The organism is Streptomyces sp. Tue6028 (assembly GCF_002300165.1).
In the GTDB taxonomy this organism is placed as follows: domain Bacteria; phylum Actinomycetota; class Actinomycetes; order Streptomycetales; family Streptomycetaceae; genus Streptomyces; species Streptomyces siamensis.
This window is the reverse complement of the sequence record NZ_MLCE01000028.1, coordinates 57,527-111,651: the sequence shown is the minus strand read 5'-3', so window position 1 is coordinate 111,651 and position 54,125 is coordinate 57,527. Positions and strand designations below refer to the sequence as shown.

Annotated in this window: 49 protein-coding genes and 1 pseudogene (1 of these 50 cut by a window edge); 22 read left to right on the top strand and 28 right to left on the bottom strand. The window is 71.0% G+C overall.

The window, feature by feature from the left end:
* Positions 1-185: 185 nt before the first annotated feature.
* Positions 186-827, bottom strand: a complete 642-nt coding sequence (locus BKI49_RS27570; protein WP_095936962.1) for an NADPH-dependent F420 reductase — start codon at positions 825-827, stop codon at positions 186-188.
* Positions 828-957: 130 nt separating this feature from the next.
* Here BKI49_RS27570 and BKI49_RS27565 point away from each other — a divergent pair, with 130 nt between their 5' ends.
* Positions 958-1,317, top strand: coding sequence for a winged helix-turn-helix transcriptional regulator (locus tag BKI49_RS27565; protein WP_095936961.1), 360 nt, complete (start codon positions 958-960; stop codon positions 1,315-1,317).
* 219 nt (positions 1,318-1,536) lie between these two features.
* Complete coding sequence (locus tag BKI49_RS27560) at positions 1,537-2,757, top strand: serine hydrolase domain-containing protein (protein WP_095936960.1); 1,221 nt, start codon at positions 1,537-1,539, stop codon at positions 2,755-2,757.
* Here BKI49_RS27560 and BKI49_RS27555 read toward each other — a convergent pair.
* On the bottom strand, positions 2,693-3,244 hold the full coding sequence (locus BKI49_RS27555; protein WP_095936959.1) for a hypothetical protein: 552 nt from the start codon (positions 3,242-3,244) through the stop codon (positions 2,693-2,695). The genes BKI49_RS27560 and BKI49_RS27555 overlap by 65 nt on opposite strands.
* Positions 3,245-3,372: 128 nt before the next feature.
* Complete coding sequence (locus BKI49_RS27550; protein ID WP_095936958.1) at positions 3,373-4,737, bottom strand: FAD-dependent oxidoreductase; 1,365 nt, start codon at positions 4,735-4,737, stop codon at positions 3,373-3,375.
* A gap of 374 nt (positions 4,738-5,111) precedes the next feature.
* On the opposite strand from BKI49_RS27550, the gene BKI49_RS27545 reads away from it, so the two are divergent.
* From BKI49_RS27545 to BKI49_RS27535, 3 genes are all read left to right on the top strand, one after another.
* Complete coding sequence (locus BKI49_RS27545) at positions 5,112-5,504, top strand: DUF6153 family protein (RefSeq protein ID WP_095936957.1); 393 nt, start codon at positions 5,112-5,114, stop codon at positions 5,502-5,504.
* 85 nt (positions 5,505-5,589) lie between these two features.
* A complete protein-coding gene (locus BKI49_RS27540; RefSeq protein WP_095936956.1) occupies positions 5,590-6,225 on the top strand; it encodes a DUF305 domain-containing protein in 636 nt (211 codons plus the stop codon).
* A 345-nt stretch (positions 6,226-6,570) separates the two neighbouring features.
* A complete protein-coding gene (locus tag BKI49_RS27535; RefSeq protein ID WP_095936955.1) occupies positions 6,571-7,854 on the top strand; it encodes an FAD-dependent oxidoreductase in 1,284 nt (427 codons plus the stop codon).
* A 24-nt stretch (positions 7,855-7,878) separates the two neighbouring features.
* On the opposite strand, the gene BKI49_RS27530 is transcribed toward BKI49_RS27535, so the two are convergent.
* From BKI49_RS27530 to BKI49_RS27515, 4 genes are all read right to left on the bottom strand, one after another.
* Entirely contained in the window at positions 7,879-8,379 is a 501-nt protein-coding gene (locus BKI49_RS27530; RefSeq protein ID WP_095936954.1) for a hypothetical protein, read from the bottom strand.
* Complete coding sequence (locus BKI49_RS27525) at positions 8,363-8,854, bottom strand: RNA polymerase sigma factor (RefSeq protein WP_028802489.1); 492 nt, start codon at positions 8,852-8,854, stop codon at positions 8,363-8,365. The genes BKI49_RS27530 and BKI49_RS27525 overlap by 17 nt, the downstream gene beginning before the upstream one ends.
* 98 nt (positions 8,855-8,952) lie before the next feature.
* The gene (locus BKI49_RS27520; RefSeq protein ID WP_095936953.1) at positions 8,953-9,564 is read right to left on the bottom strand and encodes a class F sortase; all 612 of its coding nucleotides are present in this window, start codon (positions 9,562-9,564) and stop codon (positions 8,953-8,955) included.
* On the bottom strand, positions 9,561-9,950 hold the full coding sequence (locus BKI49_RS27515) for a Tat pathway signal sequence domain protein (RefSeq protein ID WP_095936952.1): 390 nt from the start codon (positions 9,948-9,950) through the stop codon (positions 9,561-9,563). Before BKI49_RS27515 ends, BKI49_RS27520 begins: the two co-directional genes overlap by 4 nt.
* 406 nt (positions 9,951-10,356) lie before the next feature.
* Here BKI49_RS27515 and BKI49_RS27510 point away from each other — a divergent pair, with 406 nt between their 5' ends.
* The 5 genes from BKI49_RS27510 (at position 10,357) to BKI49_RS27490 (ending at position 15,864) form a co-directional block, all read left to right on the top strand.
* Entirely contained in the window at positions 10,357-11,553 is a 1,197-nt protein-coding gene (locus BKI49_RS27510; protein WP_095936951.1) for an exo-beta-N-acetylmuramidase NamZ family protein, read from the top strand.
* Between the two features lie 150 nt (positions 11,554-11,703).
* Positions 11,704-12,696 carry a GNAT family N-acetyltransferase gene (locus tag BKI49_RS27505; protein WP_179332598.1) on the top strand — a complete coding sequence of 331 codons (993 nt, stop codon included), beginning with the start codon at positions 11,704-11,706 and terminating at the stop codon, positions 12,694-12,696.
* A complete protein-coding gene (locus BKI49_RS27500) occupies positions 12,693-14,033 on the top strand; it encodes an ABC transporter substrate-binding protein (RefSeq protein WP_179332597.1) in 1,341 nt (446 codons plus the stop codon). Before BKI49_RS27505 ends, BKI49_RS27500 begins: the two co-directional genes overlap by 4 nt.
* Positions 14,027-14,998 (top strand): carbohydrate ABC transporter permease, encoded by a 972-nt coding sequence (locus BKI49_RS27495; RefSeq protein WP_095936950.1) that lies wholly within the window; start codon positions 14,027-14,029, stop codon positions 14,996-14,998. Before BKI49_RS27500 ends, BKI49_RS27495 begins: the two co-directional genes overlap by 7 nt.
* Positions 14,995-15,864: a carbohydrate ABC transporter permease gene (locus tag BKI49_RS27490; protein WP_095936949.1), complete on the top strand. Its 870-nt coding sequence runs from the start codon at positions 14,995-14,997 to the stop codon at positions 15,862-15,864. Before BKI49_RS27495 ends, BKI49_RS27490 begins: the two co-directional genes overlap by 4 nt.
* 523 nt (positions 15,865-16,387) lie before the next feature.
* Here the strand turns inward: BKI49_RS27490 and BKI49_RS27485 are convergent.
* Positions 16,388-19,168 (bottom strand): Pls/PosA family non-ribosomal peptide synthetase, encoded by a 2,781-nt coding sequence (locus BKI49_RS27485; RefSeq protein ID WP_107469436.1) that lies wholly within the window; start codon positions 19,166-19,168, stop codon positions 16,388-16,390.
* A 1,115-nt stretch (positions 19,169-20,283) separates the two neighbouring features.
* Entirely contained in the window at positions 20,284-21,477 is a 1,194-nt protein-coding gene (locus tag BKI49_RS27475) for a DUF418 domain-containing protein (protein ID WP_095936946.1), read from the bottom strand.
* A 550-nt stretch (positions 21,478-22,027) separates the two neighbouring features.
* On the opposite strand from BKI49_RS27475, the gene BKI49_RS35425 reads away from it, so the two are divergent.
* A complete protein-coding gene (locus BKI49_RS35425; RefSeq protein WP_179332596.1) occupies positions 22,028-22,570 on the top strand; it encodes a hypothetical protein in 543 nt (180 codons plus the stop codon).
* Between the two features lie 83 nt (positions 22,571-22,653).
* Here BKI49_RS35425 and BKI49_RS27460 read toward each other — a convergent pair whose 3' ends face one another.
* The gene (locus tag BKI49_RS27460; protein ID WP_095936944.1) at positions 22,654-23,052 is read right to left on the bottom strand and encodes a hypothetical protein; all 399 of its coding nucleotides are present in this window, start codon (positions 23,050-23,052) and stop codon (positions 22,654-22,656) included.
* A complete protein-coding gene (locus tag BKI49_RS27455) occupies positions 23,049-25,028 on the bottom strand; it encodes a heavy metal translocating P-type ATPase (RefSeq protein ID WP_095936943.1) in 1,980 nt (659 codons plus the stop codon). The genes BKI49_RS27460 and BKI49_RS27455 overlap by 4 nt, the downstream gene beginning before the upstream one ends.
* A gap of 134 nt (positions 25,029-25,162) precedes the next feature.
* Here BKI49_RS27455 and BKI49_RS27450 point away from each other — a divergent pair, with 134 nt between their 5' ends.
* On the top strand, positions 25,163-25,546 hold the full coding sequence (locus BKI49_RS27450; RefSeq protein WP_095936942.1) for an ArsR/SmtB family transcription factor: 384 nt from the start codon (positions 25,163-25,165) through the stop codon (positions 25,544-25,546).
* 149 nt (positions 25,547-25,695) lie between these two features.
* On the opposite strand, the gene BKI49_RS27445 is transcribed toward BKI49_RS27450, so the two are convergent.
* The 4 genes from BKI49_RS27445 to BKI49_RS27430 form a co-directional block, all read right to left on the bottom strand.
* Complete coding sequence (locus BKI49_RS27445) at positions 25,696-26,889, bottom strand: lysine N(6)-hydroxylase/L-ornithine N(5)-oxygenase family protein (protein ID WP_257004975.1); 1,194 nt, start codon at positions 26,887-26,889, stop codon at positions 25,696-25,698.
* A gap of 100 nt (positions 26,890-26,989) precedes the next feature.
* The gene (locus tag BKI49_RS27440; RefSeq protein WP_143658533.1) at positions 26,990-27,613 is read right to left on the bottom strand and encodes a hypothetical protein; all 624 of its coding nucleotides are present in this window, start codon (positions 27,611-27,613) and stop codon (positions 26,990-26,992) included.
* 335 nt (positions 27,614-27,948) lie between these two features.
* Complete coding sequence (locus BKI49_RS27435; protein WP_095936939.1) at positions 27,949-29,139, bottom strand: polyamine ABC transporter substrate-binding protein; 1,191 nt, start codon at positions 29,137-29,139, stop codon at positions 27,949-27,951.
* 229 nt (positions 29,140-29,368) lie between these two features.
* On the bottom strand, positions 29,369-30,808 hold the full coding sequence (locus BKI49_RS27430) for a gamma-aminobutyraldehyde dehydrogenase (protein WP_095936938.1): 1,440 nt from the start codon (positions 30,806-30,808) through the stop codon (positions 29,369-29,371).
* 214 nt (positions 30,809-31,022) lie between these two features.
* Between BKI49_RS27430 and BKI49_RS27425 the strand changes: the two genes are divergently transcribed.
* The 7 genes from BKI49_RS27425 (at position 31,023) to BKI49_RS27390 (ending at position 38,142) form a co-directional block, all read left to right on the top strand.
* A complete protein-coding gene (locus BKI49_RS27425) occupies positions 31,023-31,538 on the top strand; it encodes an Lrp/AsnC family transcriptional regulator (RefSeq protein WP_095936937.1) in 516 nt (171 codons plus the stop codon).
* Positions 31,523-32,905 (top strand): aspartate aminotransferase family protein, encoded by a 1,383-nt coding sequence (locus BKI49_RS27420; protein ID WP_028802479.1) that lies wholly within the window; start codon positions 31,523-31,525, stop codon positions 32,903-32,905. The genes BKI49_RS27425 and BKI49_RS27420 overlap by 16 nt, the downstream gene beginning before the upstream one ends.
* A 267-nt stretch (positions 32,906-33,172) precedes the next feature.
* Positions 33,173-33,910 carry an ABC transporter ATP-binding protein gene (locus BKI49_RS27415; RefSeq protein WP_095936936.1) on the top strand — a complete coding sequence of 246 codons (738 nt, stop codon included), beginning with the start codon at positions 33,173-33,175 and terminating at the stop codon, positions 33,908-33,910.
* Positions 33,892-35,592, top strand: a complete 1,701-nt coding sequence (locus BKI49_RS36030; protein ID WP_257004974.1) for a hypothetical protein — start codon at positions 33,892-33,894, stop codon at positions 35,590-35,592. Before BKI49_RS27415 ends, BKI49_RS36030 begins: the two co-directional genes overlap by 19 nt.
* Before the next feature lie 95 nt (positions 35,593-35,687).
* Complete coding sequence (locus tag BKI49_RS27400; protein ID WP_095936935.1) at positions 35,688-36,095, top strand: VOC family protein; 408 nt, start codon at positions 35,688-35,690, stop codon at positions 36,093-36,095.
* Positions 36,096-36,183: 88 nt separating this feature from the next.
* Complete coding sequence (locus BKI49_RS27395; RefSeq protein WP_095936934.1) at positions 36,184-37,299, top strand: LOG family protein; 1,116 nt, start codon at positions 36,184-36,186, stop codon at positions 37,297-37,299.
* A 159-nt stretch (positions 37,300-37,458) separates the two neighbouring features.
* A complete protein-coding gene (locus BKI49_RS27390; RefSeq protein WP_179332595.1) occupies positions 37,459-38,142 on the top strand; it encodes an LAETG motif-containing sortase-dependent surface protein in 684 nt (227 codons plus the stop codon).
* 148 nt (positions 38,143-38,290) lie between these two features.
* On the opposite strand, the gene BKI49_RS27385 is transcribed toward BKI49_RS27390, so the two are convergent.
* From BKI49_RS27385 to BKI49_RS27355, 7 genes and pseudogenes are all read right to left on the bottom strand, one after another.
* Positions 38,291-39,322, bottom strand: a complete 1,032-nt coding sequence (locus tag BKI49_RS27385; RefSeq protein WP_095936932.1) for an ABC transporter ATP-binding protein — start codon at positions 39,320-39,322, stop codon at positions 38,291-38,293.
* Between the two features lie 2 nt (positions 39,323-39,324).
* A complete protein-coding gene (locus BKI49_RS27380; RefSeq protein ID WP_095936966.1) occupies positions 39,325-40,935 on the bottom strand; it encodes an ABC transporter permease in 1,611 nt (536 codons plus the stop codon).
* 140 nt (positions 40,936-41,075) lie between these two features.
* Positions 41,076-42,173: a thiamine ABC transporter substrate-binding protein gene (locus BKI49_RS27375; protein WP_095936931.1), complete on the bottom strand. Its 1,098-nt coding sequence runs from the start codon at positions 42,171-42,173 to the stop codon at positions 41,076-41,078.
* A 432-nt stretch (positions 42,174-42,605) separates the two neighbouring features.
* A complete protein-coding gene (rlmN, locus tag BKI49_RS27370; RefSeq protein WP_095936930.1) occupies positions 42,606-43,712 on the bottom strand; it encodes a dual-specificity RNA methyltransferase RlmN in 1,107 nt (368 codons plus the stop codon).
* Positions 43,713-43,847: 135 nt separating this feature from the next.
* The gene (locus BKI49_RS27365; protein ID WP_257004973.1) at positions 43,848-44,192 is read right to left on the bottom strand and encodes a hypothetical protein; all 345 of its coding nucleotides are present in this window, start codon (positions 44,190-44,192) and stop codon (positions 43,848-43,850) included.
* Between the two features lie 397 nt (positions 44,193-44,589).
* Positions 44,590-44,739 (bottom strand): annotated as a pseudogene (locus BKI49_RS36025) (NUDIX hydrolase); the annotation flags it as partial.
* A 31-nt stretch (positions 44,740-44,770) separates the two neighbouring features.
* Positions 44,771-46,522, bottom strand: coding sequence for a flavin monoamine oxidase family protein (locus tag BKI49_RS27355; RefSeq protein ID WP_179332594.1), 1,752 nt, complete (start codon positions 46,520-46,522; stop codon positions 44,771-44,773).
* A gap of 154 nt (positions 46,523-46,676) precedes the next feature.
* Here BKI49_RS27355 and BKI49_RS27350 point away from each other — a divergent pair, with 154 nt between their 5' ends.
* Together BKI49_RS27350 and BKI49_RS27345 are read left to right on the top strand one after the other, a co-directional pair.
* A complete protein-coding gene (locus tag BKI49_RS27350; protein ID WP_095936928.1) occupies positions 46,677-47,015 on the top strand; it encodes a DUF6233 domain-containing protein in 339 nt (112 codons plus the stop codon).
* A gap of 100 nt (positions 47,016-47,115) precedes the next feature.
* Positions 47,116-47,856 (top strand): hypothetical protein, encoded by a 741-nt coding sequence (locus BKI49_RS27345; protein ID WP_095936927.1) that lies wholly within the window; start codon positions 47,116-47,118, stop codon positions 47,854-47,856.
* A 210-nt stretch (positions 47,857-48,066) separates the two neighbouring features.
* Here BKI49_RS27345 and BKI49_RS27340 read toward each other — a convergent pair whose 3' ends face one another.
* The 6 genes from BKI49_RS27340 to rpsB form a co-directional block, all read right to left on the bottom strand.
* Positions 48,067-48,339, bottom strand: coding sequence for a hypothetical protein (locus BKI49_RS27340; protein ID WP_095936926.1), 273 nt, complete (start codon positions 48,337-48,339; stop codon positions 48,067-48,069).
* Between the two features lie 310 nt (positions 48,340-48,649).
* The gene (locus BKI49_RS27335; RefSeq protein ID WP_095936925.1) at positions 48,650-49,789 is read right to left on the bottom strand and encodes a phosphatidate cytidylyltransferase; all 1,140 of its coding nucleotides are present in this window, start codon (positions 49,787-49,789) and stop codon (positions 48,650-48,652) included.
* Positions 49,789-50,346: a ribosome recycling factor gene (gene frr, locus BKI49_RS27330; protein ID WP_028802465.1), complete on the bottom strand. Its 558-nt coding sequence runs from the start codon at positions 50,344-50,346 to the stop codon at positions 49,789-49,791. The genes BKI49_RS27335 and frr overlap by 1 nt, the downstream gene beginning before the upstream one ends.
* Before the next feature lie 172 nt (positions 50,347-50,518).
* Positions 50,519-51,289: a UMP kinase gene (pyrH, locus tag BKI49_RS27325; protein ID WP_095936924.1), complete on the bottom strand. Its 771-nt coding sequence runs from the start codon at positions 51,287-51,289 to the stop codon at positions 50,519-50,521.
* Between the two features lie 191 nt (positions 51,290-51,480).
* Positions 51,481-52,317: a translation elongation factor Ts gene (gene tsf / locus BKI49_RS27320; protein ID WP_095936923.1), complete on the bottom strand. Its 837-nt coding sequence runs from the start codon at positions 52,315-52,317 to the stop codon at positions 51,481-51,483.
* Positions 52,318-52,413: 96 nt separating this feature from the next.
* Positions 52,414-53,328 carry a 30S ribosomal protein S2 gene (gene rpsB, locus BKI49_RS27315; protein ID WP_028802462.1) on the bottom strand — a complete coding sequence of 305 codons (915 nt, stop codon included), beginning with the start codon at positions 53,326-53,328 and terminating at the stop codon, positions 52,414-52,416.
* Between the two features lie 270 nt (positions 53,329-53,598).
* Here rpsB and BKI49_RS27310 point away from each other — a divergent pair, with 270 nt between their 5' ends.
* Positions 53,599-54,125 carry the 5' portion of a murein hydrolase activator EnvC family protein gene (locus BKI49_RS27310; protein ID WP_095936922.1) on the top strand. It continues 178 nt past the right edge of the window, so the window shows 527 of its 705 coding nt (coding positions 1-527); the start codon lies at positions 53,599-53,601; its stop codon lies beyond the right edge, outside the window.

Sequence of the window (54,125 nt, the reverse complement as noted above, 5' to 3'; positions counted from 1 at the left end):
ACTCAGCACGCGGCCGAACACCACGGACCGCGACCGACCATCACGCGCGCCACGCGGTGCGTGACCGGAGCCGTCTCTCGGACCGCGGCCGGAGCCGTCTCTCGGACCGCGGCCGGAGCCGGATCTCGGGCCGCGACCGAGGCAGTCGCGCGGTCCGTCGGCCGTCGCGCCGGCGGACCCCGGCGTCAGCGCTCGCCCGCGAACTCCCTCGGCGGGGCGATGGCCTGGGCGTCCGCCCCCTCCCCCACCCACAGTCCGATCAGCAGCGCCGCCGTCGCCTCCAGCAGACCGGCCCTGGCCGTCCCGCCCGCGTCCAGCGGCTCGCACCCCAGGTCCCGCACGAGCCGGCGGACGACGTCGAGCGCCTGCGCGTCGTCGCCGCACAGTGGGACCGCGAGCGGACGTCCGGAGAACACCGGCGGTGTCAGCCGCCAGACGTCCTCGTGGCAGAGGTTGAACGCCTTGACCACGTGGGCCCCGGGCGCGGCGGCGGCGACGCGTTCCGCGGCCGACGGTCCGCCCGCGGTCCGCAGGACGAATCCCGGCCCCACCGGATTGACGCAGTCGATCAGCACCCTGCCGCGCAGCGGTTCTTCGAGGCCCGCGACGACCTCGGTGACGGCCGCGTACGGCAGTGCGAGCAGCACCGCGTCGGTGCCGAACTCGGCCGCCTCGCGCAGATCTCCGGCGCGCCCGCCGATCCGCCGGGCCAGCCGGGCCGCCCGGCCCGGATCCCGCGCGCCCACGCACACGTCGTGCCCGGCGTGCGCCCACTGCGTGGCGAGCGCGTCCGCCATGTTCCCCGCGCCGAGCGTCCCGATCCTCATCCGCCTCGTGTCCCTTCCGTCGTCGCACCACCGCATCCGTGCGCGGCCGTCGCCGTGCCGGCCTCCGCGCGGTCGCCGGATCCGTGGCTCGAGGACGACAGTAGGAAGCCGCTCGGGCACCATTCGGTAAGTGACCACCGACGCGTTCCTCGCCGACTGCCGGGCCCGGCTCGCCTTCGACCTGCTGGGCAACACCTGGAACTGCGTGGTGCTGTGGGCACTGCGGCACGGGCCGCGGCGCCCGGGGGAGCTGCGCGCCGCGATCGGCGGGATCAGCGCGAAAGTGCTGACGCAGACGCTGCGCAGGCTGGAGTTCAACGGCCTGGTGACCCGGTGCGCGTACGGCGGGTCGCCGCCCAGGGTGGAGTACCGCCTCACGCGGCTGGGACGGACGCTGCTCGACCCGATCGAGGCGTTCGGGGCCTGGGCCCACGTCCACGGCGACGAGGTGATGGCCGCGCAGGAGCGGGCCGAGGGGGCAGGGGGGTGACGGTACGGGGGTTCCGAGGGACGGGCCGGACGTGAGGGCGGGCACGAACGGCCGCTGGAGGAAGGGGTCTTGCGGGCGGGGCTCGGCGCGGCCCTTAGGGGCGACCCTCGGGCGGGCGCCAGGGACCGCCCCCTCCCTGGTGAGGATCCGGCGGGCAGCAGGCGGCCGGAGGATGAACGGCATCGACCTCGACCGTCCCACCGCCCGCAGGAGTGCCCGATGCCCCACCGCCGTACCGCAGTTGTCGTCGCCGCCGCTGTCTGTCTCGGCCTCGCCGCCGGACCGCTGAGCGCGCCCGCGTTCGCCTCCCCCACCGCCCGGGGCCCCGTGGCGAACGCGCAGCGGACGGGCGGACCCGACGCCGGGGCGCTGCGTGCCGCGCTGGCCGGCCTCCCGGACGGGGACGCGACCGCCGCGCTCGTGCGCGTCGGTGGCACCGACGGCGCGTGGCGCGGCAGCGCGGGCGTGCACGATCTGCGGAGCGGGCGGGCGGCCGACCCGGACGGCCGGTTCCGGGCAGGGTCCACCACGAAGGTCGTCACCGCGGCGGTCGTCCTCCAGCTGGCGGCCGAGGACAGGGTGGACCTGGACGCGCCGGTGCAGCGCTATCTCCCCGGGCTGCTGACGTCCGCCTTCGAGCCCGTCTCCGTACGCCAGTTGCTGAACCACACGAGCGGCATCCAGGCGGGCGACGGCTTCGGCGACTCCTTCGAGGACGTGTACGCGCACCGCTTCGACACGCTCACGCCGCGACAGGTCGTGGCCTCGGCGGTGGCCAAGGGGCCGGAGTTCCGGCCGGGGAGCCGGCAGGACTACCTGAACATCAACTACACCGTCCTCGGCATGCTGATCGAGAAGGTGACCGGCCACTCGTACGCGCACGAGGCGGACCGCCGGATCCTGCGGCCCGCCGGGATGCGCCACACGTACTTCCCCGGCACGGATCCCCGTATCCACGGGCCGCACAACCACGGGTACCAGGCCGTGCGGAAGGCGGACGGCACGACGGAGTTCGTCGATGTCACCGACTGGAACCAGGCGGACCGGTGGGCGGCCGGCGACATGGTCTCGACGACCGCCGACCTGGAACGGCTGATCACCCATCTCTTCCGCGGAGACCTCGTCCCTGGACCGCAGCTGGAGGAGATGTTCACCGTGCCGGCGGGCATCGAGGGCGCCGACATGAGCGCGGGGCTCCAGCGCTTCGAGTACGGCGGCACGGTCTACTGGCTCAAGTCGGGTGCCCGGTACGGCTACAGCACGGCCGTCGCGGCCACCAGGGACCTGTCGCGCACCCTCGTCTACTCGGTGAACTCCACCGACGCGAAAGGCGAGTCCATGAACCCGGTGGCCCAGCGGATCGCGATGGCCGCGCTCAGGCAGCCGGAGCCGGAGGGACGTGCGGACCGGGAGCCGGCGAAGGGGCGGGGTTCGCGGTGAGCGCCTCCAGCCGCTTGATCCTCTTGCGGACGATGTGGAGCGGGATCACTCCGAGGACACCGAAGGACATGTCGATCACGCTCCACCAGAAGGGAATTCCGCGGATCGGTCCGCAGATCAGGGCGAGGGGGACGATGCCGGCGCAGGCGATCATGCCGAACTCGACGACCCAGATGTTGCGGACCGGGTCACGGTAGGGCCCCCAGAACGCGGTGGCGATCACCAGGTGGGCGAAGGCCAGCCAGTCCGTGCCGTACAGCAGGAACGGGTAGTCGGAGTCGGCGGCGTCCAGCCCCTGCCGCACCCGTTCGATCCAGTCCGTCAGTGCGGGCAGGTGCTCCGGCACGGACAGGGACCTCAACAGATCCTCCGTCCAGCGCAGTTCGTGCACCAGGGGGAAGGCCGTGGCGCCGCTGAGCACCAGGCAGACGACAAAGAAGACCAGCCATGCGCGGATGCCCTTGAGGAGGGCGGCTCTGTCGCTCATGGCAGCAGCGTACGCCCACTCTTGAACGTGTTCAAAACTGCCCCCGGCCGAGCGACGGGCCGGCCGCGCCGGGAACGACGAAGGCCCGGACCGTCATGGTCCGGGCCTCGCGTGCTGCAGCCGAAGTCCTAGGCGCCGCTCGCCTTGAGCATGTCCTCACGCTCGACGATCTTCACGCGGTCGCGGCCCTGCGGCTCACCCAGCGCCTTCTCCGCGGCGTCGAGCCGGTACCAGCCGTCCCACGTGGTGAAGCGCACCTCCCGCTCCGCGAGGAACGCGTCCACGGCCTCCGGCTCCGGCGACACCGGGGTCTGCAGCCGGCCGTTCGCGTGGTCGTCCAGCAGGCTGGCGACCGTCTCGTTGGCGTCACCCTTGGTGTGACCGATCAGACCCACCGGGCCGCGCCGGATCCAGCCGGTGACGTACGTCGACCGGAGGTGCTCCCCGCTGTCCTCGATCACGCGGCCGGCCTCGTCGGGGACCGTGCCCGAGTCGACGTCCCAGGGCAGCTTGGGCAGGCTGTCGGACAGGTAACCGACGGCGCGGTAGACGGCGGTGACGTCCCAGTCCTTGAACTCCCCGGTGCCCTTCACGTTGCCGGTGCCGTCGAGGGCGGTGCGCTCGGTGCGCAGTCCGGCGACCTTGCCGTCCTCCCCGAGGATCTCGGAGGGCGACTCGAAGAAGTGCAGGAACAGCTTGTGCGGGCGGTCCCCGGTGTCGCGGATGGCCCAGTTCTCCAGGGTCTTGGCGACCATGTCGGCCTGCTTGTTGCCGCGCCGGGTGGCGATGGAGCCCTCGTCGTAGTCGATGTCCTCGGGGTCGACGATGACCTCGATGTTCGGCGAGTGGTCGAGCTCCCGCAGCTCCATCGGGCTGAACTTCGCCTGGGCGGGGCCGCGACGGCCGAAGACGTGGACCTCCAGGGCCTGGTTGGCCTTGAGTCCCTCGTACACGTTCGGCGGGATCTCGGTCGGCAGCAGCTCGTCCGCGGTCTTGGCCAGCACGCGTGCCACGTCGAGCGCCACGTTGCCGACGCCGAGGACGGCGACCTTGCGCGCGTCGAGCGGCCAGGTCCGCGGCACGTCCGGGTGTCCGTCGTACCAGGAGACGAAGTCCGCCGCTCCGTACGAGCCGTCGAGGTCGATGCCGGGTATGTCGAGCGCCCGGTCGGCGGTGGCGCCCGTGGAGAAGATCACCGCGTCGTAGAACGCGCGCAGGTCGTCCAGGTTGAGGTCCCGCGGGTAGTCGACGTTGCCGAAGAGCCTGATCTGCGGCTTGTCGAGCACCTGGTGCAGGGCCGTCACGATGCCCTTGATGCGGGGGTGGTCGGGCGCGACGCCGTAACGGATCAGACCGAACGGGGCCGGCATCCGCTCGAAGAGGTCGATGGACACTCCGGGCTCGGCGGCCACTGCGGATTTCAGCAGCGCGTCGGCGGCGTAGATCCCGGCCGGGCCGGCTCCGACAATGGCTACCCGCAGAGGGCGAGGCATGATCAGGTTCCCTTCGAGCAGGGGCAGGCGGACTCGACGGGAAGCCTAAGCTAAGGCAAGCCTAAGTCAGTAGTCGGGTCCGGGCTATGACCCCATAAGGCGGCCTTATGGGGCGAGGACCCCACTCCACGACGGCCTCCCGACCCCGGCGGGCCCGTGCCGCGCACGGCCTGTCCGACCCTTCCCACCCTGCCCGGCGACGCCCCGCACGCGAGCTCGCCGCACCGGACGCGGCCCCGAGTACAGCACCCGGCACACCGGGCGTGCGCACCGGACGCCCGGTGTGCCGTCCGTCCCGCGACGCCAGGCATGGTGCCGGGCCACCCCTCCGGGCGACGCCGGGCACTGTTCCGGCAGGCCCTAGGATGAAGCCGATGAAGAGCCGCGAGCAGGCCCCCGCTCCCCGGCCGCCCGTGCGGCGGTGGCGGGCGCTGCTCGTCCTAGGCCTGCTCGCCGGGCTGCTGGGCATGCACGCCCTCGCCCCCGGCGGCGGTGTCCCGGAGCACCGTCACGCCCGGCCCATGGCGGCCACCGCCACCCCGCACGACGACTGCCCCGACGGCCACTGCGGCGGAAGCCACGTCCGGCACGCCGACTCGACCTGCGCGTCGGGGGCCGTCGGCGGCGGACCGGTGCTGCCCGCGCTCGCGCCCGACCCGACGGCCGTCCCCGCCCGCGCCGACGCGGCGTGCCCGTCGACGGCCGATGCGCCCGACGGCGCACGCGCGCCCCCCTCACTCGCCGAACTCCAACTCCTGCGGATCTAGAGGCACCCGGCACCGCGCCGACACCGGCGCGGCGCTCACGCACGCCCGGATCAGTACGTCACCTTCCCTTTGCAGGAGTTCACGCATGTCCGACAAGTCGACCCGCGCACGCCGCGCCGCTCTCGTCGCGGTCACCGCGACCGCCGCGCTCGTCCTCACCGCCTGCGGCGGCGACGGCGGCCACTCAGGTCACTCCGCGGCCTCCCCGTCCACGAGCGCCGACCCGTCCGCCGGCCCCCACAACGCGCAGGACGTCTCCTTCGCGCAGGGCATGATCCCGCACCACCGGCAGGCAGTGGAGATGGCGGCGCTCGCCTCCCACCGGGCCGCCTCCGCCGAGGTCAAGGACCTCGCCGCGCGTATCGAGAAGGCCCAGGACCCGGAGATCGCGACCATGACCGGCTGGCTGAGGTCCTGGGGCGCGAAGGTGCCGGCCGCGGATTCCGCGGCCTCCATGCCCGGCATGGACCACTCCGGCCACTCCGGCATGTCCGGAATGATGTCCACCAAGGACATGGACGCGCTGAAGGCCGCCTCCGGCGAGGAGTTCGACACCATGTTCCTGACCATGATGGTCGAGCACCACAAGGGCGCCGTCGAGATGGCCGGCACCGAGAAGGCCAAGGGCAGGTCGGGGTCTGCCACGTCGATGGCCGACGACATCATCACGGCCCAGAACGCCGAGATCACCGAGATGAACAAGCTGCTCGGCCAGGGCTGACGCCACGGCGGGGGGCCGGTGCAGGCTCCGGCCCCCCGCCGGACCCGGGCGCTCCGGATCCACCACCGGCGCCCGGCACGCTGCCCTGGTCCACGGGCGGCGCCCGGCGCCCTTCGCGTACGCGTCTGCCGTGTCCGATGGGGCGGCAGGGAACCGCGAGGTCTCGCATGTTCACGGTTCGACCATGTTTTGGGCAACGTGCGCCGATATCGCTGTGCGACGGCGGGATACGGGCGACACTGAGCGGCGGAGGGGGGACGGGCGCGACGAGAACTCTGCGGACGCGCCATCCCGACGTGTCGCGCCGCCTTGGGGAAGGCGGCGCGGGGACCAGCGGGGGGATGCATGACGCAGTCGCTTCCTGAGCAACGCCCTGCCCGGGAGCGGGCGTTCGCGGGGAGTGGACCGCCTCCGGTCGTCGTGATCGGGGCCGGCCCGTACGGGTTGTCGGTGGCGGCACACCTGCGGGCCACCGGCGTAGCGGTGCTCGTCTTCGGTGAGACGCTGGGCAGTTGGCGGCACGCCATGGCCACCGGAATGTTCCTGAAGTCGACACCGGACGCCGTCGATCTGTCCGCCCCGGTACCCGGTGCCCGGCTGGCGGACTTCCGCCGCGCACACGGCGAACCGGAACTGACCGAACTCACGCCGATCCCGTGCGACGTCTTCGTGCGCTACGGGCAATGGTTCCAGAAGCACCACGTCGGCGAGGTGGACCCCGCCCGGGTGGTGAGCGTCGACCGGGCCACGACGGACTCCGGGTTCACGGTCCGGCTGGACGACGGCCGGGAACTCACCGCCGCGGCCGTGGTCGTGGCCACCGGCCTGAACGGACTCGCCCATGTTCCCGCGGAGTTGATGCACCTGTGCCCCGACGGAGCGGGGCGCGGGGCTCTCGTGTCGCACACGAGCCATCACACCGACCTGTCGCCGTACGCCGGCCGGCGCGTCGCCGTGATCGGCGGCGGCCAGTCGGCGCTGGAGAGCGCCGCGCTGCTGCACGAGGCCGGCGCCGAGGTGCAGGTACTGGTCCGCGAGGACCACGTGCTGTGGGGCAGGACGCCGGGCCCGGCCCGCGCCCGGTGGCGGCGGATGGCCCGGCCCTATTCACCGCTGGGCACGGGCTGGATCCTGGCCGCGGTGTGCAGGGCTCCGGGCGCGGTGCGGCGGCTGCCCGCCGCGGTCCGGATGCTGCTGTTCCGGCGGGCGCTCGGGCCGTCGGGCGGCTGGTGGCTGCGGGACCGCGTGGAGGGCGTCTTCCGGGTACGCACCTCGTGCCGTGTCACCCGGGCCGAGGCCGCCCGGTCCGGGGTGCGCCTGGAGGTCGCCGGGCCACGCGGTGCGTCCGAGGCCCTCACCGTCGACCATGTGCTCGCGGCCACGGGCTACCGGCTCGACCTGGACGCGGTGCCCTTCCTGTCCCCCACGGTGCGCGGCGCCCTGGCGTGCGTCCCGGGGTCGAAGGCACCTCGTCTGAAGGCGGGCTTCGAATCCTCCGTCCCCGGCCTGTACTTCGCCGGCTCGCTCGCCGCCCCGACGTACGGGCCGATGATGCGGTTCGTGGCCGGTACGGAGTACGTCGCCACACGCATCGCCACGCACGCCGCCCGGCGGGTCACCGCGCCCTGACCGCGGCCCGGTTGCCGCCGGGGGCTACCGCCGGGGGCCGCTCTCGGGTGTGCTCGCCCCGCTCCGGACCGCCGACGGCGCGACGGTCGGCGTCGCCGAGGCGGCGGGGGTGGGCACGACCCGGCCGTCCGGGGTACGGGACTCCTCGGTCTGTCGGCTCCGGGTGGGACGGGACGTGACCGATCCGGTGGGCCGCGAGGGGACGGGCGACGCGGACGGAGTGGGGGTCGGCGACGGGGCGGGAGGCGCCGTACGGCCGTCGGCGGGCGGAGGTGCAAGGGGGACCGTCGGGGAGGCGGGGGCCGAGGGCGCCGCCAGGTGGAGGGGCAGCGCGACGAGGGCGGCGACGGCGCAGGACACGCCGAGCCCGGCCGCGGCCCGCAGCAGCCTGCGGCGGGCCGCGGCACGGCGGACCGCCTCGTAACGGCCGGCGGGCGGTCCGAGGAATTCGGAGGACGGTCGCAGGATGACCGCTAGGGGGTCGTCGGGTCCGGACTCCGGGCCGTCGTCAAAGCGTGTGGTCAAGGCTTCTCCTCAGGTGGACACGGAGCAGTTCCCGGGCCGCGTGGAGATCGGCCTTGACGGTTCCTTCCTTGCGCCCGGTCAGTTCGGACACCTCCCGGATCGGCATGTCAGCGTAGTAGTGCAGCAGGATCGGGACGCGCAGTCGTTCGGGCAGCGACTGCACCAGCAGCCGCACCGACGGATCGGCCTGTTCGGTGTGGGGGCGGACGGCCGCCTCGGTGGTGGCACGGCGTACGGCCCTGCGTTCGCGCTCCAGCTTGCGCCAGTGGTCCCGGACGAGATTGGCCGCGGTCACGTAGAGGAAACCGCGCGGCTCCTCGACGGACGTCCAGCGGGCCCACAGCCGGGTGAACGCCTCCGAGGCGATCTCGTGGGCCGTCTCGTCGTCGTCGACGAGACGGCGGCACCAGCCGGCGAGGCGCGGGTAGAGGGCGGCGAACAGTTCGGACGCTGCCTTGTCGCGGGACCGTTTCAACGCTCTCCATGGTCGTGATGGCACTCGTACGGCACTCGTGAGGGAGGATGCCGGGCCGACGGCGTACGTTCCGCCGGCCCGGCACGGCTGCCGTCGGGTCAGGGGGTGGTGGAGCTCAGCGCGGCGAAGACGATGACGTTGTCGAGGTATCCGTCGCCGGTCCGGGCACCGCCGCAGGTGATCAGGCGCAGCTCCGGGCGGTCCACGTCCCCGTACACGTCGTCCGCGGGGAAGTCCGCCTTGGCGACGGTCCGTACGGCGCTGACGGCGAACTCCGCCGCCGTGCCGTTCTCCAGGCGCGCCACGATGCGGTCGCCCCGGCGCAGCCGTGCCAGACGGCGGAAGACCCCGTCGCCGTAGGCCCCGACCGTGACGTGGCCGAGGATGACCGACGGGCCGGTCTGACCGGGTGTCGGGGAGTGCCGGTACCAGCCCGCCCGGTCGTGCGCCGTGACAGGGGGCACCTGCACGGTGCCGTCCGCCGCCAGGCCGAGCCGCATGACCGGGGTGTCGACCCCGATGGCCGGGATCCGCAGCCGGACCGGGGCCGAACGCGCGAGGGCGTGCGGGGCCGTGGAGGAGGCCCGCGACGGCGCCGGGCTCCGGGTCCGACGCGGGGCCGCCGTCCCGTGGGCCGGTCGGCCGCCGCAGCCCGCGAGCAGCGCGGCCGCCGTCGCCGTACCGAAGGCGCGCCTGGAGAGCGGGGTCATGCCCCGGTCGCCCGGCGGCGGCGTACGACGAAGACCGCCCCGCCGCCCGCGACGAGTGCCGCGGCGGCGGCTCCGCCGACCAGCCCGCCCCCGGAACCGGATCCCGAGGTCTCGGCGGCCGTCACGCCGGTGTCGGGCGCACCCGACGGCCTGACGGAGACCTGCCCCGGGGACGGTGCGCGGGTGGGCGCCGGGCTCGACGCGCGCGTGGGCACCGGGCTGGGCGCGCGGGTGGGCTCGGCGCTGGGCACCGGGGACGGCTCGCTGCTCGCCCGGGTGGGGGCCGCGCTCGGGCTCGGGGACGCACCGTCGGCGAACGCGGGCACGGTGCCCGCCAGTACGGCGGTGCACGCGAGTGCCGCGGCGCTGAGGACAGTTCGGCGCATGGGATCGCTCTCTCTCGTCGGTCCGCCCGGCCGGTGCCGGGCGGGGTCACGGATCGAGCGGAGAGACGAGGCGGCACCGGGGCAGGTTGTAAAGAACGGGCAAAGTCGCCGGCCGTCCGATTCCCGGGGAGGGCAGGGAGGGGGCCGGCGCCGACCCGGGACCTGGCAGCCCGGGACCCCCGCACGGGTAACCGACACGCACGTCGTCACCGGGGACCCCGGGCCGTCGTCGAGGCGCGGGCGTCCGAGGTCGGCGGTGCCGCCCGGGGCCGGGGAAGCCCGGCGGCGGTGACCGCGTCGCGGCGCGTCCGGCTCGACGTGCCCTCGCGGTTCCCCAGAATTCCCGGACATCACAGTACATTTCCAGCTACCGCTGAGAGAGGTCACCGGCAGACGGGGGCAGAGGATGAGCACGGACGACCGCGCCGCGGTGACGACCGGGATCGCGCGACTGCACGCCTCGCCCGGACTCGCCGGACCCGGCCGCATCGGGCTCGTGACCAACCACACCGGCGTCCTGCCCGACCTGCGTCCGGCCGCGCCCGCACTGCTCGACGCCGGCATGCGGCTGGTCGCCCTGTTCGGTCCCGAGCACGGACTGCACGGAACCGGCCAGGCGGGCGAGAGCGAGTCCGCGTGGGCCGACCCCGCCACCGGACTGCCGGTCCACGACACCTACCGGTGCGACGGCGAGCGCCTGGACGAACTGCTGCTCGACAGCGGCGTGGACGCCCTGGTGTACGACCTCCAGGACATCGGGGCGAGGTTCTACACCTATGTGTGGACCATGTTCGACCTGCTGGTCTCGGCGGCTCGCACGGGCGTGCGGTTCGTCGTCGCGGACCGGCCGAACCCCCTCGGTGGACTCGTCAGCGAGGGCCCGCTGCTCGACCCCGGATGGGCCAGCTTCGTCGGGCGTGCCCCGATGCCGGTCCGGCACGGCCTCACCTGCGGTGAGGTCGCCCGCCTCTTGAACGCCTCGATCGTCCCCCAAGTGGCGGGCACCGAAGCCGACTTGACGGTCGTCGAGGCGGCCGGCTGGCGGCGCGCCGCGGACGCGGAGGCCACCGGTCTGCCCTGGGTGGCGCCCTCGCCGAACATCCCTACGCCCGCGACCGCCACCGTCTACCCCGGCACCTGCCTGTTCGAGGGGACGAATCTCTCGGAGGGCCGGGGCACCACGCAGCCCTTCGAGATCGTCGGGGCCCCGTACATCGACGCGCGGTTCGCGCCCGCGCTCGCCGAACTCGCCCTGCCCGGAGTGCACTTCCGTGATCTGCGGTACGTACCGACCTTCCACAAACACGCCGGACGGCCGCTGCGCGGGGTCCAGCTCCACCTCACCGACCGCGAGGCGTTCGCCCCCGTACGCACCGCCGTCGCGATGCTCGCCACGCTGCGGCGGCTGTACCCCGACGACTTCGCCTGGCGCAGCGCGGACCGCGGCGCGGAGGGGACCGGCCACCGTCACTTCGTCGACCTGCTGTGGGGGTCCGACCGACTGCGCCGCACCGTCGACGCGGGCGACGACCCGCTGCCGCTGTGCGATCCGCCGGGGCCGCCCGGCCGGTGGGCCGGGGACGACGTGCTGCTCTACGCCTGAGACCCCCCGCCCGGGCGGCGCCGCCCGGCTCTCCCTCGCGGACCGCGTGCCGAGCGCCGTGGCACGGAGCGCCCCGCACCGGACCGAAGCAGGGCTGCGGTCGACGCCCGACGCCGTCCGCGACCCGCGTATGGAAGGACACCCCCGTCGATGACCGACCGCACGACGACATCCACGACGACCTCACGGACCGGGACGCGTGGCTTCCGCGCCGGTGACGGCCCGCAGTTGGTGGAGGCGTGGCGCCGCAGCGCGCCGGCCGACGCGATCACCCCGGACCGCTTCCGCTCCCTGGTGCTGCTCGACGCCAACTTCGATCCGGAGGGCCTGCGGGTCGCCGTCGACGGCGACCGCATCGTGGGCGCGGCCTACGCGGTGCGCCGTCTGACGCCGATGGCCGGCACCGATCTGGAGCCGGGCCACGGCTGGATCCCGTTCTTCTTCGTCGACCCGGCCGCCCGCGGACGCGGCCTCGGCCGCCGCCTGCTGACCGACGCCCTGGACTGGCTGCACCGGCACGGCCGCACCCGGGTGGACTTCTCCTCGTACACACCGAACTACGTACTCCCCGGCCTGGACGCCGAGGCGTACCCGGAAGCGGCCGGGCTCCTCGAATCCCTCGGATTCCGCACGCTGTACGAGGCGGCGGCGATGCACCGCGGTCTGGTCGGCTATCGCATCCCGGAGGACGTCGCCCGCCGCCGGGACGAACTGACCGCGTCCGGATACCGGTTCGCCACACCGCGCGACGACGACCTGGTGGACCTGTTCGCGCTCGCCGGGACCCACTTCGGCCCGGACTGGGCATGCACGATCCGGGAATCCCTGGCCGCGGGCACGCCGCTGGACCGGATCGTCGTCGCCCGGGACCCTTCGGACCGGCTGGTCGGCTGGGCGATGCACGGCACCTTCGACAAGGTGGACGAGCGGTTCGGCCCGTTCGGCGTGCTGGAGGACCTGCGCGGCACCGGCCTCGGCAAGGTCCTGCTCCACCTGGTCCTGGAGCGGATGCGGGCGCGCCGTGCGCACTCCGCGTGGTTCCTGTGGACCGGCGAGCAGTCCCCCGCAGGCCACCTGTACCGCAGGACCGGCTTCACCACGACCAGGGTGTTCCGTGTGATGCGCCGTGAGGCCGCCGGATGACGCCGTCGCGCCGCACCGGTGGCCTGAGCCGGCGTCACTTCGCGCTCGCGCTCCCCTCGGCGCTGCTCGTCGCCGGATGCGCCGGACCGCACCAGGGCACCGGGCGGCCCGGTGATCCGATCGTCCTCACCCTGCTCTCGCACTACGCGAGCGGGGAGGCGGAGGAAGCCCTGCGGGGTCCGGTCGACGAGTGGAACGCGCTGCACGACCGGGTCAAGGTGCGGACGAAGGCCGTCGAGTTCACGGACCTGCTGACCACGTTCATGGTCCGGCAGGCCGCGGGCCAGGGCGCCGACATCCTGCACCCGTACTGCCTGTGGAACGGCCAGCTCGTCCGGGCCGGCGTCCTGCGGCCCGCGCCGCCCGAGCACGCTGAGGAGATCAGGCGCGGCTACGGCCGGGCCGCGGTCGGCTCCTCGTCGGTGGGCGGCACGGTCTACGGCTACCCCACCGAGGTCCAGACGTACGCCCTGTACTACAACAAGCGGCTGCTGCGCGAGGCCGGCGTCGATCACCCTCCGCGCACCTGGCCGGAGCTGGAGGAGACGGCCTACCGCACCGCGAAGCGGGACGGGTACGGCAACACGCTGGTCCAGGGGTTCGGGCTGTCGACCTACGACGACTCCACCACCGTCGGCCAGACGCTCGCCCTGCTCAACGCCGCCGGCGGAGCGTTCGTCGCCGCGGACGGCAGGAGCACCGCCATCGACTCGCCGGCCGGCCGGGCCGTGTTCGACCTGGAGCACCGCCTCGTGACCAAGGGCGCGAGCGCCCCCGGTGTCAACGTCTACAAGGCGTTCCAGTCCGGGCAGGTGGCCATGGTCATCAGTGCCGGGTGGTGGACCGGGAGCCTGAAGGCCCAGATGGGCGAGGGCTACCGTGACGTCGGCGTCGCGCCGCTGCCCGTACCCGCGGTGGACGACACGCGCGCCACGCTCTCCACCGGCTTCATGCTCGGTGTCAACGCGGCCAGTGAACACCCGCGCGAGGCCTGGGAGTTCCTGCGCTGGCTCAACACCGAGAAGGTGGGCGTGAAGGGCGCGGGCGAGGGCGCGACGGCGACCCGGATGAGCGCCCTCCAGGTGTCGGTGGGCTCCCTGACGGGCCGCGCCGACGACATGCGGACGCTCCTCGGCAAGGGCGGCGATCCCAATCTGCGCCCGTTCCTCGACGCGCTGGGATACGCGGTGCCGGAGCCGAACGTACCGGGCGCACAGCAGGCCAAGTCGCTGCTGCGCAAGAACATCGAGGCGCTGTGGACCGGTCAGCGGTCGGTCGACGAGGCACTGCGCACCACCCGCCGCCAGGTCGATCAGGAGGTGTCACGCTCATGGTGAACACCCTGGCGCCCGAGACCACGGAGCGGGCCCGCGGTGTGCGGTCCGCCCGGCCCCCCGTGGAGGACCGCAGGCGGACCGGGGCCCGGGCCCGGCGCCGTCAGGTGGCCGTCGCCTATCTCTTCCTGGCGCCGACGCTGCTGTTCTTCGCCGTCTTCCTGATCCTGCCGCTCGGTTTCGCGCTGCTGCTGTCGATGTCCCGCTGGGCCGGGTTCGAGCTCGGCGACATCGATCCGGTCGGCCTGGACAACTTCACCGGCCTGTTCGCGGAAGGGTCGACGTTCCTGACGCCGATCCTCACCAACACCCTGCTGTTCGCCCTGGGTACCGTGGCGCTCGCGCTCGCCGGATCGGTGCTCGTGGCCACCTCCATCGACAAGCTCCGGTTCCAGGGCCTGTGGCGCACCCTGTACTTCCTGCCGATCGTCACGACCGTCGTCGCCGTCGGCAACGTGTGGAAGTACATGTACGAGCCGGGAGGCCTGGTCAACGGCGTCCTGAACGCCCTCGGGCTCGGCTCGGTGGCGTTCCTCCAGGACCCGGACACCGCGCTGCCCTCGGTCGTCGTCGTACAGGCCTGGGCGTCGCTCGGCTCGGCGATCCTCGTCCTGACCGCCGGGCTGAAGTCCATTCCGGAGTCGTACTACGAGGCCGCCGCGCTCGACGGCGCCGGGCCCGTCACCGTCTTCTGGAGGATCACCCTGCCGCTGCTGCGGCCGTCCCTGCTGTTCGTGTGCATCACCCAATTCCTCACCGGCCTGCAGTCGTTCGCGCTGATCATCGTGATGACCAAGGGCGGGCCGGGGGACGCGACCAACGTGGCCGCGCTGGAGATGTACCGGCAGGCCTTCAGTTACGGCGACTGGGGCGCCGCGAGCGCCGCCGCCTTCGTGCTGTTCGTGGTGGTCCTCGTGGTCACCCTGGTGCAGCTGTGGATCTTCCGGCGCAAAGGGGAGGACGCATGATCCGCCGCCGTTTCCCGTGGCTGTCGTATCTGGTGGTGGTGACCGGTGCCGTGCTCACGGTGGTGCCGTTCCTCGACATGGTGATGACGTCCTTCAAGGGGCCCGGCGAGGCGGGCACGCTGCCGTACCGGTTCCTGCCCGAGGCGTTCGACCTGTCCAACTACCGGGCGGCGGTCGACCAGCTCGATCTGCCGGTGCTCTTCCGCAACAGCGTCGTCGCGACCGCCCTGATCACCGGTTCGGTGCTGCTCACGTCGTCCCTGGCCGGCTACGCGCTCGCCAAACTCCGCTTCCCCGGACGGAACTTCATCTTCCGCCTGGTGCTGTCGACCATGATGTTCCCGCCGTTCCTCTTCTTCATCCCGCACTTCCTGATCCTGGTGCACTGGCCGCTGGCGGGCGGCAACGACCTGTTCGGCCGCGGCGGTGCGGGCCTGACCGTCAGCATCGCGGCGCTGGCCATGCCGTTCCTCGTCAACGGCTTCGGGATCTTCCTGACGCGCCAGTTCATGCTCTCGATCCCGGACGAGGTCCTGGAGGCCGCACGCATCGACGGGGCCGGCGAGTTCGCCGTGTGGTGGCGGATCGTGGTGCCGCAGACCAAGCCGGTCGTGGTGACGCTCGGACTGCTGACCTTCGTCGACGCCTGGAACGAGTACATCTGGGCGCTGCTCGTGTCGACGGCCAACCCGGACGTGATGACCCTGCCCGTCGGCATCCAGCTCCTTCAGGACCACGTCGACCCGACCCGCACGATGCCCATCGTCATGGCCGGCCTCGTGCTGAGCGTCCTGCCGGTCCTGATCCTCTTCCTGCTGCTGCAGAAGCACTACATCCGCGGCGTCATGCTCAGCGGCCTCAAGTAGGGGGGGCGCGCCGGCGGGCGCGAAGCGCGGACTGTGTTCGACGGGCCGGTGTGACCGGGATCGGTAGTTCGCATTACGCAACGTTCGTGACCTGGGCTGATGCCAACTAGGTTTCCGCAACTGAGGTACGAAATCGGAAAGATAGTTGGCACTTTGGTACAGCCCAGGTCACAAGGAGTGTCACCGCAGCTGGGCATGGAATGCACCCCCGGTCGAGGTGCGCGCGGGCGGCCGCTGGCACGACGGCGGACTACGGGCTCACTTCAACGGTCCGGACGGTCGGTCCGTCGCCTCGGTGCAACCACGGCTCTGCGAACCTGACTGACAGGCCCTCATCTCCTTCAGTCGGTACTACGTCTGGGATCCGGCAACCATCAGATTCCGTCACGCTGACCAGAGCTAGCGGCCTAGCGCACGGGGCGCCGCTCTATCAGACGCTGATGGCAGCGGCCGTTACGGACGTACGGCACGCCCCTGCTGCGCGTCGATGGGCCAGCGAACGGGACACCGGCCACCGTTCGCTCTACCCCCACTCATGGGTGCGTATGGACTCCACTGCCGGGTTGCCACCCCATCGCGCCCCGGGCGGAACCTCTTCGCCCTTCATCAGGAAGGTGTCCGCGTCAAGTTGCGCTTGATCGCCCACGACCGTGCCGTAGTGGACGAAGGCTCCGACGCCGAGGGTCACGCCACGGCCGAGCGTGGCGTAGTCGGACTTGAAGGCGCCGTCTTCCTGGGAGTGCGACTGGATGACACTCGCAGCGTTGAGGGTGCAGTCGTCTCCGATGGACACGAGGGTGCGTTCGACAAGCGTGCAGCCGTCGTCGAAGACCCGGCGACCGACCTTCGCGCCGAGCAGCCGCCAGACCATGGCCTTGAACGGGGTGCCGTTGAACGCCTCCATGTAGCGATGCGACGTCAGCTTCCAGAAGCGTTCGTGCGACCAGAAGGCGTGGTCGTAGATCGAGCAGTACAGGGGCTTCAGTGGGCGGAAGCCGGTGACGGCCCGTTCGATCAGGGTGAAGAACATGACGGTGAACGCCACGCTGACCAGGCTCGCCAGGGACAGCGCCGTGATCCCGTAGACGTGGTAGAGGTCGACGGCGGCCACGGCGATCAGGGCGAGCACGATGAAGTGGAGCCATCGCACCAGCAGATGAAGGCTCGCGGTGAGCGCGTTGTGGCGGTTCTTGGCCGCAAGGCGCCGTCGTAGTTCGTCGCCTACGGCCATGTCGTCGAACTGGGTGTCGCGCATGACGGTGCGCGGGATCTCGAAGCTGGGCGAGCCCAGCAGTCCCACGCCTTCCCGTACGGGCCCGTCGATGGGGACCATCACCTTGGTTGCGAGCAGGCAGTTGTCGCCTGTGCGCCCGCCCGAGGGGTAGGCGATGTTGTTTCCCAGGAAGTTGTCCGGCCCGATCGAGGCCCTGGACAACCGGAAGGACGTGCTGGAGAACTCGGCGTTGATGATCGACAGTCCGTCAGCCACCATCGTTCCGCTGCCGACCTTGCTCAGGTACGGGGTGTCGTGCTTGACCATCGTGCCGAAGTTCGACCCGGTCTGCTGGACGTCGTGGAGGTCGTAGCCCAGGCGACGCAGGTAGTGCACGATGGCGGAGCTGTCCCCGAACAGGGTCATGAAGAACCTGATGTTGGTCAGTCGCAGGATCGCTCGCTGGACGCCGTAGTGGAAGCCGTACAGCGGGTAGACCCTGTCCGGCTTGATCGCCAGGTTGAGCAGGCGGGGCAGAGTGCCCACCAGGAGCAGACCCACCAGCACGGCACCGATGAAGGCCGCCAAAGAAGCCAGCAGCGCGGCAAGGATGAACGTGGGGTTCGTGTGGGCCGATGCCTCTGGGCCCAGCACCGCCTTCAGTTGCGGTAGGGCGGAGAGGACGATGCTGACGCCGGCCAACGACATCGGCAGATACACCAGCACCATCGCTGCCAACTGCCCCAGACTGTAGGTGATCTGACGCAGCGTGCTGCACGCAACGGGCGGGACACCACCGAAGTCGCGCGCTGTCGGCTCGGCGGGTGAGCCGTGCCAGGACTCACCGGCCGGAACGCTCTGGCCTCGCTGCAAGGACGAGGCATGGCCGAGTTGGGCGCCGTCACCCATCGATGTGTCGATGTCGAGCACCGTCTGCTCGCTGACGATCACCTGCGCGCCGAGGGTGACAGACCCCGTCTCGATCCAGCCGTCGTGCGCTCGGTAGCAGGACAGCTGAACGTCCTTGCGAATGAGCGCGCCGTCACCGATGGAGAGCAGGTCGGTGCAGACCGGAACAGTACGGGAAAGGATGACCACGCCCTTCCCGATGCGTGCGCCCAAGGCTCTCAGGTACAGCCCATAGAGCGGTGAACCGGCGAGCAGCCGGGCCGGGCTGGTACGGATGAGGGCCTTCACGCACCAGAAGCGCAGGTAGGCAAGGCCCCACACTCGCACCCTACGGTGGGTGAAGCGGCCGACGAGCACCCACTTGGCGACGACGGGAAGGCCACACAGGCCGAGGAAGACCACCGCACTGAACGACACCGCGCGCAGGTAGAGGTCGACGGTCCTGGAGCCCTCCATGACCCACTCGTAGCCCTCGACTGCGACCAGGCCACCGACGGACGAGAAGACCAGGAAGAAGAGCAGCTGCGCCACCCCGCACAGCACGTACGGGAGCGTGCCGGGCGGCGGCTCATCAGAGTCTCCGGCCGGCGCATCGACGACCTGTGCCGTACCGGGCAGCGGTGTTCCTGACGGCTCCTGACCGGGGACCGGGGACGGCTCGCTGACCGCGAACTCGGCCGCCAGAATCTCGGTCGTCGGGTATCGGTAGATGTCTCTCATCGACACCGTCGGCAGGTCCTCCCGCTTGCGCAGGCGCGCGCAGAACTGCGCCATCACCAGCGAGTCGGCACCCAGGTCGTCGAAGAAGTGACTGTCGACCGACACCCGGTCCACCCGTAGAACAGCTGCCAGCACTTGAGCCAGCCGCACGTCCAGGGCGTGTGACTCACCGTTCGCCGCCGGTATCTCGACTGCGCCGGCCTCATCGGGCGAGGGCACGCCGACCGGAATAGCTGTCGCGAGGCCCTGGATTGTCGGGTGCCGGTAGATGTCCTTCATCGACACCGTCGGCAGGTCCTCCCGCTTGCGTACGCGCGCGCAGAACTGCGCCATCACCAGTGAGTCGGCACCCAGGTCGTCGAAGAAGTGACTGTCGACGGACACTCGGTCCACCCGTAGGACGGCGGCCAGTACCTCGGCCAGCAGATGCTCGGCACGGGTTGTTCCCGTTGCCGTTTCCATCGCGCGCTCGGTCGTCGTTGTCGCGGCTGCGACGCTCTCGCCGCTGTGCGGACTCATGACCGCTCCCCGAGGACACAGAGGCCAGAGCCGTTCCGTGTGGCCGGCGTCCGGCGCCCGAGCAGGTCGGTGCCCTGCCGTCCGAAGTGTTCATGATCCGGTGCGGTGCTGGCGTCGTCAGGGCCGGAGTACTGGTCGAGAGACAAGCAGTTGCTGTGCTCGACGATTGCGGCGCCGGGCCTCACATCGCCCCGCGCGCGGGCCATGGCGAACCTGGACAGGGCGGACCGGTCCTTGATGCCGTCGAGAGGGAGAGCTTCGAGCTCGGCCCAGGGGTCCCGCCCGTCCGGTGTGAGGGGGGTGGCGAGCGAGCCGGCCGGTATGTTGCCGGCGGCCTCCGTGAATGAGCGGGCGAAGCCCCGAGAGGGCATGCCAAAGGAAGGCTGGTGCATGATCACGTGCTTTCTGGTGCAGGAAGAACGCCATAGGACAGCGACTCACCCGAACCCGTGGCTCCGACAGGGAGGCAGACGGGAAGGCAGGGGTGAGGGACCCCTTGGGAGTCCAGAGGCGTTCTTCTAAATGCGCCAGAGGCACAGACGGGCCTGGGGAGCAGCGCTACCTGGTGGAGGCCGCGGATCGCGCACACGGCCCATCGGATGTAGCAAGGCGGGGACGACTACGGCAGTTGTCGCGGAATCGGCTGAGATCAGCCGTGGAGCACCTGTCCAGGGAGGGGAACTCGACCCCATCACGAAGTGGTCGCCCGGCTGATGCGGCGCATGCTCCGCAGGTTCGTCACAGGGCTCAACCCTGGGCTCAACCGCTGGCGAGTCGTGCGGCGCACGATGAGCGTGCAGGGGCGAACCAGCGACTGCGTGGTGCTCAGGCGACAGGTCCTCGTGGAGCGCCTGATGAACGTGCAGGGGCGAACCGGCAACCGCACAGTAGAACAGTGCGAGCATTGCTGTAGTCAGCGCTCGCAACGGTGCGTACCGGGCCGTATACACAAGGTCAACGATAGGGTTCGGTAGTCCACGATCGCCGCTTGCGTACCGCCATTTGAGGTACTGGCCCGCTGACAGCGTCAGACGGCGGTCATGGGATCGTCTCCTCGATCAGGTGATCAGGCGAGCCGGTGCGGTGGCGGCGTGCATCAGGAACTCCAGCGGTCCGCGCCGGAATCGTTGCGTCCAGGCCAGCGCAAGCAGCATGGTCACCACGATGAAGCCAAGGAGCACCGGCAGAGCGGCAGAATCGGGAAGGTCGTCGACGCCCAGCGCCCAGATCGCGACGATGTGGCCGACGTAGGCGGTCAGGGCTATGGAGCCGACAGCCGCGAGGGGGGCAGTCAGTCGGCGAACGAGCGCAGACCGGTCCGTGGCGGTGAAGCAGAGGGCCAGGACGACGAGGGCGACGCCGGTGTTGCCGACAATGGAGCAGGTCGTCTGGCTATGCGGCGCCGCCACCAATAGCCAGTACGGAGTGAACTCGGTGGGATCGCCCACGGAGTCGGACCACCAGGCCGACGCAGCCGAACCACCGTCGGTCGCCGCCGCCACGGCGGACTGGGCGCCCGGTACCAAGTGCAGCGCCAGCCAGGACCCGCCGTAGCCGAGTACGGCCAGCGCGCCCCCTGTGACGGCGACCTTGCCGAGAACTCGCTGAGAGGTGAGGTCGAGCCTGGCCACAGCCATACCTGTGACGATGAACGGCAACCAGGTCAGGACGGGGTACTCACCTGTCACGAACAGCTCGACGAACCCGTCAGAGCCCGTGACCCACGCAAGCGGATCACGAGCGATCACGGCGTCCGACCAGTCACCGCCCTCTATCGCGACCTGCAGCAAGTACAGGACCGGCGGCATGACCAGGGCAGTCGCTGCGGCGATGACAGCAAGTACACCTGCCTGAAGCCGGTACAGCGGGAGAGCGAAGACGAAGAGCAGTCCGTAGGCAGCGAGGATCACGTCGACCGGGGTGTCCAGGGCCGTCAGGGCGAACCCCAGCCCGATCAGAACCGCGGAGCGAATCGCCACACGGCCCATGGCCTGCCGCCCGCTGCGGCCGGTCTTCGGTTCCGGCCTCCCAGTGAGGATGACGAGGGAGAAGCCGGCGAGCAGAGCGAACAGGGTGGCGGAGCGGCCGCGAGCCACTTCCAGCAGCCAGCCCTGAGCGCCGCCCATGGTCGGCTCGGGACCGACATGGACGGCGAACATGCCGAAGATCGCCAGACCGCGAGCCACGTCGAGGCCGACGAGTCGACCTGCGGAGAACGTCAGGCGCGAGGAGTAATTGCCCGTCCCCGACATACGCGCCTCCTCAGGCCGGCGTCATGCATCCGCAGTCGCCCATACGTACTACCGGGACAACTGCGTCTGGAATTACCCCGCCACCCGTCCCTGACCGGGCCAGACGCCGGGTCACTCATTTCCGGCCCGGACCCGCCACGCATCCTGGCGCTTCCGCACCTTGATCAACCGAGCTGCCGCCACCACATCGCCGATGGCCGGGCCCCGTCAGCGAAGGACGCAGGCTGGGCCTGCCAGGACGTATGGTGCCCGAGTCGCCTTCGAGATGACGCGTGACGGGTGCCGGATTAGTCTTTATGGGTGAATTGCCGCGATGTACGGCATACCGTCCGACGAGGTTCCGTCACCGCGGGAATCCGGTCACAGCGGTCACCCGCGCAACCTGGCGTAGGGGGCCCTGGAGGCGTTGGCGGCAGGGCCATGCCCCTTAAGAATGCCGCGGTACGCCCATAGACCGCGCCGCACCTTCTTCCTTGTTCTGCGGCGGCGGCCATCCACCTCGCGTCGGTCCCTCTGGGAGCCGCGAGAGACGATGGAGAGGCGTTTTTCCATGCGATCACAACGCGCCAGGCGCGTCTTCGTGATGTCGGCCGCCGGTCTGCTGATGGCCGGAGGTGCCGCGATCGGCACGGCGGGCACCGCTTCGGCGAGCTCGAACCACAACTCCAGCTACAGCAGTTCCTGGAACCACAACCACAACGGTTGGAACGGCCACTGCGGATGCGGATACGGCCACGGCCACGGCCACGGCCACGGCGGCTATGACAACGGCTACGGCGGCGGCGGTCACGGCGGCGGCTATGGCGGCTACGGCGGCGGCTATGGCGGCGGTCACGGCGGCGGCTATGGCGGCGACCACGGCGGCGGCTACGGCGGTGGGGGCGGTCACGGCGGCGGTGGCGGCGGCCACGGCGGCGGCGGCCACGGCGGCGGCGGTGGCGGCCACGGCGGCGGCGGTGGCGGCCACGGCGGCGGCGGTGGCGGCCACGGCGGCGGCGGTGGCGGCCACGGCGGCGGCGGTGGCGGCCACGGCGGCGGCGGTGGCGGCCACGGCGGCGGCGGTGGCGGCCACGGCGGCGGCGGTGGCCACTGATCCCAACCGAACATCGAGGGCGGGTACCGGCCCCGGAAAGGGGCCGACGCACTCCACGCGTCCGGATGAGCACTCGGCGGTGTTCAGTCCTCCACCTTGCGCCGGATCCGCCGGGACGGGCTGAACTCGTACAGGCCGAGGATGTCCGGCGTCTCGGCGAGCCCTGGGCCGCCCTGGCGCACCCAGGTGGCGATGTCGGCGGTCGCGTCGGGGTCGTTGACCAGGCCGAGCCAGACAGGTCGGCCGCCCGCGGCCCGGCCCTTGGAGGAGGGCTGGACGACGATGACGTTGGCCTGTTCGCAGGCGTCCAGGCAGTTCACGATGCGGATCTGCGCTGCGGGGCCCAGCTCACTTTTGAGGGTGGCGAGTTGGGCGGCATGGTCGACGCCGGGGATCTTGGCTGTGCCGCAACAGCAGCCCCGGCACACGGTGACTGTGCACTGGGGCGCCGCAGGCGCGGCGGGCGCCTTGCGGCGGCTCACTGGGCAGCCCGCTTCCAGGCGGTTTCGCGCAGCAGCCTCAGCCCGTTGAGGCCGACGATGACGGTGGAGCCCTCGTGGCCCGCGACACCGAGCGGCAGAGGCAGGCTGCCGGCAAGGTCCCAGACGACGAGACCGGCGATGAACACGGCGGCGATCACGAGGTTCTGAACGACGAGTCTGCGCGCCCGCCGGGACAGAGAGATCACCGCCGGGACGCTGGCCAGTTCGTCGCGGACGATGACCGCGTCGGCGGTTTCGAGGGCCAGGTCCGATCCTGCCCGTCCCATCGCCACGCCGGCGTGTGCAGCGGCGAGTGCCGGTGCGTCGTTGACTCCGTCACCCACGACCATCACCCTGCGGCCGGTTTCCTCCAGCTCTTTGACCGCGTACACCTTGTGCTCGGGCAGCAGTCCCGCGCGGACGTCCTCGATGCCCACCTCGATGCCCAGGCGGGCGGCCGCGCGCGGGTTGTCGCCGGTCAGCAGCACCGGCGCCGTTCCGGTCAGGGATGTCAGGGAGGCGACGGTGGCGGCTGCGTCGGGGCGCAGCCGGTCGGAGATGGCGAGCACTCCGGCCGGTGTTCCGTCCACGGTGACGACAACGGCGGTCCGGCCGCCGTCCTCCAGCGTGCCTGCGACGGTCAGCGCGTGCGCGGAGGGGCCGTCCCCGGCTGCGTCGAGCAGCCGCTCAGGAGCGCCGAGCGCGATCATGCGCCCTTCCACGCGGGCCTTCACGCCGATACCGGGCGTGGAGATGAAATCTTCGGCCACCGGCAGAGCAAGGCCCCTTTCCCGTGCGGCGTCGACCACGGCCCTCGCCAGCGGGTGCTCACTGGGGTGCTCGGCCGCGGCGGCCGGCGTCAACAGTGCGGCCGCGTCCAGGCCGGAGCCTGTCAGTGGCCGGACATCGGTGACGCGAGGGATGCCTTCGGTAAGGGTGCCGGTCTTGTCGAGTGCGACCGCGTCGACTTCGCCGAGCCGCTCCATCACCACGGCGGACTTGACCAGCACACCATGCCGTCCGGCGTTGGCGATCGCCGACAGCAGCGGCGGCATGGTGGCCAGCACGACCGCGCAGGGCGAAGCCACGATCATGAAGGTCATCGCCCGCAGCAGCGCGTCTGTCAGCGCGGCGCCGAAGACGAGCGGGACGAGGAAGACGGCCAGGGTCGCCGTCACCATGCCCAGCGAATAGCGCTGTTCGATCTTCTCGATGAACAGCTGGGTGGGGGCCTTGGTCTCGGACGCTTCCTCCACCATGCGCACGATCCGGGCGATCACCGTGTCGGTGGCGTCGCGGTCCACGCACACGCGCAGGGAGCCGGTGCCGTTGAGGGTGCCGGCGAAGACTTCATCGCCCTCCACCTTGGTCACAGGCAGCGGCTCGCCGGTGATGGTCGACTGATCGACGTCACTGGCGCCGCCGAGGACGCGGCCGTCGGCACCAATGCGCTCGCCCGGCCGTACGAGGATCGTGTCGCCGACCCTCAGCTGCTCTACAGCAACCACTGCCTCGGAGCCGTCCTGCCCGACACGGGTCGCGGTGGCCGGGGCCAGGTCCAGCAGGCCGCGCACCGAGTCGGCGGTGCGGGCAGTGGCCAGGGCTTCCAGAGCTCCGGAAGTGGCGAAGATGACGATGAGGAGTGCCCCGTCCATCACCTGTCCGATCGCCGCCGCACCGAGGGCCGCGACGACCATCAGCAGGTCGACGTCCAGGGTCCTTTCCCGCAGGGCCTGCAGTCCCGCCCAGCCCGGCTCCCAGCCGCCGGCCGCATAGGTCAGCGCATACAGCGAGCCCCATGCCCATGCCGGGGCCGCTGCCAGTTGCAACACCAGCGCAACGAGGAAGAAGACTGTGGCTGCGGCCGCCCAGCGCGCTTCGGGCAGGGCGAAGACGCGGGTCTTGCGCCGGAGAGCATCACCCTCCCGCTCGGGAGCAGCCCGGTCGGCCGGAGGCAGGGCGAGAGTGGGCGTCACGGAAATGCAGGTCCTTCACAACGACAGCGCTGAACAGCGGACTGCCGGGACACCGGCACCGCTCTCCTCACCATACAGGACTAGATGAAGAATCATTCATGTGTTCATGCGTTGCTCTCCGTAGGATGTGGGCCATGGGCCATGGACCTGACGCACAGACCGCCACCGCGCGCGAGCGCCTGGAAACCGTGGGCGCAGCAGATGTGGCTGCCACACTCCAGGCACTGGCGACGCCGTCCCGGCTGCGGATTCTGGCCCGCCTCCAGGAAGGCCCGTGCGCCGCGACCGAACTGGCCGACGCCGTCGGCATGGAACAGTCCGCCTGCTCCCACCAGCTGCGCCTGCTGCGCAACCTCGGACTGGTCACCGGCGAGCGCCGGGGCCGTTCGGTCATCTACGCGCTGTACGACAACCACGTGGCCGAGCTCCTTGAGCAGGCCCTGTACCACGTCGAACACCTGCGCCTCGGCCTGCGCGACGCCTCGGCCACGGCCATTGCGGCGGCCGAGGCGCACTGAGCAGACCGTCAGGTCACTTCATCCCGTCACCGGCACCGGCGCGTGCACCAGGTGTCCGGCGCGGTGCAGTTGCGTCACCAGCCCGGCGCACACGAGTCCGCCGTCCGGGCGGCGCAACACCCCCGCGGACCACTCAGCAGTCTGAGTGGTCAGCCGTCGAGAGCGGCAGTGAGGGCGGCGGCCAGCCGGGGCGCCGCGAACCGAGTGCCGCAGGTGAACCGCATCAACGGACCGAAAGTGGCCGCCGCCTTGATACCGGTGAAGTAGAGCCCCGGAACCGACGACTGGAACCCGGAATCCAGAGCGGGAAACCCTCCGGTACGGGCCAGTTCGGCCCGCAGTTCCGGGGCGAGGAATCCAAGGCCATCCAGCTGGACGCGGTACCCCGTGGCGGCAAGGACGTGTCCGGTCTCGATCGTGCGGGTGCTCCCGTCAGCCCTCCGCGTGCTGAGTTGAACACGACCGCTTTCATGCCTGGCACCGGTGATGCTCTCTCCCAGGCTCACAGGGACGCCGTCGAGCCGCGGCCTCAGCCACCACGAGCCGAACGGCCCCAGCACCCGCTTCACCAACCGCAGCCGACGGGACGCCGGCAGGAAGCGGAAGGCCGCTGCGTGGTGGACGACCGCGTACAGCCCCCAGGAGCGGCCCAGGGGCGTGTCGGGCTGCCAGTGGGGCGGCCGGGCCGGCGCCGCACCGAAGACCAGCCGCTCGGTCCGCGCGACCAGCCTCACTCGAGCACCGGCCTCGCTCAGCAGCGCAGCACTCTCCTGGGCTGACTGGCCGGCTCCCACCACGGTCACGTCCTGCCCCGCGAACTTCGCCAGGTCGGCATGCTGCGAGGTATGAGAAGCCAGTCCCTCCTGCACGAGCGGCACCAGCGTCTCAGGGACGTGAGCGAACCCGTCCATGCCGCTCGCCACGACCACGGACCGCGCACGCAGCTCTTCACCCGAGGCCAGCTTGAGATGGAACCCGTCCGGCTGCCGGTCCACGCCGAGAACCCTGATGTCCTCCACCTCCGGCACCAATTGCTCGGCGAACCACTGCCCGTACCGGACGAACATCTCCACCGGTACCGAGTCATGCCCGGTCAGCGTGCGCTCCCCTGCCTCCCGGCAGTAGGCGTCCAGAGTGAACCCGGCTTGTGGAGCCGACAGCATCGACGCGCTCGGCGGCGACTTGAGCAGCATGCCCGCGGGCATGTTCTCGGCCCAGCTCGCCATCGGCGAGCCGAAGACCCTGACGTGCAGACCGCGCCCCTTCAGATGCGCGGCCGTGGACAGACCGTACGGGCCCGCCCCGATGACGACGACGGGCGTGATTCCAGCACTACGTGACACGTTGATTCCCCCCTGGCACGGTGCCCCTAAGAGCCCGCGCCCCGGCATGACTGGGCACAGAACTGGGATTGAGCACACCGGAACCGCTCGCAGCCGGACGTCAGGCCAAGAGCAGCAGGGAGTCGGGCGGGCCGCGCCGCACCACAGCGTCGGCCAGAAGGATCACAGCAGGAGATGCCCGGTCGTCGCCGTATGCCGCGCACTGCCCGGCACTCGCAGCCACGCCCAACTTCAGCGGCGCACAGACCGGCGCGAACAACCGCCGCAACAGGGCCCGCCCGGCTGCGCACAGCACGCGCCGACGGCAGGTGTCCATGCCATGCAGCAGCACCGCACACCACAGCGTCAGCACCACATGCCCGACGACGACGGGCCACCCCGCATGCACGGAGGACGGCCACACCGCGTGCGTCGGCAACACGACAGCGTCGTCGGCCCGCACAAACCAGTAGCCCACGACCACCTGCGCGCCTGCGGCCAGCATCAACTGCCAAGCCAGCGGCTTCTCCCGCCCCGCTCCCGGAAGCGCAACGGCGAGGAAGACGAGGGCCGCAGCAGTCCGCACGCCCCACGAAGGACTGGAGTCGAAGGCCAGGTGGTGGACGGTGCCCGCAACCGCCGTACCCAGAACCGAGAACAGTCCCGCCCGGACAGCCGCCACCGGCACCACTCGCGGTACCCAGCCGCGGCGGCGCACACAGGACACATCCACCGATCCCCCCATGACTCACCCATGATGACGCTCGCAGCCTGCCCGTGTCATCACCGCGTCCAGCGCACGTCGACTCCTGCCGCCGAGCAGGGCGCTTCGCTGAGAGTCCGGCTGCGGTGAGACAGCGAGAACGATGAGGCAGCTCCGCCACTCGGCCGCGGCAAAGGACTCCGTCACCGCCGACCCACTCTCGACTCCGCGTACCCCCGTGACCGATCAACTGCAGCTCGCGCCGTCTGCATCGAGGTGATGCACCGTCACCTCTGATGATGAACACCGATCTTGGTGCCAACTACCCCTCTTTTGTGCCAACTAAGAATCTTTGTCACAGCCGGCCCGCACCGTGGCTAGAGCCCGGCGATGGCGTTCCAGCGCTTCGCGAACTCGGCGCGCTCGCCCGACTCGATGTCCCGGGCGATCGCGAGCCGCTTGCGCATGGCCGCGTCCGGGAAGATCAGCGGGTCCTCGGCGAGGGCGGCGGTGTCCTTGTCCTTGGAGGAGGCGAGGACGTCCTGCGCGGCGGGGACCGGACACACGTAGTTGACCCAGGCGGCCAGCTCGGCGGCGACCTCCGGCTCGTAGTAGTAGTCGACGAGCTTCTCCGCGTTGGCCTTGTGGCGGGCCAGGTTGGGGATCATCAGTGATTCCGCCCAGAGCTCGGCGCCCTCCTCGGGGACGACGAAACGGATGTCGGGGTTGTCGGCCTGGAGCTGGATCACGTCGCCGGAGTAGGCCTGACAGGCCAGGACGTCGCCGCTGGAGAGGTCCTTGATGTAGTCGTTGCCGGTGAAGCGCCGGATCTGCCCGCCGTGCACGTGCTTCTCGACCTGGTCGCAGACCCGGTGGAAGTCGTCCGCGGTCCACTTGGTGATGTCGACCCCGTTGCCCTGCATGAGCAGCGCGAAGGCCTCGTCCAGGCCGGAGAGCAGGGTGACGCGCCCCTTGAGGTCGTCGGCCCACAGGTCGGAGACGTGCCGGATCTCGCGACCGAGCTTGCGGTGGTTGTACGCGATCCCGGTGATGCCCGACTGCCAGGGCACCGTCGACCTGCGCCCGGGGTCGAAGGCGGGCGAGCGCAGCAGCGGGTCGAGGTACTTGGTCACGTTGGGCTGCGCGGCCCGGTCCATCTCCTGGACCCAGCCGAGACGGACGAAGCGGGCGCACATCCAGTCGCTGATGACGATCAGGTCGCGGCCCGTCCGCTGGTGGTTCATCAGCGACGGACTGATCTTGCCGAAGAACTCGTCGTTGTCGTTGATCTCCTCGATGTAGTCGACGGAGATGCCGGTGCGCTTCTCGAAGGCGTCCAGGGTGGGCCGCTTGCTGGTGTCGTCGTCATCGGTGTCGATGTAGAGCGGCCAGTTCGCCCATGTCAGCCGCTTGTCCGTGGCGGAGAGGTCCGCTCCGGTCCGGTCGCCGGGCGCGACGTACGCGGCGGGCACCCCGCAGCCGGCGAGGGCGCCGAGGGCCGCGCCCCCGCCCAGGGCACGCAGCAGGGACCGGCGGGACAGGGCTGAGGTGTTCCGAATCGCTGGCACGCGGGCAGCATGCCGCCGACGGCTCCGCGCCGACAATGGACGCTGCGTCGAGCGGTCGCGCGCCGACCCGACACCCTGTCGATCAGCGGCCCGGACCGGGCGGGCGGACCGTGCACGACAGTGCGGCCCCGGACGGTCGATTCCCGTCCGGGGCCGCACTGTTCGCTTCACATGCCCGGCCGCCGGGCCCGGCCGCCATGGCGGCGGCGCGGCCCGTGGCGGCGGGCGGTCAGCCGTCGAGCGACGTCATCACGTGCTTGATGCGCGTGTAGTCGTCGAAGCCGTACGCCGACAGGTCCTTGCCGTAGCCGGACTTCTTGAAGCCGCCGTGCGGCATCTCGGCGACCAGCGGGATGTGGGTGTTGATCCAGACGCAGCCGAAGTCGAGCGACTTCGACAGGCGCATCGCGCGGGCGTGGTCCTTGGTCCACACGGAGGAGGCGAGGGCGTAGTCGACGCCGTTCGCCCACTCGACGGCCTGGGTCTCGTCCGAGAAGGACTGGACGGTGATGACCGGGCCGAAGACCTCGTTCTGGATGATCTCGTCGTCCTGATTGAGGCCGGAGACGACGGTCGGGGCGTAGAAGTAGCCCTTCTCGCCGACCTGGTGGCCGCCCGCCTCGACCTTGGCGTGGGCGGGCAGGCGCTCGATGAAGCCGGAGACCTGCTTCAGCTGGTTCGGGTTGTTCAGGGGGCCGAAGAGCACGTCCTCGTCGTCCGGCTGACCGGTCTTCGTCTCGGCGGCGGCCTTCGCGAGCGCGGCGACGAACTCGTCGTGGATGGACTCCTGGACGAGGACGCGGGTGGCGGCCGTGCAGTCCTGGCCGGCGTTGAAGAAGCCCGCGACGGAGATGTCCTCGACGGCCTTGGCGATGTCGGTGTCCTCGAAGACGACGACCGGGGCCTTGCCGCCGAGCTCCAGGTGGACGCGCTTGAGGTCCTTGGACGCCGACTCGGCGACCGACATGCCGGCGCGCACGGAGCCGGTGATGGACGCCATCGCCGGGGTCGGGTGCTCGACCATCGCGCGGCCGGTGTCGCGGTCGCCGCAGATGACGTTGAAGACGCCCTTGGGGAGGATGCCGCCGATGATGTCGGCGATCAGGACGGTGGAGGCGGGCGTGGTGTCCGACGGCTTGAGGACGACCGTGTTGCCGGCCGCCAGCGCCGGGGCGAACTTCCACACGGCCATCATCATCGGGTAGTTCCACGGCGCGACCTGCGCGCAGACGCCGACCGGCTCGCGGCGGACGATCGAGGTCATGCCCTCCATGTACTCGCCGGCCGAGCGGCCCTCGAGCATGCGTGCGGCGCCCGCGAAGAAGCGGATCTGGTCCACCATCGGCGGGATTTCCTCGGAGCGGGTCAGCCCGATCGGCTTGCCGGTGTTCTCGACCTCGGCCGCGATGAGCTCCTCGGCCCGCTCCTCGAAGGCGTCCGCGATCTTCAGGAGGGCCTTCTGGCGCTCGGACGGCGTGGTGTCGCGCCAGGCCGGGAAGGCCGTGGCGGCGGCCGCCATCGCGGCGTCGACGTCGGCCTGTCCGGAGAGCGGCGCGGTCGCGTACGCCTCACCGGTCGCGGGGTTGACCACCTCCGTGGTCCGCCCATCGGCGGCATCGCGGAACTCTCCGTCGATGTAATTGCGCAGACGACGCAGCTCGGTGCTCACTGCCCGGCCCTCCTGTCAGATGTGCGTTGACTCAGCTGTCCGGTTACCTGGGACACCCAGGTGTCCACTACCTGAGATACCTGAGGGGCCCACCCTAATCCGTGGATCCACGTTTTCAACACCCCCGGTCCGGCTAGAGCTGCGAAATCCGCAAGACACGTCCTCGTAAACAACGAATATCATCGCTACGGCCTTGCGGAACTGTCGATACGTCGTGCACAGTGAGGCCGTGGCCAGTCGAAGCGCAGACCCCAGGGACTCCCGCGAGTCCAGGAACGGCACCCCCCAGCTGGATGCCGTCTCCCTCGCCATCATCGAGCAGCTGCAGCAGGACGGGCGCCGCCCGTACGCCGCGATCGGCAAGGCCGTGGGCCTGTCCGAGGCGGCCGTGCGCCAGCGCGTCCAGAAGCTGCTCGACCAGGGCGTGATGCAGATCGTCGCCGTCACGGACCCGCTCACCGTGGGCTTCCGCCGGCAGGCGATGGTGGGTATCAACGTCGAGGGCGACCTCGAACCGGTGGCCGACGCGCTGACCGCCATGCCGGAAGTCGAGTACGTGGTGATGACCGCGGGCTCGTTCGACCTCCTCGTAGAAGTCGTCTGCGAGGACGACGACCACCTGCTGGACGTCATCAACAAACGCATCCGGGCCCTGCCCGCGGTGCGCTCCACCGAGAGCTTCGTCTACCTGAAGCTCAAGAAGCAGACCTACATGTGGGGAACCCGATAGCCGTGAGCACCAAGGACCTCAGCAAGACCGCGTACGACCACCTGTGGATGCACTTCACCCGCATGTCCTCGTACGAGAACGCGCCCGTTCCCACCATCGTCCGGGGTGAGGGCACCTACATCTACGACGACAAGGGCAAGAAGTACCTCGACGGTCTTGCGGGCCTGTTCGTGGTCCAGGCCGGCCACGGCCGCCAGGAGCTGGCCGAGGTGGCCGCCAAGCAGGCCGCCGAGCTGGCCTTCTTCCCCGTGTGGTCCTATGCCCACCCCAAGGCCGTGGAACTGGCCGAGCGCCTCGCCCACCACGCGCCCGGCGACCTGAACAAGGTCTTCTTCACCACCGGAGGCGGCGAGGCCGTCGAGACCGCGTGGAAGCTCGCCAAGCAGTATTGGAAGCTGCGCGGCCACCACACCAAGTACAAGGTCATCTCGCGTGCGGTCGCCTACCACGGCACCCCGCAGGGCGCCCTGTCCATCACCGGCCTGCCGGCCCTGAAGGCCCCCTTCGAGCCGCTGGTACCCGGCGCGCACAAGGTCCCCAACACGAACATCTACCGCGCCCCGATCCACGGCGACGACCCGGAGGCCTTCGGCCGCTGGGCCGCCGACCAGATCGAGCAGCAGATCCTCTTCGAGGGCCCGGAGACGGTCGCCGCCGTCTTCCTGGAGCCGGTGCAGAACGCCGGCGGCTGCTTCCCGCCGCCGCCCGGCTACTTCCAGCGGGTACGGGAGATCTGCGACCAGTACGACGTGCTGCTCGTCTCGGACGAGGTCATCTGCGCCTTCGGCCGCCTGGGCACCACGTTCGCCTGCGACAAGTTCGGCTACGTGCCGGACATGATCACCTGCGCCAAGGGCATGACCTCGGGCTACTCCCCGATCGGCGCGTGCATCGTCTCCGACCGCATCGCCGAGCCGTTCTACAAGGGCGACAACACCTTCCTGCACGGCTACACCTTCGGCGGCCACCCGGTCTCCGCGGCGGTGGGCCTCGCCAACCTCGACCTGTTCGAGCGCGAGGGCCTCAACCAGCACGTGCTGGACAACGAGAGCGCCTTCCTCAGCACCCTCCAGAAGCTGCACGACCTGCCGATCGTCGGCGACGTCCGCGGCAACGGCTTCTTCTACGGCATCGAGCTCGTGAAGGACAAGGCCACCAAGGAGACCTTCACGGACGAGGAGTCGGAGCGCGTGCTCTACGGCTTCGTGTCCAAGAAGCTCTTCGAGTACGGCCTGTACTGCCGCGCCGACGACCGCGGTGACCCGGTCATCCAGCTGTCGCCGCCGCTGATCTCCGACCAGTCGACCTTCGACGAGATCGAGGGGATCATCCGTCAGGTGCTGACGGAGGCGTGGGCGAAACTCTGATCCACGCGCGGGCCGTGCGCCCGAGGCGCGTCCCCCGGGCGCGACCTCGCGGCCACGGCGCCCCGGCGGAGCTGCCATCTTCCGCCTGATGATCGACACCGGCCCCGGTGCCCCCCGTTCGAGTGAGAATGGGCGGCCCGGGGCCGCGTGCTGTCCGGCCTCCCGGCCCCGACTCCCTAGCGTGCCCAGTGACCGATCGGCCCTGCCTTCGTTCCCCCGTCCGGGGGACTTGGCCTGGCAAATCAGATCTGAACCGAGGTGTACGCGATGGTGGCCCCGCCGGACAACGACGTGCTCTGGGCACGCGCCCTGCACGTCAATCACAACGGCTCGCCCGCGCTCAGCGGTGTCTCGCTCGGTGTCCGAGAGGGCGAGATCCTCGCCGTCGGCGGCCCGCGCGGCAGCGGCAAGACGACCCTGCTCCAGTGCCTGTCGGGCCAGCTGCTGCCGCAGGAGGGCGAGGTCTGGTTCAACAGCGTGCCCGTGCACACCATGGGCCCGCTCAGCCGCGAACGCCTGCGCCGCGACCGCTTCGGCTGGATCGACCCGGCGCCCGTGCTGATCCCCGAGCTGAACGCCTGGGAGAACGCCGCGCTGCCGCTGATGCTGCGCGGCACCGGACGCAGGGCCGCCAAGACCACCGCCCTGGAGTGGCTGGAACGGCTCGACATCGGGGGCTGCGCCCGCAAGCGCCCGCACACACTGCTCCAGGCCGAGCGGCAGCGCGTCGCCATCGCGCGGGCCCTCGTCCCCGCCCCCACCGTGCTCTTCGCCGACGAGCCGACCGCCTCCCTGCACCGCGCCGACCGCACCCATGTGCTGCGCACGCTCACCGCGGCCGCCCGCTCGCACGGCATCACGGTCGTCCTCGCCACGCACGACGCGGACACCGCGGCCCTCGCCGACCGCACGGTGTCGCTGCTCGACGGACGGCGCGTGAACACCGTCCACCTGCCCCCGGTCACCGAGACGGAAGGCCGGGCCGCGTGCTCGCTCTCCGTCTAGCCCGCGGCGCGCAGCCCCTCGTCCAGGTCCGCCGGCTGCTGGTGGCCGCCGCCTCGACGGGTACCGGGTTCCTGCTGCTGTGCACGCTGGGGTACGCGATGACGCACCCGGACGGCTCGACCGGCTCGGCGCTGCGGCTCGCCTGGTGCGCGGTGCCCGTGGCGACGACCGTGTACTTCGCCGTCGCGGTCGCCCGCACCGACCCCGGCACCCGGCCGCGCCCCGGCCTCGCGGCCATCGGGCTCGGCCCGGGGCGCCTGATGGCCATCTCGGCGGCCACCACCGCCCTGTCCACGTCCCTCGGCTCGCTGCTCGCCCTGCTCCTGTTCCTGCGTCTGCGGGGCGACCTCACGGGCATGCCCCTGGACGGCGCGGCGGCGGAGTTCCTCGCCACGGACAGCTCCCTGCCGCTGCCCGCGGCACTGACCCTGTTGGCGCTGGTGCCGATCGCGGCGTCCGCCGCGGTCGCGGTGGCCCTGCGTCCGCGGGGCGGCAGGCCGCGTCGTGTCGTGGACTCCTACGGCCGCACCTGGATCACGGCACGGCAGATCGCGGCGGACGGCTCCGCGAGCCGCGCCGCCGGCCGGACGGAACGCGCCACGGCGGAGACGGCCGAGACGGACACCACGGCGGGCTCCGCCGGTGCGGACGCCACCGGACACACCGGCGCGTCTGCCGACCGGGGCGCCGACGGCAACGCGATGGCACGCACCGGCGGGGAGGCCTCACGCGTCCCGGACGCACACTTCTACTCCGACATCCTCGATGCCGTCGCCGACGACGACGTGGCCGACGCGGGTCCAGACTTCCACTGGACCGCGGAGGCGTACGGCGCCACGGAGCGCGACGGCACCCAGGCGCACGCCGACACGGAGCGCGACGGCAAGCAGACGCATGTCGACACGGCGGCCCGCGACGAGCGCAAGGGCCGTGCGCGGGCCGTGCGCCGGCAGGACTCCCAGGAGTCCCGACCCGACGCCCCGGACGCTCAGGAGGCCGCCGAAGCCCCCGCTCGCCGCCGTCGGCAGATCCGCCCGGCCGTCGAGTTCGACCCGCGCCGCCTCCCGCCCGTCGAGACCACGCCCGGCGGTCTGCCCTGGGGCGCGGCGACGGTCGCGGCGGGGCTGGCCGTGGAGACGTACGCGGGCCGTTCCCCTTCCGCCGCCGGACTCACGCTGCCCGGCGGATTCGCCGACGGCCCGGCCGGGGTGCTGGTCGGCTGGGTGCTCACCGCGCTCGGCCTGGCCATGGCGGGACCGGCGCTCACCTATCTCTGCGGCCGGCTGCTCCAGGCCGTACGGCCGGGTGCGCTGCGACTGCTCGCCGGACGCGTCCTCCAGGCGGAGTCCCGGCGCATCGGGCAGCCGCTCGGCGTGGTGTGCGCGGTGGCCTGCGGCGGCTACGCCATGGCGACGCTGTACACCGGCGAGCAGCCCGGGTTCGGGCCGCTGACCACCCTCGGAACCCTGCTGGTCGCGGGGTCCACGCTGCTGACGCTGGTGACGGCCGCGGTCGAGGCGAAGCAGGCGCGCGCGGACACCACGGCCGCGCTGCTGCGGCTCGGGGCGCCCGCCACCGTGCTGCGCGGCGCCGCGGCGCTCCGGGTCGCCGCGCTGCTCGCCCTGTTCGCCCCGCTGACCTGGGTGATCGCCGAACTGGCCGCACTGCCCCTGGCGCAGTGAAAGCCCGTACGAAAAAAGTCCGCGCCGGGCGATGAGTTCCGCGCGGACCCGCGGTCTACCTCTCCGAACGCCACATCACCGACGGGAGACCTCGCATGTACCAGCAGATGATCTTCGTGAACCTGCCCGTGGCCGATGTCGACACCTCGAAGAAGTTCTTCACGGAGCTCGGCTACACGATCAACCCGCAGTTCACGACCGACGACTGCGCCTGTGTCGTGATCAGCGACACCATCGTCGCGATGATGCTGAGCAGGCAGCGCTACGCGGACTTCACGAAGAAGCAGATCGCGGACGCGACGAAGACCAGCGAGGTGCTGCTGTGTCTGAGCGCCGAGAGCCGCGAGAAGGTCGACGAACTGGTCGACGGGGCGATCGCGGCGGGCGGCTCGGCCGGCGGCGAGACGCAGGACCACGGCTTCATGTACGGCCGCGCCTTCGACGACCCGGACGGCCACACCTGGGAGGTCATGTGGATGGACCCGGCGGCCGTCCAGGGCTGACCCGCACGCCCCGCGCACCCCGGTCGGCACGGGACGGATTTCCGTCCCGGCCCCGGGGTGCGGGCCGTTCAGGCCCTAGCATGTCCGGGTGCAGCCGACACCACCACACACGTCCGACGATCGTGAGATCGAGTCCCTCGCCGAGTTCGACGAGGTCGTCGCGGCGGGCCGTTCGCTCTCCGGGTTCCGGGTCCAGGCCGTCGATCTGACGGACCGTACGAAGACGCTGCTGTCCGTGGACAGCGCGGGAGCCGTCTTCCTCGGCTGCCCCATGGCCCCCGAGGCGGCGGCCGCGGTCCGGGCGGCGGGCGCCCTGGTCTTCCCGCCCGTGCCCGGGCTGCCTTTCGACCCGTACCGCGGCGTGCTCTACTCCCCCGACGAGCTCTTCGAGGCGCTCGACGCGGGCTACGAGGCGACGCCGGACGCCCGCGCCTACGCCTGGTTCCAGCAGACCAAGGCCGACGGGGACATATTCGCGTCGATGCTGCGCTCCGTCCACGACGACGCCGTCTCGGACGCGCTCGACGAACTCCTCGTCGGCGCACGGGTGGTGGGCGTGATGGGCGGCCACGCGATGGCACGCGGCACCGAGGAGTACGCGGGGGCGGCGCGCCTCGGCCGGGAGCTGGCACGTGCCGGTTACACGGTCGCCACCGGCGGCGGCCCCGGCGCGATGGAGGCCGCGAACCTCGGTGCGTACGCGGCCCCCTTCGACGACCGCATGCTCGGCGAGGCCCTCCAACTGCTCGCCAAGGCACCGTCGTTCGGCCCGTCGGTGACGGACTGGGCGCGCGCCGCCTTCGACGTGCGGGAGCGGTGGCCCTCCGGCGGCGCGTCGGTCGGCATCCCCACCTGGTTCTACGGCCACGAGCCGCCCAACGCGTTCGCGGCGCACATCGCCAAGTACTTCGCCAACGCGACCCGCGAGGACGGCCTGCTGGCCCGCTCGAACGCCGGCGTCGTCTTCCTGCCGGGCGCGGCCGGAACCGTGCAGGAGATCTTCGACAACGCGACCCCGAACTACTACGAGTCGCGGGGCGAGCCGACCCCCATGGTCCTGGTGAACCAGGCGCATTGGACCGAGAAGTACCCCACCTGGCCGCTGCTCCGGTCACTGGCCCGGGACCGCTCGATGGAGTCGCGCATCACGCTCGTGGACCGTATCGAGGACGCCCCGGAGGCGCTCAAACGCCTCGGTGGTTAATGACAAGGCAAAGCCGACGTCCGGGCAGGGCATACGCATTGACAGCCCTTAGGTGACGCTTATAAACCTGTGAGACTCCTGGGGGTGCTGTTGTCGCAGCACGCTTCACAACAAATCCCCCCTCACCCCCCGCAGTTGCGCAATCTGTGAAGGGCAATCGTGTCCATATCTCGCCGTACCGCACGTTCCGTGCGCATCCTCGGTGTTGCATCCGCCTCGGCCGCGCTCGCGCTCGGTGTCGCGGGCAACGCACTCGCCTGCAACATCCGTGACTTCTCGGCCGTCGCCTCCTGCGACGACAACGGGAAGGGCATCATCACCGTGACCGACACCGACTCCTCGGGCAAGGACGCAGAGGTCTCGGTCTACCTCGAGTCGAACGGCGCCGACGAGAAGCTGGTCGGCACCAAGACGGTCACCGGCACCCGCGAGGGCGCCACCGTGACGTTCTCGGAGGACTGGTCCCCGAAGGCCGTGTACCGCGTGCACATCAAGGCCGGGAACATCGTCGACGAGGACATCTCCCCGAATCTGACCGCGCCCTCCGAGGCCTGCAAGTCCACGGAGACGCCGTCGCCTTCGGAGACCCCCAAGCCGTCGGAGACCCCCGCTCCCTCGGAGACGCCTTCGGACGAGGCGACCCCGTCGGCCTCCGAGAGCACCACCGCTCCCGCGACGACCGGGGACAACTCCCCCTCGCCCGCGACCGGTGACTCCAACCTCGCCGAGACCGGTGCGAACTCCAACACCGGCATGATCGCCGGTATCGCCGGCGCGCTCGTCGTGGTCGGCGGCGGAGCGGTCTTCTTCGGCATGCGCCGTCGCGCCTCGAAGGCCGGCTGACGCACCACCGTACGCAGGTGTGGCCCGTCCCCTTCCCGGGGGCGGGCCACACGCGTGTCCGCGGGCCGCACGCAGCATGCGGGCCTTCTCCGGGGCGGCCGGCGGCGCAGGAGCGGTTTCATGTCCGAGCGGTGGCGCGGGGCGCGCCCTACGCGCCGCCCGGCCCCCCGAGCACGGCGATCTCGGCGGCGTCGAACGCCACTCCGACCACGTCACCGGGCGCCGGAGCGTCGCGCAGCGCGCACGCCGCCTCCAGCCGCGGCGCGCCATCCGGTTGCAGCTGTACGGCGACATGGGTGCCCCGGAAAGTGCGTGCGGCGACGGTGCAGCGCAGCCCGTCGGCCCGGTCCACGAGCCGTACGCCCGCGGGCCGCACGAGGAGCGTGCCGGCCCCCTGCCGGGAGCCCTGCGGCACCGGCAGCTTGCCCCACGGCGTGTCCGCGGCCTCGCCGCTCACCGTCGCCTCGACGACGTTGTCGAAGCCGAGGAAGCGGGCCACGAAGGCGTCCGCGGGGCGCTGCCAGACCTCCAGCGGCGTACCGGACTGGGCGATGCGGCCGTCCCGCATCACCACGACCCGGTCGGCGAGCGCGAAGGCCTCGCCCTGGTCGTGCGTGACGGCCAGCACCGTCGTGCCCAACTCACCGAAGAGCTGGCGCAGTTCGACGACGAGACGCTCGCGCAGGGATCGGTCCAGCTGGCCGAGGGGCTCGTCCAGCATCAGCAGACGAGGGCGCGGGGCGAGTGCGCGGGCCAGCGCGACCCGCTGCTGCTCACCGCCGGACAGCTCCCCGACGGGCCTGGACGCGGCCCCCGGAAGGCCGACGAGCTCCAGCAACTCCCGTACGCGTGAGGCCTGTTCGCCCCTCGGTGCGCCGTGCATCCGCAGCCCGAAGGCGACGTTGCCGCCCACGTCCCGCTGCGGGAACAGCTGGTGGTCCTGGAACATCAGGCCCACGCCCCGCTTGTGCGCGGGGACACCGCCCAGGTCCCGGCCGTCCAGGCACACCCGCCCGGCGTCCAGCGCCTGAAGTCCCGCGACGACCCGGAGCAGTGTCGACTTGCCGCTGCCGCTCGGCCCGAGCACGCTGACGATCTCGTGCTCCGCCACGTCGAGACCGATGGCGTCGAGCGCGGCCCGCGCGCCGAAGCGCACGGTCGCGCCTGCGAGTTCGAGCATGGTCAGAACTCCCCCGTCCGGTCCGTCCGTACCCGCTCCAGGAGCAGCAGCGCCACCGCACACACCACCATCAAGATCGTCGAAAGGGCCATCGCCTGGCCGTAGTTGAGGTCGCCCGCCCGCCCGAGCAGACGCGCCACGGCGACCGGCAGCGTCGGGTTGTCGGGCCGCGCGATGAACACGGTCGCCCCGAACTCGCCGAGCGACACGGCGAAGGCGAACCCGGCCGCGATCAGCAGCGCCCGCCGCACCATCGGCAGGTCGACCTCGCGCCACACCCGCCAGGGCGAGGCGCCGAGCACGGCCGCCGCCTCGCGCAGCCGTCCGTCCACCGCCCGCAGCACGGGCAGCATCGTCCGCACCACGAAGGGGACCCCGACCAGCGCCTGCGCGAGCGGCACCAGGATCCAGCTGCTCCGCAGGTCCAACGGCGGTTCGTCGAGTGCGACGAGGAATCCGAAACCGACGGTCACGGCGGAGACGCCGAGCGGCAGCATGAGCAGCGCGTCGAAGCCCCGCACGAGACGGCCCGCGTCACGGCGGGTGAGAGCGGCGGCCGCCAGTCCGCCGATCACGACGGCGATCGCGGTGGCGGCGAGGGCGTACTCCAGCGAGGTACCGATCGCCGTGACCGGCGCGACGAGAAAGGCACCTCCGTCGTCGGAGGCCAGCGCCCTGTAGTAGGCGAAGCCATGGCCGCCCGGCGTGTCGAGCGAGCGCTGGACGAGCACGCCGAGCGGGAGCACGAGCAGGACGGCGACGCTCGCGAGTACTCCCCCGAGCAACGCCCACTGGCCCGCACCCCGCGGCCGGCGCGCGGTCGTCTCCGGGGCCACCAGGCGCAGCGCGGTCTCCCGGCGCCGCACCGTCCCGGCGTGCACGGCGAGGATCGCGCCCACCGCCGCGAACTGGATGAGCGTCAGCACCGCCGCGGTGGCGAGGTCGAAGATCTGCGAGGTCTGCCGGTAGATCTCGACCTCGAGGGTGGAGAAGGTGGGGCCGCCGAGGATCTGCACCACGCCGAAGGAGGTGAAGGTGAAGAGGAACACCATGAGCGCGGCGGCGGCCACGGCCGGGCTCAGCGCCGGAAGCGTCACCTTGCGCCAGGCCGCGAACCGCGAGGCGCCGAGCATCCGGGCGGCCTCCTCCTGGCGGGGGTCGAGCTGCGACCACAGCCCGCCTACGGTCCGTACGACGACCGCGTAGTTGAAGAAGACGTGCGCGAGCAGAATCGCCCAGACGGTGGTGTCGAGCCGCACGCCCCACAGCTCGTCGAGCAGGCCGCCTCGGCCGACCAGCGCCAGGAACGCCGTGCCGACGACGACGGTCGGCAGCACGAAGGGCACCGTCACCACGGCTCTGAGGACCTGCTTGCCCCTGAAATCGAAGCGCGCGAACACATACGCGCCGGGCAGCGCGATCAGCAGCGTGAGCGCCGTCGAGGCGAGCGCCTGCCAGGTGGTGAACCAGAGCACGTGCCGGATGTCGGACTGTGTGAGCACGTCCGCGATCCGCCCCGACCGCCACTGCCCGTCGGTCTTCAGGCCGCGGGCCACGATCGCGGCGACGGGGTAGGCGAAGAAGACGGCGAAGAACGCGACGGGCACGGCCATGAGGCCGAGCCGGGCCGCGTTCGCCCGCCCGCCGGCTCCACGCCGTCGGCCGCGTCCCTCGCCTCCGAAGCCGCCGCCGCGCCGCCCGCTCCCGGTCTCCCGGGGCGTCGGCGCCTTGGCCACGGCTTCGGACGCGTCGGCTACTTCAGTACGAGCGAGGTCCACGACTTGACCCACTGGTCACGGTTGGCGGCGATCCTGGCGGGCGCCATGGTCTCGGGGTTCTTGGCCTGCGGGCCGTACTGGTCGAACTCCGCGGGCACCTGGGCGGCTTCCCGCACCGGGTAGACGAACATGTTCAGCGGCATGTCGTCCTGGAACTCCTTGGTGAGCATGAAGTCGATGAGCGCCTTGCCGCCCTTGGCGTTCCCGGCGTTGCTCAGCAGCCCCGCGTACTCGACCTGGCGGAAGCAGGTGCCGGTGGCGACCCCGGTGGGCGCCGTCTTCGGCTTCGGGCTGGCGTAGATCACCTCGGCGGGCGGGGACGAGGCGTACGAGACGACCAGCGGCCGGTCCCCCTTGGCCTTCTTGCCGCCGGCGGACCCGGAGAACTCCTCGTCGTAGGCCTGCTCCCAGCCGTCGACGACCTTCACGCCGTTGGCCTTGAGCTTCTTCCAGTAGTCCTGCCAGCCTCCCCCGTTCGAGCCGGAGGTGCCCCCGTCGCCGTACTTCGCGGCGGTGCCCAGCAGGAAGCCGAGGCCGGGCGAGGAGGTGGACGCGTTCTCGGTGACGAGGAGGTTCTTGTACTCGGGCTTGATCAGGTCGTCGAAGGACTGCGGGGGCGTCAGCTTGTGCTCGCTGAAGTAGGCCTTGTCGTAGTTGACGCAGATGTCGCCCGAGTCGACGGGTGTGGCCCGGTGCTTGTCCTGATCGACGCGGTACTGCGGAAGCACCAGGTCCGAGCCCTTCGCCTCGTACGGCTGGAAGAGCCCGTTGTCGAGTGCGCGGGAGAGCAGGGTGTTGTCGACGCCGAAGAAGACGTCGCCCTGCGGGTTGTCCTTGGTGAGGATCGCCTTGTTCACGGCCTGCCCGGCGTCACCGTCCTTGAGGACCCTGACCTTGTAGCCGGACTGCTTCTCGAAGTCCTTGAGCACGCTCTTCGACACGGCCCACGAGTCGTGGCTGACGAGCGTGACGGTCTTCGGGTCCGCCGAGCCGCCGCCCGACGACCCGCACGCGGACAGCGTGGCCAGGCCGAGGCCTACGGCCACGGCTGCGAACTTCTTGGTGGTGCTCACTGATTTCCTCCTGGGTGACCAGGAAGAGACGCGGCCCTGCCCGGGACCTCTGACAGTTCCCGGGCAGGGCGCAACAGCTTGAGTGATGACCGAACTTCCTACCCAGAATGACCTGGGCAAGGTTCAGAGGGTCTGCGGTCTGTCCCGCACTCTCAGCGCTGTGGCGCTCCCCTGTCGGAATATGAAGATGTACGTACAGGCCTCAGCGTACCGTCTGGCCCCTGCGGGCCCGGCGCGCGGTGACCGCAGGGCCGACGCCCGGCCTCCGGGCGTGGCGCGGCTGCCGGTGCGGTACCCGGCAGCGCGGCGCGCCCGCCGCCCCGGATCGCGGCGCGCTCCGCGGCGCGGATCGTGGTGCGCCCGCCGGCCCGGATCGTGGTGCGTCCGCCGGCCCGGCGCACCCGGTGGCCGGGCCGGTGTCGTGCCGGAGGTCTAGCGCTCGGTGGCCGCGAGCTGTCCGCACGCCCCGTCGATCTCCTGACCGCGGGTGTCCCGGACGGTCACCGGCACGCCGTGGGCGGCGATCGCCTCGACGAACGCCTTCTCGTCCTCGGGCCGCGAGGCGGTCCACTTCGATCCCGGGGTCGGGTTCAGCGGGATGAGGTTGACGTGCACCGGCTTGCCCTTGAGCAGCCGCCCGAGCCGGTCACCGCGCCATGCCTGGTCGTTGATGTCGCGGATGAGGGCGTACTCGATGGACAGACGGCGCCCGGACTTGGCCGCGTACTCCCATCCGGCGTCCAGCACCTCGCGCACCTTCCACCGCGTGTTGACGGGCACGAGCGTGTCGCGCAGCTCGTCGTCGGGTGCGTGCAGCGAGATGGCCAGCCGGCACTTGAAGCCCTCGTCGGCGAAGCGGTGGATGGCGGGGACCAGCCCCACCGTCGACACGGTGATGCCGCGCTGCGAAAGTCCGAGCCCGTCCGGCTCGGGGTCCGTGAGGGCACGGATCGCTCCGACCACCCGCTTGTAGTTGGCGAGCGGCTCGCCCATGCCCATGAAGACGATGTTGCTCAGCCGCGCCGGACCGCCGGGGATCTCGCCGTCCCTGAGGGCGCGCATGCCGTCCACGATCTGGTGCACGATCTCGCCGGTCGACAGGTTCCGGTCGAGGCCGGCCTGGCCGGTCGCGCAGAACGGGCAGTTCATCCCGCAGCCGGCCTGGGAGCTGATGCACATGGTCACCCGGTCCGGGTACCGCATCAGCACGGACTCGACGAGCGTGCCGTCGAAGAGCCGCCACAGGGTCTTACGGGTGGTGTCCTGGTCGGTGGACAGGTGCCGCACGACGGTCATCAGCTCAGGAAGCAGCGCCTCCTGGAGCTTGTCGCGCGACGCGGCCGGGATGTCCGTCCACTCCGCGGGGTCGTGCGCGAACCGCGCGAAGTAGTGCTGCGAGAGCTGCTTGGCGCGAAACGGCTTCTCGCCGATCGCGGCGACAGCCTCTTTGCGCTCGGCGGGCGTGAGATCGGCAAGGTGCCGCGGCGGCTTCTTGGCTCCGCGCGGGGCGACGAAAGTGAGTTCTCCGGGCTTAGGCATGGCGCTACCAGTGTCGCAGATCGTTTGGGGCCGCCCAGGTCAGATGGCCGAGGGGCCCGTCACCCTCCGCCATCCCCTGTCACCGTTGGTCAACCTTGCACGGCCCAGAGACGGCCCCGCGCCCGCCACCTGCACTCAAAGATCAATGCGCTGTCTCACCACATCGTCGGCAGGCTCTCCGTGGCGCAGCACGACGTGCGCCGGCCGAAACGGAAGCGCACGCAAGCCAGGCTCCATGAGCCGGTACAGGGATTCCGCATCAGGTCCGTAGGCGAAGATCACAACCTCGCCGCCGCCGAACTCGTTGCCATCGACTTCACCGACACGGGCGGCTTCGACCGCGGCCCCTGTCGACCGCTCGGCTTCAAAGACCAGCGCCCGCTGGTCAGACTCGCCGAACCCGTCGCCACCCAGGCGGAACCGAGCTATCACGGCGTGCTCCGGGGGTGTCTCCGGCGAGTGAAAGAGTGTGTCCTGCATGGCAGCACGCTCCCACCCGGCTCTGACAGTCATCCCCTGCCCCAGCATCCGAGCATCCGAGCATGCGGCTCTCAGGCGGTGACATCCGCCTCGTAGCTAGGCCTCCCTGCGCCCCCTGGAGCCATGCGCGGCCGTGGCCTCCGGCAACCGAGACGCCGACGTGCGGGTTCTCAGGCTGTTCGCGACATTCCCCGTGGCTCCCCGCCGGTCGCCGCTCGATCGGGCACAGCGGTTCACTGCCCTCACGTTGTGATCGAAGTCTCACGCTACTCCGGGACGCGCATCATGCGGTGGGCGGCATGACGGACTCGCCGCTCGGTGCAGCGTGCGCGGAGCGGGCCGAAGGCGGGAGCGTAGTGCGCAGCGATGCCGGGGCTTGATGAGGTGGGGATGTTCGCGCTGCGATGAGGCCCCCGCCGTCGTGGCCCCGCACGTGAGGGCCGTTGCCGTGCAGGGGATCGAGGCGCCGGATCGCGAAGACTTCGGCCATGCGCTCGCTGGCCTCCTCGGGCGTGAGGCGGGCGACCGCGGTCCATTCGCTGGACGTGGCTGTGCTCGCGTGCTGACAGGCCGGCGGCCTACGGGCCGAGGTACGTGCTCGGTGAGAGCCACGTCGGACGGGGCAGGCCGAAGTGCTCCTCGAGCATCAACTCGGCCTGGGTGAGCGCGCCGTAGACCCATCCCTGTCCGGTCGACCAGGCATCTCCGCAGACGTACAGGTTGGCGTCGGGGAGCGGGTGGCGCATGCGCGGCATGATCTCCCAACTCTTCGCCCCCACCTGCCAGAAGTGGAAGGCCGCTCCGTACGGGTCCTGCACCCAGTCCTGGAAGTAGGCCGACGTCGGATCGGGGATACGGGCGTCGGGGCCGTGCAGCTCGCGCAACTGCCGCTGCGCCTCATCGACCAGCGTCCCCGGCGCTGAAGCGTCCATCGGCCGTGGCGGCCGGGTCACCGCCACCGGAGCGAGGCGGTGCGGCCGCGTCAGCAGCTCGTTCCAGAACTCCACGTCGCTGAGGTCGTTGTAGGAGGCCAGCAGCAGGGCATTGCGGTCGGCCGGGTCGGCCCCGGGCTGCTTCCCCTCGACGCCCCAGTAGTAGGTCTGGCGCAGCGGCAGATCGGTCACCGAGCGGCCGGCGCGCAGGCCGAGATCCTCCCACCACGGCCGGTCGTAACCGAGGAAGAGCTTGGAGGCGGGCCTCGGGACGATCGAGCCGAGGTCGGACAGGAACCGGTCGCTGGTGAAGAGGAAGGTGTCCGGGTCCAGCAGCTCGATCGAGCGCTGAGGCATCGCCAGAACGACGTGGCGCGCCCGGACCGTGAGCGGCCGGCCCGTGGGCCAGACGGAGAGAGCAAGGGTCAGCACGTCCTCGCCGTGGACGGTCTCCCGGTCGATCCGGCGCACCTGGTGGTGGAGGTGGACGGTCCCACCTTCCGCCTCGAACCGCCGGACGAGTTCCTCGGGCACTGTCTGGTAGCCGTTGCGCAGCAGCAGGTACTGGGGTGCCGGGGAGCCGACGAAGTCGGCCACCGACGCCTCCATGGCCTCGATGCTGTTGACGTTGGCCACAACCGATCCGTAGCCGAAGCCGTCCCGGAGGAACGACCACCCCTCCTGCCCGACCGCGTCGAGCAGCAGGTTCCAGAACCCGATGTCGTAGAGGTGCCGGCCGTCGGCCGACGCCGTCGGCTTGATCTTGTCCCACGCCTTTTGGTTCATCCCGGCGGCGCCGGGGACGAAACGCTCGATGACCGACACGAGCGCGTCGTCCGGCGACTTGCCCCGGATCGCGGCCGGCAGGTCGTAGGGCACGACCGTCGGATCGTTCCACTGGGCCTGGGTGAAGCGGTGCCGGCGCAGGTAGACGAGGTTCTGCGGCTCGTCGACCGGGAAGGGATCCGTCGGCAACCCGAGATGGTCCACGAGGTCGGCCACGACCGGCTGGTTGTCGAGGTAGCGCATCCCGCCCAGCTCGGCGTGCAGATGCGGCATACCGGGCGGCGTCACCGAGAAGAGGCGGCCGCCGACGCGCTCGCTGCCCTCGAACAGGTGCACCCTGAGGGGACCGCGGCCACTCCGCCGAAGCTTCTTGAGCGCGCTGCTGCGCTCGGCTTCCGGGCCGAGCAGACGCCAGGCGGCGTACGCCCCGGACACCCCGGCGCCGATGACCGCGACGTCGACGATGTCGGCCTCGCCGGCCTCCTTGCCCCGCGGACGCGCCCGTGCCGGCGTCCCCAGTGCTCCGTCGACGATGGCAGCGGCGCCGACGGCCCCGGTCCCCTTGAACACATCGCGGCGCGTCAGTTCGCCCATCTCCGGCCCTCTCAGCATGGATGTTTTCGGTAGGTAACTGTCCGTGATCGCGCCATAACCTACCAATCCAGGCATTTTTGAGGCGCTAGCGAGCGACGACGGGCGAGTCGCGGGGATGCGACCCCCGGGGCGAGGAGTGTCCCCGGCGCGATGCGGTCATAGAATCGAACATGTGCACGATGACCTGCCGCCCGACCTGCCGAGGCTCCGCACGCTGGAGACGTGGCTGATCCTCTCGCTCACCCGGGTACAGCGACGCATCGCCGACATCGAGCGGCGCGAGGTGGAGCGGGACCGCGGCCGGCAGGCACGGCCACCGGTGCCCGACTGGCTGCTCGAAGTGGGCATCGGCAGCGAGAAGCCGCCGGTCGCGGTGCACGTGGGCGGCTGCCACATGGCCGGCAAGCGCGTACGCGGCATCCCGCGCGACCAGGCGCTGCGGGCCCTCACCGAAGGGGTCGACGCCTGCTCGCACTGCCGGCCGGACAGCGAGCTCGGGGTCCTCGACTGAGCCGGGCCGGCACCGCCGCGCCCCGCGGCGGCGCGGGGCCGACCGCGGGCGTCACGGGGCGCACGACCTCGGGGAATGCCCCGGCTCTACGATCCCGCGTATGACCAAGTTCATCGTCACGGTGTGCCTGCCACCGACCAAGCCGCGGAAGCTTCCGGAGGCGATAGCCGCCGCCATGGCGCCCTACGACATCAACCTCACCGACGAGTGGAATCCGGTCGGCGAGTGGGACCGGTGGACCATTCGCTCCGATGCGAGCACCCCGTACCTCGTCCTGCCGGCCCACGACGGCGACCGCAGGCTCGTCACGGCCTCCACCGTCCCCCGCAGGAAGGCGGACCTCGATCCCCTCGGGCCGCTGGAGTGCTCCGGCGGGCCACGGGGGATGCTCGACTTCGACGCGATGCGGCGACGGTCGGCGCACAGGTACGACGCACTGCTCGCCGCCTGGGACGAACTGACCGCGCAGCACCCCGAGGCCCAGCCGCTGTCCCACTTCGTCGCCCGTCACGACTCCGACCCCGACGACTACTCCCGTGAGGACGCCAAGAGGGATCATCTGGCCCAGCCGCTGGTGCAGGAAGTGGCACAGCGGGCCGTCGCCGGCGATCCGCACTTCGACATGTCGTTCCTGCTGAACGATCCGATCGCGTACTTCGCGCAGGAGCACGAGGAGGCTCGGCGGTCGGCGGTCCAGTGCGCCGTGCCCGGCTTCGCCCTGCTCGCCCTCGACGGCACATGGTCGGACGGGCGGAGCGACGGCTACTGGGAGCGGGCCAACGCGTACCTCGACGACCTGCGTGCCGAGGCTGTCGTCGTCGATCTGCTCTGCCACTGCTGACGGCGGCGGGCCCTCACGCGCGGCCGCCGGATCGCGGCGGCCGTGGCGGACGGCCACCCCACCGATCGCTGCGGCCGGGACGGGCGGCCGCAGCGGCGAGCACCGTGGCCGTGGCATACGCCCACCCCACCGATCGCGACTGCCGGGGTGGACGGCCGCCGCGTCGGACGCTCACCTCTCAACGGCCTGGGCCGGTCGGGAGGCGGGCCGTCACGGCGGGTTGGCCGCGAAACGGCAGGCACCGTTCGCGGCACCGCCCGGCACGCCCTCAGCGGTCAGGGCGCTCACACAGCCCTTGAGGTCGTTGTGCACGCCTTGGGTGCACGCCGCCGTGACGGCGTCCGAGACCTGGACGCCCGCCTGCTGGACCATCTTCGTGCAGGCCGGGATGTCCGCGTGGGCGGCGGGGGTGGCGAAGGCCACGCCGCCGAGTACGAGGGGCAGACCGATGAGGACACCGGCGATACGGGCCGACATGCGCATGGGGACACCTGCTCTTCGGGATCGGGGCTCGTGCGTGCTCGGCGCCGAGCACCGGACGCGGCCGGCGTACGGCCGTGGCCCCGGGCCCCCGCACCCGTCGGCTCGGCGGAGCGCCCTTCTCCTTCCGACGCTAGATCAGTCGCCCCGCACCCGCACCCGCACTCCGGCCCGGCGACGGCACGCCCCAGCAGAGTGGCGGCGCACAACTCGGCACGGCGGCCGCACACGGCTCGGCACGGAAAGGGCCCGCCGTTCCGTGGAACGGCGGGCCCTCACCCTCAAAACAGCAGGCCGGTGACGGATACGGAGGTCAGCCGGAGCCCACGAAGATCACCAGGAGCAGCCAGACCACCGGAGCCGTCGGCAGCAGGGAGTCCAGCCGGTCCATGATGCCGCCGTGCCCCGGCAGCAGCGTGCCCATGTCCTTGATGCCCAGGTCCCGCTTGATCATGGACTCGCCGAGGTCGCCGAGCGTGGCGCTGACCGCGACCGCGAGGCCGAGGACCAGACCCTGCCACCAACTGCCGCCGTCGATCAGGAACTGCATGCACAGCGCGCCGGCCGCCATCGCGAAGGTGACCGCTCCGAACAGGCCCTCACGGGTCTTTCCGGGGCTGATGCGCGGCGCCAGCTTGTTCTTGCCGAAGCGCCAGCCGATCGCGTACGCGCCCGTGTCGCTGACGACCGTCAGGAGCAGGAACGTCAGGACGCGGCGCGGCCCGTCGTCGGCGGTCAGCATCATGGCCACGAACGTCGCCAGGAACGGCACGTAGAAGGCCGCGAAGACCCCCGCCGTGACGTCCTTCAGATAGCCCTCGGGCGGCTCCGTCATCCGCCAGACCAGGACGGCCAGCGCGGTGAGCGCCATCGCCACCCAGGCACCCTCGGCGCCGCGGACGTAACCGGCGACGACCATGGCCGCCCCGCCGAGCGCCAGCGGGACGAGCGGCGCCTTGATGCCCTTGCGCTCCTCGAGCCGCGAGGTGAGCTCCCACAGCCCCACCACCACGGCGACCGCCACCACGCCGACGAACACGGCCTTGACGATGAACAACGACGCGACGATCACGACGCCGAGCCCGACGCCCACGCCTATGGCCGCGCCCAGGTCGCGTCCCGCACTCTTCTTCTGTGGTGCGGGGGCGGGCTGGGGGGCGGCGCTGGGCATGGGCTCCTGCGGGCTCTGCGGGTGATGCGACGGCTCCCCGAGGGGCACCGTCGACGATGGGTCGTCGCGGAACAGGGGGCCACTCAGCCGAGCGGCCCCCGGGTCGTCATCCTGGTCTCCGCCGTGTGCGGGTTCGTCGGGCACGATGGGCATGGGGCGAGTCTGCTGCGCGTCATGCGCATCGTACGTGGGACCCGCCGGACCTGCCCCCTGGACAGGCCCCTGCTCGGACGGCCCCCAGTACCCGGCTTGTGGCGGCGCCCCCCAGGAAGAGTCGTTCATCAGACCTCGAGCAGCTCCGCTTCCTTGTGCTTCAGGAGCTCGTCCACCTGTGCCACGTACTTCGCGGTGGTGTCGTCGAGCTCCTTCTCCGCACGACGGCCCTCGTCCTCGCCGACCTCGCCGTCCTTGATCAGCTTGTCGATGGCGTCCTTGGCCTTGCGGCGCACGGAACGGATCGAGACCTTGGCGTCCTCGCCCTTGGTCTTGGCGACCTTGATGTAGTCCTTGCGGCGCTCCTCGGTCAGCTCGGGGAACACCACCCGGATGATGCTGCCGTCGTTGCTGGGGTTGACGCCCAGGTCGGAGTCGCGGATCGCCTGCTCGATGTTGCGCAGCGCGCTCTTGTCGAACGGGGTCACCACGGCCATGCGCGGCTCGGGCACCGCGAACGAGGCCAGCTGGTTGATCGGCGTCAGTGCGCCGTAGTAGTCGGCCACGATCTTGTTGAACATCGCCGGGTGCGCACGGCCGGTGCGGATCGCGGCGAAGTCCTCCTTGGCGACCACGACGGCCTTCTCCATCTTCTCCTCGGCTTCGAGGAGGGTCTCTTCGATCACCACTTGCTCCTGCGTGTCTTGAGTAGGCCCGGCAGCTGTTTCCTCGTCGGGTCGGCGGCCGGCTGCGTCGCGTCTTATTCCTGCACGGTTCCGGACCGGCAGGACATTGTCCATCCCCCGGTCAGGGTCCGTCCCCGTCCCGGGGTCGGTTCCCCGTCCGGGACGGTCCCCGTCAGGCCCGGCCGCTCTGGTCGCCCACGAGTGTGCCGATCTTCTCACCCTTGACGGCCCGCGCGATATTGCCCTCGGCCAGGAGCTCGAAGACCAGGATGGGCAGCTTGTTGTCCCGGCACAGCGTGATGGCCGTCATGTCGGCGACCTTGAGGTCACGGGTGATGACCTCGCCGTAGCTGAGCGAGTCGAACTTGACTGCCTCGGGGTTGGTCTTGGGGTCGGAGTCGTAGACCCCGTCCACACCGTTCTTGCCCATCAGCAGCGCCTCGGCGTCGATCTCCAGGGCGCGCTGTGCGGCGGTGGTGTCGGTGGAGAAGTACGGCATGCCCATACCGGCGCCGAAGATGACGACGCGGCCCTTCTCCAGGTGGCGCACGGCGCGCAGCGGGATGTACGGCTCGGCGACCTGCCCCATGGTGATGGCGGTCTGCACGCGGCTGTCGATGCCCTCCTTCTCCAGGAAGTCCTGGAGGGCGAGGCAGTTCATGACGGTGCCGAGCATGCCCATGTAGTCGGAGCGGGCCCGGTCCATGCCGCGCTGCTGGAGTTCGGCGCCGCGGAAGAAGTTGCCGCCGCCGATGACGACGGCGATCTGGGCACCGCCGCGCACGACGGCCGCGATCTCGCGGGCGATCTTGTGCACCACGTCGGGGTCGACGCCCAGCCCGCCGCCACCGGCGAACGCCTCACCGGAAAGCTTCAGCAGAAAGCGTCCCGCGCCTTTGCCGTCGTCGGTCTTCTCGCCCTTGTCGGCCTGGGTGGTGGTCATGGAGATCTCGCCTCTTTTACGTGTCGCACATACGAAGAAGGCCATTGCCGGTGGGGTGTCGTTCGCATCCCATGCTCGGCAATGGCCTCCTCGTCAGATCTGCTGTCGTCCGGCACGCACGCGTGGGTGCCGGCGTACCGGGACGACTGCTGTCGACCCTATAGGGGTCGCGCGTCGATCGCGGTACGGACTCAGATGCCGACCTTGATGCGCGAGAAGCGCTTCAGGGCGACACCGGCCTCGTCCAGGATCTGCTGGACGGACTTCTTCTGGTCCAGCGCGTAGGGCTGGCCCAGCAGGGTGGCCTCCTTGAAGAAGCCGTTGACGCGACCCTCGACGATCTTCGGGAGGGCGGCCTCGGGCTTGCCCTCGGCGCGGGTGGTCTCCTCGGCGACGCGACGCTCGGTCTCGACGACCTCGGCCGGGACGTCCTCACGGGAGAGGTACTTCGGCGCGAAGGCGGCGATGTGCTGCGCGATGCCCTTGGCGAGGTCGGCGTCGGCCTTGTCCAGCTCGACCAGGACACCGATCTGCGGGGGCAGGTCGGGCATGGTGCGGTGCATGTACGACGCGACGTAGGCGCCGGAGAACTGGGCGAAGCGGTCCAGGACGATCTTCTCGCCCAGGTTGGCGTTGGCCTCGTCGACGAACGCCTGAACCGTCTTGCCGGACTCGATCTCGGAGCCGAGGAGCGCGTCGAGGTCGGCCGGGGAGGTCGCGGCGACGTGCTGCGCGATCTGGTTGGCGACGGCCTGGAACTTCTCGCCCTTGGCGACGAAGTCCGTCTCGCACTTCAGCTCGACCAGGACACCGGAGGTGTTGTCGTCAGCGATGATGGAGACCACAGCGCCGTTCTCGGCGGAGCGGCCCTCGCGCTTGGCGACGCCCTTCTGGCCCTTGATGCGCAGCGCCTCGACGGCCTTGTCGACGTTGCCGTCGGCCTCGTCCAGGGCCTTCTTGCAGTCCATCATGCCGGCGCCGGTGAGCTCACGGAGCTTCTTGACGTCAGCGGCGGTGTAGTTCGCCATGATTCCTGGAATCTCTCTCGGAGTCTGAAGATCTACGGGGTGAACGGCGGGGGCTTCGTGGGCCCCCGCCGTTCACAAACCCGAAGGGGTGAGGGGTCAGGCCTGCTCGGCGTCCGCGGCCGGAGCCTCGGCGGCGGGGGCCTCGACAGCCTCGGCCTCGGCGGCCGGAGCGTCGGCCTGCTCGGCGTCGGCGACCTTCTCCGTCTCGGCGGAGGTCTGGACCTCGGCCTCGTCGGCCTTCTTCTCGCCCTCGAGCAGGTCGCGCTCCCACGCGGCGAGCGGCTCGCCCGCGGCCTTGTCACCCTCGGCCTTGCCGGCACCGGAGCGGGCGATGAGGCCCTCGGCGACGGCGTCGGCGATCACGCGGGTGAGCAGGGTGACGGAGCGGATCGCGTCGTCGTTGCCCGGGATCTTGTAGTCGACCTCGTCGGGGTCACAGTTGGTGTCGAGGATGGCGACGACCGGGATGTTGAGCTTCCGGGCCTCGCCGACCGCGATGTGCTCCTTCTTGGTGTCCACGATCCAGACGGCGCTGGGCACCTTCTGCATCTCGCGGATACCACCGAGGGTCTTCTCCAGCTTGGCCTTCTCGCGCGAGAGCACGAGAAGCTCCTTCTTGGTGAGACCGGAAGCGGCGACGTCCTCGAAGTCGATCTGCTCGAGCTCCTTGAGGCGCTGCAGACGCTTGTAGACGGTGGAGAAGTTGGTGAGCATGCCGCCCAGCCAGCGCTGGTTGACGTAAGGCATGCCGACGCGGGTGGCCTGCTCGGCGATGGCCTCCTGCGCCTGCTTCTTCGTGCCGACGAACATGACCGTGCCGCCGTGGGCGACGGTCTCCTTGACGAACTCGTAGGCGCGGTCGATGTACGACAGCGACTGGAGCAGGTCGATGATGTAGATGCCGTTGCGCTCGGTGAAGATGAAGCGCTTCATCTTCGGGTTCCAGCGACGGGTCTGGTGACCGAAGTGGACGCCGCTCTCCAGCAGCTCCCGCATCGTGACGACGGCCATGGCCGTTCTCCTTGGTGTTCTCGGTTGTGCCGCGTGTGCCGGACGGCACACGCGCCTGACGCCCGCGATGCGCCTTGCCACGAGGGACCGAGAGGCGCTGACACCGGTCGCTGACGACCAGGTGTCGGGGCGTGCGAAGTCGACCCGGTGACCCGGATCGCCATCAGAAGTGTACGGGACCCGAGAGGCGCCGGGTGACGCCGCTGTCCACAACCGGCCGGTACTCCACAGATCCCGGCCGTGTTCGGCCCGTTGCGGGACGGTGGCGGCATGCGAGCGAAACGATGTGTGCGTACGTGGCTCGGGCTGTTGCTGGGCCTGGTGGCGACCGTCCTGGGCGCAGCGGGCCCGTCGGCCCCCGCCCGGGCGAACGGCCCCGCGCCCCCGGCATCGGCAGCGGCAGCGGCAGCGGCTCCGGCCGTGTCCCCTGCCTCGGACTCGGACTCGGACTCGGGCTCGGGCTCGGCCTCGGACTCGGATCCGGGGGACGCTTCTGCCGCCGACCCGGTGCCGAAGCTCGGGCGCGCCTGGCCCGTGGGCACGCGCCCTCCGGTCGTACGGGGCTGGGAGCCGCCGGCGACGGCGTACTCCCGGGGCCATCGCGGCGTGGACCTCGGGGCAGCCCCGGGTGCGCCGGTCCGTGCCGTCGCCGCGGGCCGGGTGTCCTTCGCGGGCCGGGTCGCCGGCCGTGGTGTCGTCTCGGTCGAACTGCCGGACACGGGCACCCCACCGCTGCGGACGACGTACGAGCCGGTGCTGGCGTCCGTGCGCAAGGGCGACGAGGTCGCGGCGGGTGA

What these genes read in the sequence shown, in the direction of transcription:
- BKI49_RS27570 (WP_095936962.1), bottom strand. Translation starts at nt 827, where the DNA reads ATGAGGATCGGGACGCTCGGCGCGGGGAACATGGCGGACGCGCTCGCC.
- BKI49_RS27560 (WP_095936960.1), top strand. Translation starts at nt 1,537, where the DNA reads ATGCCCCACCGCCGTACCGCAGTTGTCGTCGCCGCCGCTGTCTGTCTC.
- BKI49_RS27555 (WP_095936959.1), bottom strand. Translation starts at nt 3,244, where the DNA reads ATGAGCGACAGAGCCGCCCTCCTCAAGGGCATCCGCGCATGGCTGGTC.
- BKI49_RS27550 (WP_095936958.1), bottom strand. Translation starts at nt 4,737, where the DNA reads ATGCCTCGCCCTCTGCGGGTAGCCATTGTCGGAGCCGGCCCGGCCGGG.
- BKI49_RS27545 (WP_095936957.1), top strand. Translation starts at nt 5,112, where the DNA reads ATGAAGAGCCGCGAGCAGGCCCCCGCTCCCCGGCCGCCCGTGCGGCGG.
- BKI49_RS27540 (WP_095936956.1), top strand. Translation starts at nt 5,590, where the DNA reads ATGTCCGACAAGTCGACCCGCGCACGCCGCGCCGCTCTCGTCGCGGTC.
- BKI49_RS27535 (WP_095936955.1), top strand. Translation starts at nt 6,571, where the DNA reads ATGACGCAGTCGCTTCCTGAGCAACGCCCTGCCCGGGAGCGGGCGTTC.
- BKI49_RS27520 (WP_095936953.1), bottom strand. Translation starts at nt 9,564, where the DNA reads ATGACCCCGCTCTCCAGGCGCGCCTTCGGTACGGCGACGGCGGCCGCG.
- BKI49_RS27515 (WP_095936952.1), bottom strand. Translation starts at nt 9,950, where the DNA reads ATGCGCCGAACTGTCCTCAGCGCCGCGGCACTCGCGTGCACCGCCGTA.
- BKI49_RS27510 (WP_095936951.1), top strand. Translation starts at nt 10,357, where the DNA reads ATGAGCACGGACGACCGCGCCGCGGTGACGACCGGGATCGCGCGACTG.
- BKI49_RS27505 (WP_179332598.1), top strand. Translation starts at nt 11,704, where the DNA reads ATGACCGACCGCACGACGACATCCACGACGACCTCACGGACCGGGACG.
- BKI49_RS27500 (WP_179332597.1), top strand. Translation starts at nt 12,693, where the DNA reads ATGACGCCGTCGCGCCGCACCGGTGGCCTGAGCCGGCGTCACTTCGCG.
- BKI49_RS27495 (WP_095936950.1), top strand. Translation starts at nt 14,027, where the DNA reads ATGGTGAACACCCTGGCGCCCGAGACCACGGAGCGGGCCCGCGGTGTG.
- BKI49_RS27490 (WP_095936949.1), top strand. Translation starts at nt 14,995, where the DNA reads ATGATCCGCCGCCGTTTCCCGTGGCTGTCGTATCTGGTGGTGGTGACC.
- BKI49_RS27485 (WP_107469436.1), bottom strand. Translation starts at nt 19,168, where the DNA reads ATGGAAACGGCAACGGGAACAACCCGTGCCGAGCATCTGCTGGCCGAG.
- BKI49_RS27475 (WP_095936946.1), bottom strand. Translation starts at nt 21,477, where the DNA reads ATGTCGGGGACGGGCAATTACTCCTCGCGCCTGACGTTCTCCGCAGGT.
- BKI49_RS35425 (WP_179332596.1), top strand. Translation starts at nt 22,028, where the DNA reads ATGCGATCACAACGCGCCAGGCGCGTCTTCGTGATGTCGGCCGCCGGT.
- BKI49_RS27450 (WP_095936942.1), top strand. Translation starts at nt 25,163, where the DNA reads ATGGGCCATGGACCTGACGCACAGACCGCCACCGCGCGCGAGCGCCTG.
- BKI49_RS27440 (WP_143658533.1), bottom strand. Translation starts at nt 27,613, where the DNA reads ATGGGGGGATCGGTGGATGTGTCCTGTGTGCGCCGCCGCGGCTGGGTA.
- BKI49_RS27415 (WP_095936936.1), top strand. Translation starts at nt 33,173, where the DNA reads ATGGTGGCCCCGCCGGACAACGACGTGCTCTGGGCACGCGCCCTGCAC.
- BKI49_RS27400 (WP_095936935.1), top strand. Translation starts at nt 35,688, where the DNA reads ATGTACCAGCAGATGATCTTCGTGAACCTGCCCGTGGCCGATGTCGAC.
- BKI49_RS27385 (WP_095936932.1), bottom strand. Translation starts at nt 39,322, where the DNA reads ATGCTCGAACTCGCAGGCGCGACCGTGCGCTTCGGCGCGCGGGCCGCG.
- BKI49_RS27380 (WP_095936966.1), bottom strand. Translation starts at nt 40,935, where the DNA reads ATGGCCGTGCCCGTCGCGTTCTTCGCCGTCTTCTTCGCCTACCCCGTC.
- rlmN (WP_095936930.1), bottom strand. Translation starts at nt 43,712, where the DNA reads ATGCCTAAGCCCGGAGAACTCACTTTCGTCGCCCCGCGCGGAGCCAAG.
- BKI49_RS27365 (WP_257004973.1), bottom strand. Translation starts at nt 44,192, where the DNA reads ATGCAGGACACACTCTTTCACTCGCCGGAGACACCCCCGGAGCACGCC.
- BKI49_RS27355 (WP_179332594.1), bottom strand. Translation starts at nt 46,522, where the DNA reads ATGCTGAGAGGGCCGGAGATGGGCGAACTGACGCGCCGCGATGTGTTC.
- BKI49_RS27345 (WP_095936927.1), top strand. Translation starts at nt 47,116, where the DNA reads ATGACCAAGTTCATCGTCACGGTGTGCCTGCCACCGACCAAGCCGCGG.
- BKI49_RS27340 (WP_095936926.1), bottom strand. Translation starts at nt 48,339, where the DNA reads ATGCGCATGTCGGCCCGTATCGCCGGTGTCCTCATCGGTCTGCCCCTC.
- BKI49_RS27335 (WP_095936925.1), bottom strand. Translation starts at nt 49,789, where the DNA reads ATGAACGACTCTTCCTGGGGGGCGCCGCCACAAGCCGGGTACTGGGGG.
- pyrH (WP_095936924.1), bottom strand. Translation starts at nt 51,289, where the DNA reads ATGACCACCACCCAGGCCGACAAGGGCGAGAAGACCGACGACGGCAAA.
- tsf (WP_095936923.1), bottom strand. Translation starts at nt 52,317, where the DNA reads ATGGCGAACTACACCGCCGCTGACGTCAAGAAGCTCCGTGAGCTCACC.
- rpsB (WP_028802462.1), bottom strand. Translation starts at nt 53,328, where the DNA reads ATGGCCGTCGTCACGATGCGGGAGCTGCTGGAGAGCGGCGTCCACTTC.